Below are 55218 nucleotides of genomic sequence, written 5' to 3'. Positions count from 1 at the left end.
TGCGCTAGACGAGCGACGTCCCTACCACCACTTCTCCGGCTGGAACGTGCCTGCGGCCTGCTCGATGACGGCAGCGGTCTGGAACAGGGTTTCCTCATCGAACGGCCGGCCGATCAGCTGCAGGCCGAGCGGCAGGCCCTTGGCGTCGAGCCCGGCGGGCACAGCGATGCCCGGCAGGCCCGCCATGTTCACAGTGACGGTGAAGATGTCGTTCAGGTACATCTTGACCGGATCGGCAGCCATGTCCTCGTCGGCGATGCCGAAGGCGGCGGACGGCGTTGCCGGGGTCAGGATGACATCGACGCCGGCGGCGAAGACAGTCTCGAAATCCCGCTTGATCAGATTGCGCACCTTCTGCGCCTGCAGATAGTAGGCGTCGTAATAGCCGGCCGACAGCACATAGGTGCCGATCATGATGCGGCGCTTGACCTCGCGGCCGAAACCCGCGGCGCGGGTCTTCTCATACATGTCGACGATATCCTTGCCCGGCACGCGCAAGCCGTAGCGGACGCCATCATAGCGGGCGAGGTTGGACGAAGCCTCGGCCGGCGCCACGATGTAATAGGCGGGCAGCGCGTATTTCGTATGCGGCAGGGAAATGTCGACGATCTCGGCGCCGGCGTCCTTCAGCCAGGCAATGCCCTTCTGCCACAGCGCTTCGATCTCTTCGGGCATGCCGTCGACGCGGTATTCCCTGGGAATGCCGACCTTCATGCCCTTGATCGGCTTGCCGATCACCGCCTCATAATCCGGCACCGGCCGGTCGACCGACGTCGTGTCCTTCGGATCGACAGAGGCCATCGATTTCAACAGGATCGCGGCATCGCGTACGTCGCGCGCGATCGGGCCGGCCTGGTCGAGCGACGAGGCGAACGCGACGATACCCCAGCGTGAGCAGCGGCCATAGGTCGGCTTGATGCCGACCGTCCCGGTGAAGGCGGCCGGCTGGCGGATCGAGCCGCCAGTGTCCGTCGCGGTCGCGCCGGCGCACAGGAAGGCGGAGACTGCCGTGGCCGACCCGCCAGAAGAGCCACCCGGCACCAACTGCGCATTGTCCAGGCTGCGCACGGTCCTCGTGCCGCCGGCCGAAACGAAGCCGCCGTCGCCCTGATGCGTCGTGGGCATCACCGCAGTATCGAGGCGCGAGCGCCGCCACGGATTGATGACCGGGCCATAGTAGGACGTCTCGTTGGACGAGCCCATGGCGAACTCGTCCATGTTGAGTTTGCCGAGCATAACGGCGCCGTCGGCCCACAGATTTGACGTAACGGTCGATTCGTAGCGCGGCTTGAACCCGTCGAGCACATGGCTGCAAGCCTGCGTGTGGACGCCTTCGGTGCCGAACAGGTCCTTGATCCCCAACGGAATGCCTTCCAGCGCACCGCCCTCGCCCTTGACCAGCCTGGCGTCGGACGCCTTGGCCATGTCGCGCGCCTTGTCGCCGGTCACGGCGACATAGGCATTGAGCGCCGGATTGGCGCGCTCGATAGCGCCGAGATAGGCCTCGGTGATCTCGGTCGCGGTGATTTCCTTGTCGCGCAGCTTGGCGCGGGCCTGTGAAATCGTCAGCTGGGTCAGGTCGCTCATCAAAGGCTCTTTTCGTAAAACACCGACCACTCAGAATCGGGATAATCCAGCACCGGGCCGCAGCGCGAAAACCCGGCGCGTTCGTAGACTGTCCACGCCGCGGGATGACGATCGCCCGTCTCCAGCACCAGGCGCTTCAGCCCCTCGTTGCGCGCCAGCGATCCGACCCGCTCAACGATTTTCGCGCCGATCTTCTGCCCGCGATGCGACGGCCTGATATACATGCGCTTGACCTCGCCAATGGCGCCGTCATGACGCTTCAGCGCGCCGCAGCCAATGGCCAGGCCATTATCGCGGGCGATGAAAACCGTCGTGTCCTCACCGGCCATCTGCTCGACCGTCAAATGGTAGCAATGCTCCGGCGGCGTCAGTTCGAGCAAGGTCTCGTTGAGTTCCGTGACCAGCCTGCGCACGTCGTCCTGGAGCGGCTTCTCAATGGCGATCTCGATTGCCATCGGCCGACTTACTCCACGACCTTCGGCACGAGGAAGAAATTCTCTTCGGTCGCCGGCGCGTTAGCGACGATGTCGGCGGCCTTGCCGCCGTCGGTGACGACATCGCTGCGCTTCTTCATGTCCATCGGCGTTACCGAGGTCATTGGTTCGACACCGGAAACATCGACCTCGTTCAGCTGCTCGACGAAGCCCAGAATGGCGTTCAGCTCCCCGGTCATCCGTTCGGCATCTTCTTCGCTCACCGCGATGCGGGCGAGATGCGCGACGCGCTTCACTGTCTGAAGATCTACGGACATGTTTTTGCCTCGGGGAAAACCAGTTCGGGCTATAGCGGCGCCGCGCGCGCTGCGCAACATGCATCGTGCGAGAGACCAGGCTGTGCCGGCGGCCCGCTCGTGGGCCCTCAGAATACGTCTATGGCAGAGCAACGCCTTCGCACAGATAGTAGCTGCCGCTGTTGCCGCTTGCTTCGCTTTCGTCGTCGACGGGCCGAACCGACACGAGATCGATCTGCTTGGCGTTCATTTGCGTCACGGAGAGAACGTCGGGAAAGACATAACCCGGTTCCTGGCAGATGGCCGTCACCGCCCAGCTCGGCGAAGCCGTGGCCTTGCTGATCTGCAGAAACTCGCAATTGTATTCGACGCTCTGCAGGCCGTGCGCCGAAAGCACGATGTTGCCTGCGTCGATCAGCGTTTGCAGCGTGTCCTTTTTGGCCTGTTTGCAAAGCTCCTCGGATTGCAGGTAGACGCCCTCGATGAAATCATCCGCGGCGAGCGCGGGCGACGCCGCGACCAACATCGATACACAAAGAGATTTCCTCAAAGCCATGGTCTTATTCCGCTTTCGCCACGCCTAGATCGTAATCGTCTCACCGATATCAGGCAATGCCACCGTCACGCCGGACCCTTCCATGCCGGCCTCGAACTTGTCGGCGGTCGGATCGATCATCGGAAACGTGCCGAAGTGACAGGGAACCACGGTATCGAATTTGAAGAAGCGCCGGCAGGCAAGTGCAGCCACCGCGCCGCCCATGGTGAAACGGTCGCCGATCGGCACGATGCCGATCTTCGGTTCATGCAACTCGTTGATCAGCGCCATGTCGGAGAAGATGTCGGTGTCGCCCATGTGATAGAGCGTCTTGTCTTCCGGGAAATGCAGGACGAGGCCGCCCGGATTGCCGAGATAGGTGTTCTGGCCGCCCTCGCCGGGGAACGAGGATGAGTGCAGCGCCTGGACAAAAGTGGTGGTGAAGCTGCCGCAATCGACGGTGCCGCCGATGTTGCCCGGGTTGATCTTCTTGTCGCTGACACCCTTGCCGACCAGATACATGCAGATCTCGAAATTGGCGACCAATTGGGCGCCGCTTTTGCCGAGCACTTCCACGGCGCCGCTGATGTGGTCGCTATGGCCATGCGTCAGCAGCACATGCGTGATCCCCTCGGCCGGTCCCTCCCAGCCGCCCGTCCAGGACGGATTGCCGATCAGATAGGGATCGATGAGGATCTTGGCATCAGCGGTCTCGATGCGAAAGGCCGAGTGGCCGTACCAGGTCAGTTTCATGAATGCATTCCTCGATTTTTATCTTGCCAAAGGATAGAACGCCGACGGCCCGGAGATCAAAGGGTTACTGTGTCCGCCACGCGTTTGACAAAACACGTGGCGGTGAAAGGCGAAGGACGGCCGGTGGGCATTATCACGATCGAGGAATTGCCGGCGCGGCTGACCGGCGGCAAGACGCTGGCGGGGCTTGACCTCGGCGACAAGACGATCGGCGTCGCGGTCTCGGACCAGAGGTTTTCCTTCGCCCATCCGCGCCCGGTCATCATGCGAAGGAAATTCTCGCTCGATGCGGCGGTGCTGCTCGCCTTGCTGCGGAAGGAGAATGCCGGCGCGGTGGTGATCGGGCTGCCGATCAACATGGACGGTTCGGAAGGGCCGCGTGCGCAGAAATCGCGCGCCTTCGTCCGCAACATGGCCCAGATGAGCGACCTGCCCTTCGTGCTCTGGGATGAAAGACTATCGACGGTCGCGGCCGAAAGGACGCTGATCGAGATGGATTTCTCGCGCCGCAAGCGCGCCGGCAAGATCGATTCGGCGGCAGCCGCGTTTATTCTGCAGGGAGTTTTGGACCGGCTTCAGTCGCTCCACGCATCCGCTCGAACGGAACCGGACCCGCCCAGCGCTGTCTGACCCAGCCGGCGATTTCGCGGCGACGGCGGAAGGCCCAAAGCGCCATCAGCAGCAACCCGTCGAAGACGCACGTCTTCGCCACCATGCCGGGAATGATCGCCGGATCGATGCCGAGCATCTGGCCATAGAGCTGGAAGAAGAAGTCGTGCATCTGTCGGCTGAGCATCGTGTAGCCGAAATTGATGTCATTGGCCGACAGATAGAACCAGCCCCAGAAAATCGCCATCGGCGCCGCCCAAAATCCGAAGATGTAGCGCATCAGCGGCCTCCCCTGGGATTGGAGCCGGTCTTGGAGACCGTTCGGCCTGATATGAGTGAAAGCAGCGAATTGTGGGCCGCGGCTTTTGCCATGCCATGCGCGACGGCATGGATCTCGCTTTCGCCGGAAGCCGCTGCCGCAACCACGGACCGCCGCTCGGCAAGCATGGCGACATAGGACGCCAGAAGTGCCGCCAGTTGCACGGCGACAGCCATGAAGAGCCCGTTGATGCCTTGCGCGGCGCCACCGACGACGATCAGCGACAACACGCCGGACGCGCATATGAAGGCGATGCGGGCGACGCTGTCGGCGCCCGCGCTGGTCGCGTCGTTGACCAGGGCTTCGACAAAGGCCCAGAAAAACAGAACCGCGACGACAAGCAATGCGGTGGCGAGCGGCGCCACGACGACGAAATTGTCGAGGTCGACGAAGCGGGTACCCTCGATTGTAGTGCCCAGCACGCCGAGCGCCGCCGCCACACCCCGGTTTCCGTCGATGCAGATTAGCGCAAGCAGGGCGAAAACAATCGCCCAGTGCAAGGCCAGAAAAGAGGTCAGTACCTGTCGCATCGGTGTTCCTGCTTCGCAAAGCAAGAGACGGCCAATCTGAACCATTCCCTGCTTGCACTAGGACAGTGGGCCTTGCCGTCCGCCATCGCAACGGAAACCATTTGTTAAGGTTAACGACGATTAGCCATACGCGTGAGGATGCCCGCCAACACGTCAAAACTGTGGATGGCGCCGGTTTTTGCGATGCTCGTGCTCAGTTCACCGGCGGATAGAGCGTGTCGATGATCATGCGTGCATCGTGGCGCGAATCGATCATGCCATAGGTGTTGCGCCATTGGCCGGCCAAACGCGTCTCGACGAAAGCGTCGGCGATCCGCCCTGCCCCCAGACGGCGCAATTCCGCCGCCGCAGCCGACAGTGCCAGCTGCTCGGTCAGCAGCCGGGCAGAACCTTCGTCGGTTGAAGCAACCTGCATCGCCGCCTTCAGCACGCCGATCGTGCCGCGTCCGCCGGCGCCGAGATCACGGTCGATGCCGGCCAGCACATCCTCGAACAGGCCGGGCGCACGGCCGAGCACGCGCAGCACATCAAGCGCCATGACATTGCCCGAGCCTTCCCAGATCGCATTGACCGGGGCCTCGCGATAGTAGCGGGCGAGTGGCGCCTCCTCGACATAGCCATTGCCGCCGAGGCACTCCATAGCCTCATAGAGCAAAGGCGGCGCGATCTTGCAGACCCAGTATTTGACGACCGGCGTCATGGCCCGAGCAAACGCCGCCTCGCCGCGATCGCCGGCCGCCTCGTCGAAGGAGCGCGCCAACCGGAACGACAGCGCGGTGGCGGCGGCGACATCGAGCGCCATGTCGGCCAGAACGCGCTGCATCAACGGCTGCTCGATCAGGGTCGAACCGAACACCTGGCGATGGCGGGCGTGGTGAACGGCCTCGGCCAGGCCCGCGCGCATGATCGCCGACGATGCGATGGCACAATCGAGCCGGGTCAGGGTGACCATGTCCATGATCGTCTTCACACCGGCACCGGCTTCGCCGACCATCTCGCCGATGGCATTGACAAATTCGACTTCGGAGGAGGCGTTCGAACGATTGCCGAGCTTGTCCTTCAGCCGCTGAAAGCGGAAGCCGTTGCCCGAGCCGTCACCGAGAACGCGCGGCACGAGGAAGCACGATAGTCCCTCAGGCGCCTGCGCCAGCACCAGGAAGGCATCCGACATCGGCGCCGACATGAACCATTTGTGCCCGTTCAGACGATAAAAACCGCTGCCGGCGCGTTCCGCCCTCGTCACATTGGCGCGCACATCGGTGCCGCCCTGTTTCTCGGTCATGCCCATGCCGAGCGTCAGCCCGGTCTTCTCGACCGGCGGCTTTTGGCTCTGGTCGTATTTGCGCGTCGTCACGCGCGGCGCCCATTCGCGAAACAGTTTCGGGCTGGCCATCAAGGCCGCCAGCGAAGCGTTGGTCATGGTGATGGGGCACAGATGCCCGGTCTCGAGCTCAGCCGTCAGATAAAACCGGGCGGCGCGGACCTGATGGCGGCGGCCGATCTCGGTGTCGCCGTTTTCCCACACCGAGGAATGCAGCCCGTTGGCCACAGAGCGGCGCATCAAGGCATGATAGGCGGGATGGAACTCGACCACGTCGATGCGCCGTCCCTGGCGATCATGCGTCTTGAGCTTCGGCGTCTCGACATTGGCGAGGCGCGCCAATTCCTGCGCCTCCTGCGTCAGCACAAAGCGGCCGAGACCGTCGAGATCCTTGCGCACCGGATCGGAAAAACGCTCCGCGAGCTGGATCAGCAACGGATCGCCCCGCCAGGCGTTGCCGCCCGTCAGCGGCGGCGGCTGGTTCGTCACGTCGTCGGTCACGCCCAATCCTTCTATCGTCAGAAAGCCACGAATCCGAGGCTGTCGGCTAGATATAGCCAAGCCATGCAGCGCGCGCGATGAAAATACCGGCCGATACAATCGGCTATCTACACGAAAAAATTGAGGAGAACGGCTGCAATGCAAAGCTGGCGCTTGCAGCCGCAATATCTCCACCCTATAGCAGCGCCTTGAGATGACCGACGCTTCGTCCCCCTATCCTCATCGCCATCTTCTGGGCATCCGCGACCTTTCCCCCGCCGATATCGAGCTGTTGCTCGACAGGGCGGACCGGGCGGTCGCGATCTCGCGGCAGTCCGAGAAGAAAACCTCGACGCTGCGCGGCCGCACCCAGATCAACCTCTTCTATGAAGCCTCGACGCGCACACAGTCGTCGTTCGAGCTTGCCGGAAAGCGGCTCGGCGCCGATGTCATGAACATGTCGGTGGCAAGCTCTTCGGTGAAGAAGGGCGAAACGCTCATCGACACGGCGATGACGCTGAACGCCATGCGGCCCGACATCCTGATCATCCGCCACCAATCGGCCGGTGCTGCCGCCCTTCTGGCGCAGAAGGTCGGCTGCTCCGTCGTCAACGCCGGCGACGGCGCGCATGAACACCCGACACAGGCGCTGCTCGATGCGCTGACCATTCGTCGCGCCAAGGGTCCGCTGTCGAAGCTCATCGTGGCAATCTGCGGCGACATCCTGCATTCGCGCGTGGCGCGTTCCAACATCATGCTGCTCAACGCGCTCGGCGCGCAGGTGCGCGTCGTCGCACCGTCGACGCTGCTGCCCACCGGCATCGAGAAGATGGGCGTCATCGTCACCCGCTCGATGGCCGAGGGCCTCAAGGACGCCGATGTGGTGATGATGCTGCGCCTGCAGCGCGAGCGCATGGAGGGCGCCTTCGTGCCTTCGGTCCGCGAATATTTCCGCTATTTCGGCCTCGATGCCGAGAAACTGAAGGCCGCCAAGGATGACGCGCTGGTGATGCATCCCGGGCCGATGAACCGCGGCGTCGAGATCGCCTCGGAAATCGCCGACGGTCCGCAAAGCGTCATCCAGGAACAAGTTGAAATGGGCGTCGCCGTGCGCATGGCGGTGATGGAAGCGCTTCTTGACCCGCGCCGTAATCAAGAGGGCCGCGGCGCATGAGCATAACGGTCTTTGAGCGCGCCCGCGTTGTCGACCCCTCGCGCGGCATCGATGAAGTCGGCGCCGTCTTCGTCGATGGCCGCAAGATCGTAGCCGCCGGCAAAGCAGCGCTGAACCAGGGCGCGCCCGAGGGCGCCACCGTTATCGACTGCGCCGGCAAGGCGATCATTCCAGGCCTGATCGACGGCCGTGTCTTCATCGGCGAACCGGGCGGCGAGCATCGCGAGACCATTGCGTCGGCAAGTGTCGCGGCGGCGGCCGGCGGCGTCACATCCATCGTCATGATGCCCGATACCGATCCGGTGATCGACAATGTGGCGCTGGTCGAATTCGTGCTGCGCACCGCCAAGGACACGGCCATCGTCAACGTCTTTCCGGCTGCGGCGATCACCAAGGGCCTCGACGGGCGCGAAATGACCGAGTTCGGCCTGCTGCGCGAAGCCGGCGCCGTCGCCTTCACCGATGGCCGTCACACCATATCGAGCGCGCTGGTGATGCGCCGCGCGCTGACCTATGCGCGCGACTTCGGCGCCACCATCGTGCATGAGACGCAGGATGCGGACCTCGGTTCATCCGGCGTGATGAATGAAGGCCTCTACGCCAGTTGGCTCGGCCTCTCCGGCGTTCCGCGCGAAGCCGAATCCATCCCGCTGGAGCGCGATCTGGCCTTGGCCCGGCTGACGCGTGGTTCGTACCATGCAGCAAAGATCTCGACGGCGATGGCGGCAAACGCCATAACGCGTGCGAAAGCCGACGGCGCGACGGTGACGTCAGGCGTGGCGATCCACAATCTGTCGCTGAATGAAAACGATGTCGGCGAATACCGCACCTTCTTCCGCCTGACGCCACCTTTGCGCGCCGAGGAAGACCGGTTGGCGATGATCGAGGCGGTCAGGGACGGCACGATCGACATCATCGTCTCCTCGCATGATCCGCAGGATGTCGACACCAAGCGCCTGCCCTTCGCCGATGCGGCGGCCGGCGCCATAGGGTTGGAGACGCTTCTGGGCGCCGCACTGCGGCTCTACCACAATGGCGATGTGCCGTTGCTGCGGCTGATAGAAACCCTGTCCACCGCTCCCGCAAAACTGTTCGGCCTGCCCGGCGGCACGCTGAAGCCGGGCGCTGTCGCCGATCTTGCGCTTGTCGACCTCGACGGACCCTGGATCGTCAGCGAAAGCGGCATTCGTTCGCGGTCGAAAAACACCTGTTTCGAAGGCGCGCGACTGCAAGGCAAGGTCTTGCAAACGCTGATTGCGGGCCGCACAGTGTTTTCCGCCTGAACCGGCCACGGCGCACCGCGCCTGATCCGGCCGAACTGGGGAAATGCGGGGGAAACAATGATTTACAGCCTCATCCCAGCGCTCGTGTTCGGCTATTTGCTTGGCTCGATTCCGTTCGGGCTCCTGCTCACTCGCGCCGCTGGCCTTGGCGATGTGCGCAAGATCGGCTCCGGCAATATCGGCGCCACCAACGTTCTGCGCACCGGCAACAAGGGCCTTGCCGCCGCGACGCTGCTACTCGACGCGCTGAAGGGCACGGCCGCCGTGCTGATAGCAGGCCATTTCGCGCCTGACCTGGCGATCTGGGCCGGTCTCGGCGCCTTTCTCGGTCATCTCTTCCCGGTCTGGCTCGGTTTCAAGGGCGGCAAGGGCGTCGCCACCTATCTCGGTGTGCTGATCGGCCTTGCCTGGCAGGTGGCGCTGATCTTCGCCGTCGCCTGGCTGGTGATGGCATTCCTCTTCCGGTATTCCTCGCTTGCGGCGCTGACAGCGGCGGTCATCGTGCCGATCGCCCTCTATGTGCTGAGCACACCACAGAATGCGGCCTTGTTCGTGGTGATGAGCATCATCGTTTTCATCAAGCACCGGGAAAACATTTCGCGCCTGCTTACCGGCACCGAGGGCAAGATCGGAGCCAAGGGGTGAGCGAGCCTGCCGCCGTGGTGAGTGGGCCGGCCGCCGGGCCGCGGCTCAGCGACCGGCAGCGGCTGAGCTGGCTGCGGCTGATCCGCACCCAGAATGTCGGCCCCGCATCCTTTCGCGACCTCATCAACCGTTTCGGTTCGGCCGAGGTGGCGCTGGAGATATTGCCGGAACTGATGATTTCGGGCGGCGCCATCCGGATCGCTCGCATCCCTTCCGTTGCCGAAGCCGAGGCGGAACTGGAACTAGCCGGAAAGGCCGGCGCCCGCTTTGTCGGGATCGGTGAGACAGACTACCCACCCCTGTTGCGCAACATGGACCATCCGCCGCCCCTGCTGGCGGTAAAGGGCAACGCAGCTGTTTTCCGGCTGCCGGGTGTCGCCATCGTCGGGGCACGCAACGCGTCGCTGGCCGGCATCAAGATGGCACGCATGCTGGCAGCCGACCTCGGCCGCGACGGCTACGCAATCGTCTCCGGCCTGGCGCGCGGCATCGACACCGCGGCGCATCAGGGCAGTCTTGCGACCGGCACGATCGGCGTCCTGGCTGGCGGTCTCGACCTGCCTTACCCGCCTGAAAATGCCGGCCTGTGCGAGGAAATCGCCGAGCGTGGCGCCATCATTTCGGAGATGCCGTTCGGCTGGCAGCCGCGCGCCCAGGATTTTCCGCGCCGCAACCGCCTTGTTGCGGGTGCGGTCCTTGGGCTGGTGGTGGTCGAGGCAGCGCAACGCTCCGGCTCCCTGATCAGCGCCAGGCTTGCCGGCGAAATGGGCCGGCTGGTCTTTGCCGTGCCGGGCTCACCGCTCGATCCACGCGCCGCCGGTACCAACGGCCTGCTCAAGGATGGTGCCACCCTGGTCACCGAGGCATCGGATATTTCCAGGGCGATCGCCCCGCTGACCGGCATGCGGGCGCCCGACGTGCCGCCGTTCGAAGAGCCGCCCGACTTCTCGGCCACGCCACCGCCCGGCGAAAGCGACCGCGCCCGCGTCATCGAGGCGCTCGGCCCGACGCCAGTGGCGGTCGACGAGATCATCCGCCACACCGGCCTGCAGCCGGCCCAGGTCTTCATGGTGCTGCTGGAACTCGACCTCGCCGGCCGGCTCGAACGCCACGCCGGCGCCAATGTTTCGCTGGTGTTCGGGGAGCCTTCGGTCTGACGCTGTTCGCATTTTCGCGCCGCCGAACTCCTTCGAGAAGCTCGGCGAGGATGGCCTTTTCAGCCGGCTTTCCGCTTTGCCGCGCCTGTGCTCATCTGTTCGACGCCAAGACCGGCCGGCGGATTGTAGGGCAAAGGTCTGATATCCCGAGGCAAAGGTCTCAAGCAAAAGTTGGCTCTTGCCACTCGCGTCCGTTGGCACCAATCTCGCTCAGCCGCTCATCGGTGGATGTCGGCATGACAGGATCTTGCCATGACACGCGATCAGATGCTCGCCCACCTTCGATCCGCCGACGCGGTCGCGCGCGAGGCGGCGGCGCATGGGCATCATCCGTTTGGTTGCGTGCTGGTCGGGCCGGACGATCGGGTGCTGATGCGGCAAGGCAATCTCGACACGGTGCGCCACGCCGAGACGGAGCTCGCCCGGCGCGCCGCGGCAGCCTACGAGCCGGAGTTCTTATGGCAATGCACGCTGGTCTCAACCGGTGAGCCCTGCGCGATGTGCACCGGAACGCTCTACTGGGCGAATATCGGCCGGCTGGTCTACGGCTTCGAGGAGACCGAGCTGCTGGCGCTCACCGGGGATCACGCAGAGAATCCGACGATGAGCCTCTCTTCGCGCACCGTCCTCGACTCCGGCCAGAAAAAGATCGAGGTCTTTGGCCCCTTCCCCGAAATCGCCGACGAGATGCTCGCATCGCACCGCGCTTTCTGGAAGCGTTGACGGCTTCCCCACCGGTTGTGGTGTGCCCTTCCCGAGAGATGGGTGACAGTTTATCGCGTGGATTTGGTGAGCGCGATGGGATTCGAACCCATGACCTACTGATTAAAAGTCAGTTGCTCTACCGGCTGAGCTACGCGCTCCCGCGGGCGAAAGGCGGCCCTCGAAATTGCGCGGAACATAGGGAGAGTGCCTCGACCGGTCAACCGGAAAAAGAGGGCTCGCAAACACGGGCGGCTTCGCCCTGTCGCGACACTTGCCAGCCGCGCCATCGGTGGGAGAACAGCCAAGGGAACACTGGCATTTCTGCCCGACAGCGGCATCCAGTCTGGGGAACAATTGTATGCGCCGCTCGTTTTCCCGGCACAGGGACGTCCGCCAAACTATCGAGGAGAAGACCAATGAACAGAATCACAACGAGCCTGCTGGCGGCCACTCTCTCCGTCACATTCGTTGCGGCGGAGGCGGTGTCCGTTAATGCCCAACCGAACTATGTGCCGCAATCCCAGGTCGCGGTGCCGGATGTGCAGACAGTCCAGTACCGGGAGTGGCGTAAGGACCGCCACAATCGCAATTTTTCGCGTGACCGCAGTTTTTCGCGTGACCGCAATTTTTCCCGCAATCGCGGCGCATATTGGAACGGCCATCGCGGCTATCGCGAATATCGCCCCGGCTACCGTCGTCACGGCGATTATTGGTTCCCGCTTGCCGCCTTCGCTACTGGCGCGCTGATTACCGGCGCAATCATCAACAACGAAAACAACCGCGTCTACGGAGGCAACGCCCACGTCCAATGGTGCTACGACCGCTATCGCAGCTACCGTGCTTCGGACAACACGTTCCAGCCGAATTACGGCCCTCGCAAGGAGTGCCGTTCGCCTTACTGATCAAGGCGCGTTTAAGTAGCTGATATGCGTTAGTGGAGCTCGCGCCGGCAACGGCGCGGGCTTTTGATCCTTTGGCCGGAAGACGAACAGTTGCCGTCAGCTTGCCCAGTTGATGCTCTTGAGCATCAGATAAAAGCCACCGCCGTCCTCTCTGCTGGGACAACGATAGATACCCAACCCATTGCAGATACGGGCCATCACCGCACTGAGTTCCCAACCAACCACTTCCAGCGCACTGTCCGCATCCGTCGCATAGGCTTGGGCCAGTTCGTCGATGCCATTCTGCTCTCCGAAGGATCGGACTAGCTTTGCATCGCTGAGGAGCTCGCTGGGCAGGCTGGAATTTGCCCAAGCCCACAGCCAGTTTCCGGCCTCCGTGCTCGTTGAGCCGACAATCTGGATTTCGGTGACGACCTTGGCGACCCCGTCTTGCGAGAACAGAAGCGTTCCGGCCGTCAGGTCATAGTCATAGCGCAACCAGCTACCGAGGTGGAGATCTTTTTTCAAGCGTGCATTCTTGGCCTTCAGCTGTTCGATAGCCTCGTCGCGCCAAGCAGGATACCAGTCTGGCTGCATTCCTCGCGCCCCATCACCCGCCACTGATGGCTGTTTATGACACGCTGAGCGTCCTGCGCACAGCATCGCGCCAACCAGCGAGCTTGGCTGCGCGCACGGAGCCATCCATGTCCGGCTTGAAGCGCCGTTCGAGTGCCCAACTCTTCGCAAACTTCTTGGCATCCGGCCACACACCTGCCTTCGAGCCAGCCAGCCAGGCGGCACCGAGCGCCGTCGTCTCCAGAATGGTCGGGCGGTCGACCGGTGCATCGAGGATGTCGGCCAGACGCTGCATCGTCCAGTCCGACGCCACCATGCCCCCGTCGACCCGCAGCACGGTCTTGGCAGAAGCACCCTTCCAGTCCTTGCGCATGGCGTCGAGCAGGTCGCGTGTCTGGTAGGCGACGGATTCGAGCGCGGCGCGGGCAAACTCCGCCGGACCGGAATTGCGCGTCAGCCCGAAAATGGCACCGCGTGCCTCCGCGTCCCAATGCGGTGCACCGAGCCCGACAAAGGCCGGCACCAGGTAGACGTTTTGGGTCGGATCGGCTTCATCAGCCAGTTTGCCGCTCTGCTCGGCCTTGCCGATCACCTTGATGCCATCGCGCAACCATTGGACCGCTGCACCGGCAATGAAGATCGAGCCTTCCAGTGCATAGGTCGTCTTGCCGTTCAGCCTGTAGGCAATGGTGGTCAAGAGCCGGTTCTTCGAGCGCACCAGATCGCTGCCGGTGTTGAGCAGCGCAAAACAGCCAGTGCCGTAGGTCGATTTCATCATGCCCGGCTCAAAGCAGGCCTGGCCGATGGTCGCCGCATGCTGGTCGCCAGCGACACCGAGGATTTTAATCTCGGCACCAAAGAGATTTTTCTCCGTGATTCCATAATCATCGGCGCAGTCCTTCACCTCGGGAAGCATTTTTGCCGGGATGTTGAGGATCGACAGCAGCTCGTCGTCCCAGGCATTCTCAGCGATGTTGTAGACCAGCGTGCGCGAGGCGTTGGTGGCGTCTGTGGCGTGAACCTTGCCGCCGGTCAGCCGCCAGATCAGGAAACTGTCGATGGTGCCGGCGAGCAGTTCGCCTTTCTCGGCGCGTTTTCTGGCGCCCTTCACCTTGTCCAGCATCCAGGCGATCTTGGTGCCGGAAAAATAGGGATCGAGCAGCAGCCCGGTTTTCTTAGTGAATGTCTTCTCCAACCCTTGCTTCTTGAGTTTCTGGCACAGCGGCGCGGTGCGCCGGTCCTGCCAGACAATGGCATTGTGGATCGGCTTGCCGGTCGCTCTGTCCCAGATGACCACGGTTTCGCGCTGATTGGTGATGCCGATCGCGGCCACGTCGGAAGCATTCCGGCCGGCCTTCTTCAGCGCCGCCTTCACGGTCGACACCACACTCGCCCAGATATCCTCGGGATCGTGCTCGACCCAGCCGGAAGCCGGATAGTGCTGGGCGAATTCCTTTTGCCCGCTGCCGGCGACCTTCATCTCGCCGTCGAACAGTATCGCCCGGGTCGAAGTCGTGCCCTGGTCGATGGCAAGGATATATCCGGTCATTATGCCTCCCCGCTTTGTCTTTTACACAAACAGGGGAGACGGCAAGATGCCGCCTCCCCCAATGTCACACGGGCGCAGACGCCCGCTTAGAACAGTCTTACTTTTGCCAGCTCTTCACCAGCTCGTCGTAATTGATGGTGACCGGCTTTTCCTTCTCGTTCTCGATCTTCAACTGAGGAGCGAGATTGCCCTTCTTGACCGCGTCGGCGTTCCAGTAGGCGAGGTCATGCTCTTCGGCCATCTTCGGGCCGATATCGCCCTGGATGCCGGCCTTTTCCAGGCGTTCCATGACCTTTTCCTGCTCGGAGCAAAGCGAGTCCATCGCCTCCTGCGCCGTCTTGGCACCCGACGACGCATCGCCGATCGCCTGCCACCAGAGCTGTGCCAGCTTCGGATAGTCCGGAACGTTCGTTCCGGTCGGCGACCACTGAACACGGGCCGGCGAGCGGTAGAACTCGATCAGGCCGCCGAGCTTCGGAGCGCGTTCCGTGAAGCTCTTGTCCTGGATCGTCGACTCGCGGATCAGCGTCAGGCCGACATGGCTCTTCTTCACGTCGACCGTCTTCGATACGACGAACTGCGCATAGAGCCAGGCGGCCTTGGCGCGATCGTCAGGCGTGGACTTGAGAAGCGTCCATGAACCCACGTCCTGGTAGCCGAGCTTCATGCCGTCCTTCCAGTAGACGCCATGCGGCGAGGGAGCAAAGCGCCATTTCGGGGTGCCGTCCGCGTTCACGACCGGCAGCCCTTCCTTGACGAAGGAGGCGGTGAAGGCGGTGTAGGTGAACATCTGCTGCGCGACCGTGCCCTGCGACGGGACGGGGCCGGATTCGCCGAACGTCATGCCTTGGGCTTCCGGCGGCGCATAGGCCTTCAGCCAATCCAGGTACTTCTGGATCGAATATACGGAAGCCGGGCCGTTGGTGTCGCCGCCGCGCGCGACGCACGAGCCGACAGGCTGCGACTTCTCGTTGACCTTGATGCCCCATTCGTCGACCGGAAGACCGTTCGGCAGGCCCTTGTCGCCATTGCCGGCCATGGACAGCCAGGCATCGGTGAACCGCCAGCCGAGCGAGGGGTCCTTCTTGCCGTAGTCCATGTGGCCATAGACCTTCTTGCCGTCGATTTCGCGGCCGGTGAAGAACTCGGCGATGTCCTCATAGGCCGACCAGTTGACCGGAACGCCGAGGTCGTAGCCGTACTTGGCCTTGAAATCGGCCTTGTTCTTCTCGTCGTTGAACCAGTCGTAGCGGAACCAGTAGAGGTTCGCGAACTGCTGGTCCGGCAGCTGGTAGAGGTCGCCGTCCGGAGCGGTCGTGAACTTGGTGCCGATGAAGTCGGCGAGGTCGAGGTTGGGATTGGTGACATCCTTGCCCTCATTCGCCATCCACTTGGTCAGGCTGCGCGCCTGCTGGTACCGCCAGTGGGTGCCGATCAGGTCGGAGTCGTTGACGTAGGCGTCGTAAATGTTTTCGCCCGACTGCATCTGCGTCTGCAGCTTCTCGACGACATCGCCTTCGCCGATCAGGTCGTGAGTGATCTTGATGCCGGTGATCGCGGTGAAGGCGGGCGCCAAGACCTTGGACTCATAGCTATGCGTATCGATGGTCTCGGAGACCACCTTGATGTCCATCCCGGCGAAAGGCTTCGCGGCATCGATGAACCATTGCATCTCGGCTTCCTGGGCGCCGCGATCGAGCGTCGACAAGTCCTTGATTTCGTTATCGAGGAAAGTCTTGGCTTCGTCCATTCCGGCATAGGCCTGGCCTGCTCCCCAGAGCAGGACAAGCGCAGTCGTTGATGTTAAAAATTGCCTTCGCATTTCGTTTCCTCCACTTTTCAAGTTTCAAGTGCGATCTGGAGCGGCCGTCGGCACGCGGTCGCTCCAACAGTTTCCCCCTCTATACGTAGCGGAACACGCCGACGGCGTAGACTACGGAGAGAGCGAGAGCCCACCACAGGTTGGGTCCGACAAGACCCAGCCAAGCGAGATGGATAAAGGCGCTGCCGAGCAGCGAAACAAAGAGGCGGTCGCCGCGCGTCGTCTCGAAGCGCAGGAGGCCGACCCGGAGATTGCCGCCAGGCGAGGCGTATTCCCAGACCGCCATGCCACAGAGCAGTACCAGGATCGTGATGAAAAAGATCGCCGTTGGCAGCGTCCATGCCATCCAGGTGAGGTTCATGGTCATACCCTCCCCAGGGCAAAGCCCTTGGCGATGTAGTTGCGGACGAACCAGATCACGAGCGCGCCTGGAAGGATGGTGAGCACGCCGGCGGCGGCCAGCACGCCCCAGTCGAGCCCGGAGGCCGAGACCGTACGCGTCATGATCGCCGCGATCGGTTTGGCGGCCGTCGTGGTCAAGGTCCGCGCGATCAGCAGTTCGACCCATGAGAACATGAAGCAGAAGAAGCAGGCCACGCCGACGCCGCTTGCGATCAGCGGCATGAAGATTTTCAGGAAGAAGCGCGGGAAGGAATAGCCATCGATATAGGCGGTCTCGTCGATCTCCTTCGGCACGCCGGACATGAAACCCTCGAGGATCCAGACCGCCAGCGGCACGTTGAACAGGCAGTGCGCCAGCGCCACCGCGATATGCGTGTCGATCAGCCCGAACGCCGAATAGAGCTGGAAGAACGGCAGCGCGAACACTGCCGGCGGGGCCATGCGGTTGGTCAGCAGCCAGAAGAAGAGGTGCTTGTCGCCGAGGAACCGGTAGCGCGAGAAAGCGTAGGCCGCCGGCAGCGCCACCGAAACCGAGATCACCATGTTCATGACGACATAGATGATCGAATTGATGTAGCCCTTGTACCAGGACGGGTCGGTGAAGATCACGATGTAGTTGGCCAGGGTCGGGCTCTTCGGCCACAGCGAAAACGCGCCCAGAATCTCCTGATTGGTCTTGAAGCTCATATTGACCAGCCAGTAGATCGGCAGCATCAGAAAGATGATGTAGATCGTCGGCACCAACCACCAGAACCGGGATTCTTCGCCGCGTCGGCGCATCAGCCGCGCAAGCTGGTCCTGCGACAATGTGCTGGCGAGCCCGTCCGAAACCGCCGTCTCACGCACTCGGTCCTGCCTCGTCGTTCCTTCGTTGGCGCCGCTCATCTCAGCGCTCCGCATCGACATTGGTCATGACGGTGTAGAACACCCAAGACAGCAAAAGGATGATCAGGAAGTAGATGATCGACATGGCGGCCGCCGGCCCGAGATCGAACTGGCCGATCGCAATCTTGACCAGGTCTATCGACAGGAACGTCGTCGAATTGCCAGGGCCTCCGCCCGTGACCACGAACGGCTCGGTGTAGATCATGAACGAGTCCATGAAGCGCAGCAGCACTGCAATCAGAAGCACGCGGTTCATCTTCGGCAGCTGGATGTAGCGGAACACTGCCCAGCGTGAGGCGCCGTCGATCTTGGCCGCCTGGTAGAAAGCATCGGGGATCGAGACCAGTCCGGCGTAGCAGAGCAGAACGACGAGGCTTGTCCAGTGCCATACGTCCATCAGGATGACCGTCACCCAGGCATCAGTCGGATCGTTGACGTAGTTGTAGTCGAAGCCGAGCGCCGACAGCGTGTAGCCGAGCAGGCCAATGTCGATGCGGCCGAATACCTGCCAAATCGTGCCGACGACGTTCCACGGGATCAGCAGCGGCAGAGCCATCAGCACCAGGCAGACCGGCACGCCCCAGCCTTTCTTTGGCATGTTGAGAGCGATGAAGATGCCGAGCGGAATCTCGATGGCGAGGATGGTTGCGGAAAAGATCAGGTTGCGGACCATCGACAGCCAGAAGCGTTCCGACTCCAGAATTTCGGTGTACCAGTCCGAGCCGTTCCAGAAGAAGACGTTGTTTCCGAACGTGTCCTGCACCGAATAGTTGACCACCGTCATCAGCGGGATCACCGCCGAGAACGCCACCAGCAGGAGGACCGGCAGCACCATGAACCAGGCCTTGTTGTTCCAGGTCTTCTCCATCTAGGCCTCCATCTCGACACGCCAGGAATCGGCATAGATGTTGATGCCGGCCGGGTCGAACCGCACCTTCGGATCGGCGGGCAGGGTCTCGTCCTCACCGATCACGGCAGAAATATCGCGGCCTTCGAGCTTGGCGCGCACCACCTTGTGGCGGCCGAGATCCTCGACCTTGCTGACCTGCACGGCCATGCCTTCGCGGCCGAGCCGGACATATTCGGGACGGATGCCGAGCTCGACGGCGCCGCTGCCTGCCTTTGGCGCGCCCGGCAGTTCGATGCGCTGCGAGCCGAGTGTCGCCGTCTTGCCGTCGATTGCCACCGGCATGACGTTCATGCCCGGCGAGCCGATAAAATAACCGACAAAGGTATGGCGTGGCCGTTCGAACAATTCGGCCGGTGTGCCGATCTGCACGATGCCGCCATCATACATGACCACGACCTGCTCGGCGAAGGTCAGCGCCTCGGTCTGGTCGTGGGTCACATAGACCATGGTGTAGCCAAAGCGGCGGTGCAACTGCTTCAGCTGCGAGCGCAGCACCCACTTCATGTGCGGATCGATGACGGTCAGCGGCTCGTCGAACAGGATGGCGTTGACGTCGGAGCGCACCAGCCCGCGGCCGAGCGAGATCTTCTGCTTCTGGTCGGCGGTCAGGCCCCTCGCCTTCTTCTTCGCCCAGGACGCCAGATCGATCATCTCCAACGTCTCGCGAACCTTGCGGTCGACATCGGCTTCCGGCACGCCGCGGTTGCGCAGCGGGAAGGCCAGATTATCGTAGACGGTCATGGTGTCGTAAATGACCGGGAACTGGAACACCTGCGCGATGTTGCGCTCCTGCGTCGATAAATTGGTCACGTCCTTGCCGTTGAACAGCAACTGGCCGTGCGAGGGGTGCAACAATCCCGAAATGATGTTGAGCAGCGTGGTCTTGCCGCAACCGGAGGGCCCGAGCAGCGCATAGGCGCCGCCGTCCTCGAAGACATGATGCACTTCCCGCAGCGCGAAATCGGCATCCTTCTGCGGGTTCGGCAGGTAGGAATGTCGGACATGGTTGACGTCGATGCGTGCCATCTCTTTGCCCTCAAGCCGCCAGCTTCGACGCAGTCACGGCGCTGCCGTGCTCGTCGAAAACCATGATGTGGCGCGGATCGATGAACACCTCGACCACCTCGTCTGGCTCGAAATGCCTGATACCATGGGTCAGCATGACCCAGCGCGCATCGGCGAAATCGAGATGGATGAAGCTCTCCGATCCGGTGATCTCGGTGATCGTCACCTTGGCACGCACCGGCACCGCCGCCGCATTGGGCCGCTCGAGCGACAAGTGGTGCGGCTGAAAACCGATCGTATAGATGGCGTCGGCAATGCCGGAGAGTTCGGCCGGCACCGGTAGGTTCACGCCGCCCTCGAGCAGGAAATCCCGACCCTTCTTGGCGAGCACGATGGTGTTAAGCGGCGGATCGGAAAACGTCCTGGCTGTCACCAGATCTACCGGCTTGCGGAACACCTCGATGGTCGGTCCGAACTGGGTGATCTTGCCTTGCGAAAGCGTCGCCGTGTTGCCGCCAAGCAGCAGGGCCTCGTGCGGCTCGGTGGTGGCGTAGACGAAGATGGTGCCGGCGGCGGCGAATATCCTGGGCAATTCGGCGCGCAGTTCCTCGCGCAATTTGTAGTCGAGATTGGCGAGCGGTTCATCGAGCAGGACCAGGCTGGCGTTCTTGACGATGGCGCGCGCCAGTGCGGTGCGCTGCTGCTGGCCGCCGGACAGGCTGAGCGGCGTGCGGTCGAGATAGGGTGTCAGCTTGAGAAGTGCGGCGGCTTCACGTACCTGGCTGTCGATCCTGGCCTGCTCGATGCCAGCTACCCGCAGCGGCGAAGCGATGTTCTCATAGACGGTCATCGCCGGATAGTTGATGAACTGCTGGTAGACCATGGCGATCTTGCGCTTCTGCACCGGCACGCCGGTGACATTCTGACCGTCGAACCAGATCGAACCGGAGGTTGGCACATCGAGGCCGGCCATCAGCCGCATCAAGCTGGTCTTGCCCGAAAGCGTCGGTCCGAGCAGGACGTTGAGCGAGCCGTGCTGGAGCGTCAGCGACACGTCGCTTATATGCTCGACCGCACCGACCGTCTTGGTGACGTTTCTCAGTTCCAGCATGACGCCTCCTCCCAGGCCTTCCGCATCAGCTCAAACCCCTCTTCATTCGGCAGCCGCGACATGGCGCCGGCTTATGCCGCGCATGAATTCATCGAGCGCCGCCACCTGCTCGCGGCTGAGATGCAGACCGCGCTTGGTCCGGCGCCACAATACATCTTCTGATGTCACGGCCCATTCGTTTTGAACGAGATAGCGCACCTCGGCCTCATAGAGATCGGCGCCGAAGTTGCGGCCGAGATCGACGTTCGATTTGGCCAGCCCCAACAGCATCCTCGCGCGGGTTCCATAGAGCCGGGTCAACCGGCGAGCCAGGCGCGCGTCGAGGAATGGATAAGCGGTTTTCAATTTCGTCACTTCGGCATCGAAACCGGTGGCCGGGAAATCGCCGCCCGGCAGTGGCGCGTTTGCCGTCCACGGCTTGCCGCGCTTGCCGAGAAAACCCTCGATCTTTTCCAGCATCGATTCCGACAGCCGGCGATAGGTGGTGATCTTGCCGCCGAAGGCGTTGACGATCGGGGCGGCGCCCTCGCCGCCATCGGCCTTGAGCACATAGTCGCGCGTCGCTTCCTGCGCCTTGGAGGCGCCGTCATCATAGAGCGGACGGACGGCCGAATAGGTCCAAACGATGTCCGAGCGCTTGACGGGTTGGGCGAAATATTCGCTTGCCGCGGCGCAGAGATAATCGATCTCGGTGTCGCTGATCTTCACGTCATGCGGATCGCCGGGATAATCCTGGTCGGTGGTGCCGATCAGGGTGAACTCTTCCTCATAGGGAATGGCGAAGATGATGCGGCCATCCTTGTTCTGGAAGAAATACGCGCGTGGATCGTCGAACTTCCTGGCGATGACAATGTGGCTGCCCTGCACGAGACGAACATTGTGCACATCGTTGAGCCCGACGACGCCGGACAGCACATGATCGACCCAGGGGCCGGCGGCATTGACCAGCAGTCGCGCCTTGATCTCCTCGGTCTCGCCGGTCTGCAGATCCTCGATCTGGATTGCCCACAGGCCGTTTTCGCGGCGCGCGCCGGTCACTTTCGTGCGGGTGCGAACCGTGGCGCCGCGGTCGGCGGCATCACGTGCGTTCAGCGCCACCAGCCGCGCGTCATTGACCCAGCCATCAGAATATTCGAAGGCCTTCTTGAACAGCGGCTTCAAAGGCTTACCGGCCGGATCCCTGGCCATGTCCAGCGTCCGGGTCGCGGGCAGCAATTTGCGCCCGCCAATGTGGTCGTAGAGGAAGAGACCGAGCCTGATCAGCCAGGCCGGGCGCAGGCCCTTGGCATAGGGCAGCACGAAGCGCATTGGCCAGATGATGTGCGGCGCGTTCTTCCACAAAACCTCGCGCTCCATCAGCGCCTCGCGCACCAGGCGGAATTCGTAGAATTCGAGGTAGCGCAGGCCGCCATGGATCAATTTGGTCGAACCCGAGGAGGTTCCGCTGGCGAGGTCGTTCATCTCGGCGAGAAACACGGAAAAGCCACGACCGACGGCATCACGGGCAATGCCGCAGCCATTGATGCCGCCACCTATGACGAAAATGTCACGGATTGGAGATGCGTCCACAATTCCTCCAACGATTTCGCATTGCACCATTTTTGGGCTTTTACGAAACCGTGTCGGAATTATTTCGAAATGATAACGAATGTCAAACGAAATATCACGAGCGCGTGATATCGGGTGAAAACCGCCTAGGCGAGCGACGTCTCGATCAGCTGAACCTCGGCCTCCTGGCAGATCTTGCGCACCGACGGGATGTCGCAACGATCGGTAATGAAGGTGTTGACCTGCGACAGATGGCCGATGCGCACCGGTGCGGTTCGCTCGAATTTGGTCTGGTCGGAAACCAGGATGACATGCCTTGCATTGGCGATGATCGCCTGCGCCACCTTGACCTCGCGAAAATCGAAATCGAGCAAGGCGCCGTCATGGTCGATGGCGGATGCACCGATCACCGCGTAGTCGACCTTGAACTGCCTGATGAAGTCGACCGCCGCCTCGCCGACCACACCGCCATCGGAACCGCGCACAACCCCGCCGGCGATCACCACCTCGATCGAGGGATATATACGCATCCTATTGGCAACATTGATGTTATTGGTGATGACCATGAGACCGTTGTGATCGAGCAACGCCTTGCTGACCGACTCTGTCGTGGTGCCGATGTTGATGAACAGCGAGGCATTGTCGGGAATCAACCTGGCGGCCGCACGGCCGATCGCCTCCTTTTCGTCGGCGGCGATCTTGCGTCTCGCCTCATACTCCATGTTCTCGATGCCGGAGGGATACAGCGCGCCGCCATGGATGCGCGAGAGCAGCCGCTGGTCGCACAAATCGTTGAGATCCTTGCGTATGGTCTGCGGCGTCACATTGAAGTGGGTGGCCAGATCATCTACCAGCACGCGGCCATGATCCTTGGCCATCTGGATAATCTCGGCATGGCGTGGCGACAGATACATGGGGCAACCTCCCGTTTTCGTTTTTCTTGTCTATAGTCGAAAACGAAATCGATGGAAAGGCATAAGCTGGCTAACGAAATCAGCGATCCAGGCCACGTGCTACTTCAGTAATGACGACAAAAGCCGCATCGACATCGGCGGCGGTCGCCTCGAACTGTCCGACCTGGAACCGGATTGCCATCCTGTCGTCGACCCTCGTCTGCGTCAGGTAAATACGGCCATCGTCATTGATCGCATTGACCAGGCGCAGATTGTGCTCGTCCGCATCGGTTGCGGTCTTGTGTCGGAACGAGAACAACGACAGCATCGGTTCGCTGACGATTTCGAAATCCGGCTCCCTTGCCAGCCGCGCCGCCAACCCTTCGCTCCACCCGACATGATTGCGGATCATCGTGCGCAGATTTTCCAGGCCATGGGCGCGCAGCAGGAACCACAATTTCAGCGCGCGGAAGCGCCGGCCAAGCGGCACCGACCATTCGGAATAGTTGATGATGCCGTCATGACCGTGCGTCTTCAGATAATCCGGCTTGATGGCCAGCGTCCTGACATGGCTCTCGGGATCGCGCAGGAACTGGATCGAGCAGTCGAACTGCGCGCCCAGCCATTTGTGCGGATTGAAGACGATCGAATCGGCGCCTTCGACGCCTGTCCAGAAATGCCGATACTCCGGACAGATCATCGCCGACCCCGCCCATGCGGCATCGACGTGGAGATAGAGCCCATGCCGCCGCGCCACCTCTGCCACCGCGGCGATGTCGTCGGTGCCGCCGGTGCTGGTGCCACCGAGGCAAGCGATGATGCCGGCCGGCAGCATGCCCGCTTCCCGGTCGGCGATGATTGCCGCCTCGAGCGCTGCGGTGTCCATGGCGCGAAAGCGGCCGCCGACCGGAATGCGCACGAGATTGTCCTCGCCGATGCCTGACACCCAGATCGCCCGGTCGATCGATGTGTGCACCTGATCGGAGGAATAGATGCGCAGCCGCGCCTGCCCTGCCAGGCCTTGTTTGTTGCCTTGCCACTCGAGTGCCCGCTCGCGCATGGTCAGCACCGCGGCCAGTGTCGCCGACGAGGCTGAATCCTGGATCACCCCGGAAAACCCTTCGGGCAGGCCGAGCGCCTGGCGCATCCAGTCGACGGTGCGCGTTTCGAGTTCGGTCGCCGCCGGCGACGTTTGCCAGAGCATGCATTGCGCGGCCATCGCCGAAACCAGATATTCCGCCACCACCGAGACCGGCGCCGCATTGGCCGGGAAATAGGCGAAGAAACGCGGATGCTGCCAATGCGTCATTCCCGGCAGGATCTTCTCTTCGAAGTCGGCGAAGATCCGGTCCATCGGTTCGGCGTCTTCGGGCGGCGAAACCTCAATGCTTCCAGAAATGGCGCCGGGTTCTACCAGTGGCCGCACGGGGCGGTCGCGCAGATTGTTGCGATAGTCAGCGCCCCAGTCGGCGGCGCGCCGCGACCATTGCCGGAAATCATCGCTGTTCATCCTGTCCTCCCGACATGATCGACCGCCACCATCCATCGCGGCTGGCCTCCTTATTAATTAACGCGTGAAATATATGCAACCAGCAACGGATGCCGCACGCCTCAGCCGGGGAAATCCGGCAGGCTGGCAAAGGCCGTCTTCAGCGCATTCGACCAGCCGTCGGAGATCGTGCGGTAGTACTGGTCATCCTGGCCGATCCGCTTCTTCAATCCGACCTTGAAGGCGTCCTTCTCCAGGAAGAGCAGGTCGAGCGGCAAGCCGACGGACAGGTTCGACTTCAACGTCGAATCGAACGACACCAAAAGCAGCTTCACCGTCTCGGCCAGGCTCATCGTCCTTTCGTAGGCGCGGATGATGATCGGCTTGCCGTATTTGGTCTCGCCGATCTGGAAAAACGGCGTGTCATCGGTCGATTCGATGAAATTGCCTTCGGGATAGATCATGAACAGGCGCGGCTCGCTGCCCTTGATCTGACCGCCGAGGATGAAGGACGCATTGAAATAGGAATCCGCCTTTTCGCCAGCGGGTGACGAATTGGCGATGACCTCCTTGACCGTGTCGCCAACAATGCGGACCGTTTGGTACATCGACGGCGTTTCGAGCACCGTAGAATGCCTTTCGGAGATCGCCTTGGTGCGCTCGTCGAGCAGGCTGACCACGGCCTGCGTCGTCGCCAGATTGCCCGCCGACATCAAAACGATGACACGCTCGCCCGGCTCTTCCCAGACATGCATCTTGCGAAAGGTGGAGATGGAATCCATGCCTGCATTGGTGCGCGTGTCCGACATGAACACGAGCCCGCGGTCGATCTTCAGGCCAACGCAATAGGTCATGGAATCTCTTCTAGAGCAATTCCAGGAAAAGTGTGAAGCGGTTTTCCGTGCGGAATTGCGTTAAAACAAGGGGATAGAGCGGTTCGGCGTTCCTTGAAACGATGAATCGCTCGGCAGCAATCGTGCGGAGGATTACTGCTCCACCGTGACGGTGACCGCAAGCCGTTCTTCCGCCTGTCCCAGCCGAATTCCCGACACCGGCGTGGCGTCGCGGTAATCGCGGCCCGTTGCCACCTTTACATAACGCTCGTCGGGTGAAATGCCATTGGCGGCATCAAAGGCAACCCAGCCGAGACCCGAGACATGCGCTTCGGCCCAGGCATGGCTGGCCGCCTGCTCGACCGTGGCATCCAGCATCAGATAGCCGCTGACATAGCGAGCTGGAAAGCCCATGGCGCGGGCGGCGGCGGCAAAGATATGGGTATGATCCTGGCAGACCCCGGTCTTGAGCGCCAAGGCTTCCTCCGCCGGCGTCGTCGCGTTGGTGGTGCCGGGCGTGTAGGCGACGCGTTCGCCGATGATGGCCATCAGCCGGTGCAGCCTTTCAATGTCGCTGCCCTTGCCGACCGACGCGGCGAGATCGCGAACACCGCTGCCGATCGTCGTCAATGGTGTCTCATGGCTGTACAGCCAGAGCGGCGTAAAGCCCTGGTGTGGTCCCGAGACACCCGCGGTGTCGCGCGTCACCACTTCGCCTGATGCTTCCACAGTGATGAAGTCGCGCTCGCCCTCGACGCTCAACAGCCTTGTGTCGTTGCCGAAATGGTCGACGAAGCGGACCTCTTCGCGCGCGCCTTCGATCGCCAGAGCCCAGGACAGAATGGTCTGCGTCGATCCGCTGACCGGAAGCAGCCGCAGCCGCTGCAACAGATAGTGCACCGGCGTATCGTAACGGTACTCGGTCCGGTGGGTGATCTTCAGCCGCATGCTTCTATTCCGTTTGTGAGCACGATCTCCGGACAAACGGTTTCCATTTGTCTGAGAAAACCGGCTCCACCTTTCGGTACCATGCTCAATTGAACCGATAATCTTGTGCGATCTCTTCGCCCAGCTTGGTGTTGTCGCGAATGAAATTGGCCAGGAACTCATGCAGGCCGGCGTCGAATATGCCCTTGATCGACCCGGCTCTCAGCATTGTCTGCGTCTTCTCGGCCGTTGCGTGGCAGGCATGGCGCTCGCCGTAATCGTCACCGAGGAATTTCAGATGCTCCGACAGGAAGCGATAGCAGAACATCAGCGAGCGCGGCATCCGGACATTGAGGATCAGATAATCGGCAATGTTGGTCGGCTTGTAATCGGCGTCGTAGACCCAGCGATAGGAGCGATGCGCCGAGACCGAACGCAGGATCGATTCCCACTGATAATTGTCGAGCGTCGAGCCGACCCAGGAGATCGACGGCAGCAGCACATAATATTTCACGTCGAGGATGCGCGCCGTGTTGTCCGCGCGCTCGACATAAGTGCCGAGCTGCGAGAAGTCGAAGATCTCGTTGCGCAGCATGGTGCCGTAGAATGAGCCGCGGATCAGCGCCGTCTCGCGCTTGATGGCGTCGAGCACGCTGGGTAGGTCGCGCTCGTCGATCGGCCTGGCCAGCATCCGCTTCAGCGACATCCAGGCTTCGTTGATGCTTTCCCAGGTTTCGCGCGTCAGCGCGGTACGCACCATGCGGGCATTGTTGCGGGCCGTCTCGATCGACGCCATCGTGCTCGACGGGTTCGACGTGTCGCGCAACAGGAAGTCGGCGACATTGGCGGCGGTATAGTCAGAATATTTCTGGCTGAAGGTGACGTCGGAACCGGCGCTGAGCAGCACCGAACTCCACTCTTCCGAGGCGCTCTGCGTGCGGGTCAGCGCCATGCGCAGGCCGGCATCGACCAAGCGCGCCATGTTTTCCGCCCGCTCGATATAGCGGTTCATCCAATAGAGCCCGTTGGCGGTGCGGCCTAAAAGCATTGAATTGGCCCCTCGGGCTAGTGAGTAGGGAATAGGCAGTAGGGAATAGTAAGAGTTTGAATCTCAATGGAATATGGCATTTCCTGTCCTCTGCTTCCACTACTGCCTGCTGCCTACTGCCTAATTCCTTACTCACTCACTTCAATCATCCAGCACCCACGTATCCTTCGTCCCGCCGCCCTGCGAGGAATTGACCACCAGCGAGCCTTCCTTCAGCGCGACGCGGGTCAGCCCGCCGGGCACGATCTGGATGCGGTCGGAGACCAGCACATAAGGCCTGAGATCGACATGGCGCGGCGCCAACCCCTTTTCCGTCAGGATCGGGCATGTCGACAGCGCGAGCGTCGGCTGGGCGATGTAATTCGAAGGTTTTGCCTGGAGTTTCTTGGCAAACGTCTCGCATTCCTTCTTGGTTGCTGCCGGCCCAACCAGCATGCCGTAGCCGCCGGAACCGTGCACTTCCTTGATCACCAGTTCGTCGATGTGTTCGAGCACGTATTTCAGGCTGTCCGGCTCCGAGCAGCGCCAGGTTGGGATGTTGCCCAGGATCGCCTTGCGGCCGGTGTAGAATTCGATGATCTCGGGCATGTAGGAATAGATCGCCTTGTCGTCGGCAATGCCGGTGCCCGGCGCGTTGGCGATGGTGATGTTGCCGGCCCGATAGACATCCATGATGCCGGGTATGCCAAGTGCGGAGTCCGGCCGGAAGGTCAGCGGGTCGAGGAAGGAATCATCGACGCGGCGGTAAAGCACATCGATCTGCTTGTAGCCTTCGGTCGTGCGCATCGCGACATGCCCGTCGACGACCCGCAGATCCTGGCCTTCGACCAGTTGCACGCCCATCTGGTCGGCGAGGAAGGCGTGTTCGAAATAGGCGGAGTTGAAACTGCCGGGCGTCAGCACCGCAATGGTCGGCGGACCCTTTGTGCTTTGCGGCCGCACCGCCGCCAGCGACTGGCGCAGAAGCTGAGGGTAGTTTTCCACCGGCCGCACCTTGATCTTCTGGAACAGCTCGGGGAACAGCTGCATCATCGTCTCGCGGTTCTCCAGCATATAGGAGACGCCCGACGGTGTGCGCGCATTGTCCTCCAGCACGTAGAATTCGTCCTCCGAGATGCGGACGATGTCGACGCCGATGATATGGGTGTAGACGCCGGCCGGCGGCCTGACCCCGATCATCTCCGGCAGGAAGGCCTCGTTCCTGGCGATCAATTCCCTGGGGACGCGCCCTGCGCGCAGGATTTCCTGGCGATGATAGATGTCGTCGAGGAAGGCGTTCAGCGCCTGCACGCGCTGCTCTATGCCCTGCGTGAGGCGCCGCCATTCATTGCCTGAAATGATGCGGGGAACGATGTCGAACGGGATCAGCCGCTCGGAGGCTTCCTGCTCGCCATAAACGGCGAAGGTGATACCGGTCTTGCGGAAGACGCGTTCGGCGTCCTGCATCTTCTCGGTCAACCTGGCTGGGTCCTGCTCCTTCAGCCAGCGATCATAAGCCGAATACGGTCTTCTCAATCCGGAGACTTCCGGAAGCATTTCATCGAACGCTGCCAATCGCATACTCCCCTGTGACGCCATTTCACTGGCGTCGCCGGAGAAAATCAAGCGCAATCGGTGATTTGGGAGATACGGGCGATCAGTATGTTGCGCCTGCCTAAAATTGAGGCAGGTGAAATATGACCTTGGTCAGCCTTTGCCTCGTGCCCGGGCAAATGCGTTTGCCAGCTAGAAAGCGCGGAACGTGACGACGGTGAACGTGTCCTTGATGCCGGGGAGAATCTGCACCTTTTCGTTGACGAAATGGCCGACGTCTTCCTCGTCGTCGACGTAGAATTTGGCGAGCAGATCGTAATTGCCGGCGGTGGAGTAGATTTCCGAGGCGATCTCGGCATCGGCAAGCGCGCTGGCAACCTCATAGGATTTGCCGAGCTCGCATTTGATCTGCACGAAAAACGCCTTCATGGCTTCGTCCCGCTAAACGTCCAAGTCCAGCGGCCCTTCTGGCAGACTGGAGGCGGGCTTTCAAGCGCTGGAATCCGTACTCAGCCGGCCCAGGCCTGGGCTGCAACCTCCCGCAGCCCCTACACCAGCATGCAATCTGCCGCCGATCGCCAGCGATTATTCGCAATCGCTGAAACCGCGATGCGCTGCCAAGCGTATGTTATGATGCGTCTTCGGACAGCACCATTTTTGAGGGAAGATATTTCGCGGGATAACGGAGACAGGCCATGCGCCACGCCTTTTTCGCAATCGCAGTCGTTCCATTCCTCTTTGTATCGTCGGCATTGGCCGGCGATGCCGAGATCAAGGCGGGCCAGTCCGTCATCGACAGTCAGCTAGAGGCCCTCATTGCCGATGACGGCGCCACTGCCTACAGCTTCGCCGCCCCGAATGTGAAGCGGATCTTCCCGACCGTCGACGCCTTCATGAACATGGTGACCAACGGCTATCCGCCGGTGCGCAAGCCGCGGACCTATTCCTTCGGCAAGGTCGAGGAGACGGCTCCGGGTTCGATCGTCCAGCAGGTGCTGATCGTCGGCCCCAACGGCAAGGACTACGAGGCTGTCTACACGTTGCAGCAACAGCCCGACGGCACGTTCCAGATCACCGGTTGCAGCCTGCGCGCCTCGAATTCGCTCAGCACTTGAGGCCTCACAGCAACGGGATATCGCCCCTTGCCCAGCCCTCGGTGATTTCCGCGCCGCGCGCCTCGAAGGCGCCGGCCTCGATCGCAGCGCGGATATCCTGCATCAGCTTTTGATAGTAGGAAAGGTTGTTCCAGGTCAAAAGCATGGCGCCAAGTGCCTCCTGTGAGCGCACCAGATGATGCAGATAGGCGCGTGAGTAGTCCCGGGCGGCAGGGCAGTCGCTTTCCTCGTCGAGCGGCCGCGGATCGTCGGCATGGCGGGCGTTGCGCAGATTGACCTTGCCGCGCCTTGTATAGGCAAGGCCGTGGCGGCCGGCCCGCGTCGGCATTACGCAGTCGAACATGTCGATGCCGCGCGCCACCGATTTCAGGATATCATCAGGCGTGCCGACGCCCATCAGATAGCGCGGCTTGTCCGCTGGCAATTCCGGACAGGTGATGTCGAGCATTTCGAGCATCACCGCTTGCGGCTCGCCGACGGCCAGGCCGCCAACCGCGTAGCCCTTCAGCTCCATCGCGCTCAGCGCCTGCGCCGAACGCACCCTGAGCGCTGCGTTGTCGCCGCCTTGCACGATGCCGAACATCGCCTTGCCCGGCTGATCGCCGAACGCCGTCTTGCAGCGCTCGGCCCAACGCAGCGACAGCTCCATGGCGCGCTCGATCTCCTTCATCTCGGCCGGCAGCGCCGTGCATTCGTCGAGCTGCATCTGGATGTCGGAATCAAGCAGTCCCTGGATCTCGATCGACCGCTCCGGCGACATCTCGTAGGCAGCGCCATCGATATGCGAACGGAAGGTGACGCCCTTTTCGGTCAGCTTTCTCAGCTTCGACAGCGACATCACCTGGAAACCACCGCTGTCGGTCAGAATCGGATGCGGCCAGCGGGCGAACTCGTGCAGGCCACCGAGCCGCGCGACGCGCTCGGCGCCGGGCCGCAGCATCAGATGATAGGTGTTGCCCAGGATGATGTCGGCGCCGACACCGCGCACCTGGTCCATATACATCGCCTTGACGGTGCCGCCGGTGCCGACCGGCATGAAGGCCGGCGTGCGGATTTCGCCGCGCGGCATGTCGATCACGCCGCGTCGCGCCTTGCCGTCGGTTGCCAGAACCTTGAAGCTGAACGGCTTAGCCATTGAATTCCTTGTCGTGGACCGGGGCGTCCGGCGCCTGATTGTCAAGCGACTGGCGGTAGTGGATGCCGCGCATGGTGGAATCGCGGTGCTGGCGAATGCCCGCGCGCAGTTTTTTCACTTCCGCGACCAGCGCATCACGGTCAAAGGCTTGCAGATCATCGTCCATCGCTCGTCTCCGCTCGGAAAAGCAGGCTTGCGTCGCCATAGGAATAGAATCTGTAGCGGCTCTCGATGGCATGCGCATAGGCCGCGCGCATCGTGCCGAGGCCGCTGAAGGCCGAGACCAGCATGAACAGCGTCGAGCGCGGCAGATGGAAATTGGTCATCAGCACGTCGGCGGTGCGAAAACGGTAGCCGGGCGTGATGAAGATATCGGTCGGACCGGACCACGCAGCCAGAGTACCGTCCTCACGCGCCGCACTCTCCAGCAGACGCAGCGAGGTCGTGCCGACAGCGACGATGCGCCCGCCCCTTGCTCTTGCGGCATTCAGGGCGTCCGCAGTGGCTTCGCTGACCGAACCGGTCTCGGCATGCATCTTGTGGTCGGCGGTATCGTCCGCCTTCACCGGCAGGAACGTGCCTGCGCCGACATGCAAGGTGACGAAGCGGCGTTCGATGCCCTTGCTGTCAAGCGCTGCAAAAAGCTCCGGCGTGAAATGCAGGCCCGCTGTCGGAGCCGCAACGGCGCCTTCCTCGCTTGCATAGATGGTCTGGTAGTCGGCCCGGTCGCGTTCGTCGTCGTCGCGTTTCGAGGCGATGTAGGGCGGCAGCGGAATGTGGCCGACCGCGTGCAGCGCCTCGTCGAGGAACGGCCCCGACAGATCGAAGCCAAGCAGCGCTTCGCCGCCCTCGCCTTTCTCGATCACCGTGGCGTCGAGCTGACCGAGGAAACAGGAATTGCCGTCATGGCCGAAATGGATACGGTCGCCGGCTGCGATGCGCTTGCCCGGCCGCATGAAGGCCAGCCAGCGGTCCGGCGCCATGCGCATATGCAGCGTGGCTTCGACCTGCGCCGTCGCCTCACCCCGCCGCCGGATGCCTTTGAGCTGCGCTGGAATGACCTTGGTGTCGTTGAACACCAGCACGTCGCCGGCCCTGAGCAACGATGGCAGGTTGCCAACCGTCCGGTCGTCGAGCGCCTCGCCCGGCTTGACCACCAGCATCTTGGCGCTGTCGCGCGGCTCCGCCGGGCGAAGCGCGATGCGCTCCTCCGGCAAATCGAAGTCAAAGAGATCGACGCGCATCAGTAGAGCCGGACGAGCAGCGCTCCGACCAGCAGCAGCACCGCGCCGGCGATGCGACCGAGCGAGATTTCACGCACCGCGACGCCGAGGAAGCCGATGCGGTCGATGAGCATGCCGGCCAGCAACTGGCCGGCGACCAGAAACGCCATCAGCGCGGCCGCACCGATGCGTGGCGTGAGAATCGTCGACAGCGTGACATAGAAACCGCCCAGCATGCCGCCGGCCACGAACAGCCAGGGCGCCGGCGCCTTCCAGTCGAGCGAGATGCCCTGCAGCTTCACCACCGTGACGGAAATAATGCCGAGCACGATCGCGCCCGACAGGAACGAAAACGCAGCCGCCGCGACCGGGAGGCCCAGGCCGCGCGCCAGTTGCGAATTGATCGGCGCCTGAATGGCAATGAAGGCGCCGGACAGGATGCCGAGAAGCGACCAGACGACGCCCATCATTGTCGTTTGCCCTTACTTGACGTCGGCCGCGACCTTCAGCGAGACGATCTTGTCGGGATCCTGCACCGGCTCGCCGCGCTTGATCTTGTCGACATTGTCCATGCCTTCGATGACCTGGCCCCAGACCGTGTACTGACGATTGAGGAAGGCGGCATCGTCGAAGCAGATGAAGAACTGCGAATTGGCCGAGTTCGGGTTCTGCGAACGGGCCATCGAGCAGGTGCCGCGAGCATGGTTGGCGTTGGAGAATTCAGCCTTCAAATCCGGCTTTTCAGAGCCGCCCATGCCCGCGCGGGACGGCGCGAAGGAAGGCTTGCTGGAATTGCCGAACTTGACGTCGCCGGTCTGCGCCATGAAACCCTCGATAACGCGGTGGAAGACCACGCCGTCATAGGCGCCTTCCCTGGCCAGTTCCTTGATGCGGGCGACATGGCCCGGCGCCAGGTCGGGGAAAAGTTCGATGACCACATTGCCCTTGGTCGTTTCCATGATGAGCGCGTTCTCGCGGTCCTTGATTTCGGCCATGTCAGATATCCTTTTTCAGAAAAACAGAGTTATTCGACAATTTACTTGTCGGCGGCGATGCGCACCTTGATCATCCGGTCGGGATCGGTGACCGTGCCGTTGTCCGCCTGGTCGCCCTTCTTGATGTGATCCACCAGTTCCATGCCGCTGACGACATTGCCGACGATCGTGTACTGGCCATCGAGGGGCGGTGCCGGAGCGAACATGATGAAGAACTGCGAATTGGCCGAATTGGGGTCCTGCGAGCGGGCCATGCCGACCACGCCGCGCTTATAATGTTCGGTCTGTGAGAATTCGGCGGGCAGGTCGGGCAGGTCGGAACCGCCGGTGCCAACGGCCTCGGCGCTGAAACCCTTTTTCATATTGCCGAACTTGACGTCGCCGGTCTGCGCCATGAAGCCGTCGATGACGCGGTGGAAGGCGACGTTGTCATAGGCGCCTTGGCGCACCAGCTTCTTGATCTGCTCGACATGCTTTGGCGCCAGATCGGGCCTCAGCGCAATGGTGACGTCGCCGTCCTTCAGCGTGATGATCATTGTGTTTTCCGGGTCGGCGGCGAAAGCCGAGACCGACGCAGCCACAAGACCGGCGAGCACGACAAGGAACGAGGCTAGCTTTTTCAGCTGCATGGTTTTCTCCGAAAACTTACTTCTTGAACTTGGCTGTGAGCGCGCCGGCAACCGCCGCCGGCACGAAGGGGCGAATGTCGCCGCCCATCGAGGCAATCTGGCGGACAAGTGTGGCGGTAATGGTGCGTACCGAAGGACTGGCGGGCAGAAAAACCGTCTGCAGTTCAGGCGCCATGGTCTCGTTCATGCCGGCCATCTGCATCTCATAGTCGAGGTCGGTGCCGTCGCGCAGGCCGCGGATCATGATCGAGGCGCCGTGCTTCCTGGCGGCGTCGATGACCAGCCCGTCGAAGGCGACGACCTTGATGCGGGCACCATCGCTGCCGAATTCCGTCTTCGTCGCCGTCTCGATCAGCTTCACCCGCTCCTCGAAGGAAAACAGCGGCTGCTTGCCCGGATGGATGCCGATCGCCGCATAAACGATATCGGCCACGGCCAGCGAGGCCTTCAGCACATCGAGATGGCCGTTGGTCAGCGGGTCGAAGGAGCCGGCATAGAGGGCGATGCGTTCAGTCATGGCTGGTGCTTCTAATGCATGATCCCAAAAAGTGGAAACCGGTTTTTGCGGACAAACGGTTTTTCGTTTGTCCTAGAGATCATGCTCAAATGAAAGCTAGAGCCTGTTCCATCTTCCGTCCATCAAGATGGAACAGGCTCTAGCGAGCCTCTCTCGCAAAGGCAAATCCGATCGGCGCGCCGGCCATGAACCTTTTCCGGCACATGAACGACAGATGAACACGCTGATCACAAAGCCTTCACGCAGCGTTCACTAGGTTGCACCTTAATAAGATGAAACCAAAATCCCATCTATCCGTTGTTAGGCGCAGGAGAACACGCACATGCTGATCTACATGCTCGCCACCGCAATGACCGTCGCCATGCTGATCGCCACCGTCTTTGGGCTGCATCAGGAGGCACAACGCATCCGCGTCAAGGCAAACACCAAGCGCTTCGAAGGCTTCGGCCCGCGCAAGCCATATCGCCACTACTGATAAAGCCTGAACTTGCTGCCGCGCCGGCCAACTGGCCGGCGTTGCTATGTCAAAAACCTGGGTTCCGGACTTAGTCCGCACCGTCCGGACCGGCGTCAGGCGCCGCAGCGGCATCGGCGCCGCCCTCGACGGTCTCTTCGCTTTCTTCGTCCGCTTGCGGTTCCGAGATCCGCTCGACCGAAACCACCTTTTCGCCTTCAGCCGTGTTGAAGATGGTAACGCCCTTGGTGGCGCGGCTGGCGAAACGAATGCCGTTGACCGGCACCCGGATGACGGTGCCGCCGTCCGACACCAGCATGATCTGGTCGTCATTGCCGACCGGGAACGTCGCCACCAGCCTGCCGATCTCGGCTGCCTTCGACACGTCGGTGGCGCGGATGCCTTTGCCGCCGCGTCCGGTCAGCCGGAAATCATAGGACGACGAACGCTTGCCGTAGCCGAATTCGGTCACCGTCAGCACGTACTGTTCGTGCGCCTTGAGCTCTTCGTATCGGCTGTCGGAAAGCTCCGTCTCCTCCCCGATCTCCTCATTGGTCAGCGCGATCTCTTCCTCTTCGCCGGCCGTTTCCGTGGCCAGACGCCGCTCCGCCGCCGCGCGCTTCAGGTAAGCGGCGCGTTCCGCCGGCGAAGCATCGACATGCTCTATCACCGACATCGAGATGATGCGGTCGGTCTCGGCCATGGTTATGCCACGCACGCCGACCGAATTGCGGCTCTGGAAGACGCGCACGTCGCCGACGGAGAAGCGTATGCACTGGCCGGAACTGGCGGTCAGCAGCACGTCGTCCTTGTCGGTGCAGGTCTCGACGCCGAGGATCTCGTCGCCTTCTTCCTCCAGCTTCATGGCGATCTTGCCGTTGCGGTTGACCTGGACGAAGTCGGATAGATCGTTGCGGCGCACGGTGCCACGCGTGGTGGCGAACATCACGTAGAGCTCGCCCCAGCTGGCCTCGTCCTCCGGCAGCGGCATGATGGTGGTGATGCGCTCGCCCTGCTCCAGCGGCAGCATGTTGATCAGCGCCTTGCCGCGTGACTGCGGATTGCCGATCGGCAGCCGCCAGACCTTTTCCTTGTAGACGATGCCGCGCGAGGAGAAGAACAGCACCGGCGTATGGGTGTTGGCCACGAACAGCCGAGTGACGAAATCCTCTTCCTTGGTCGACATGCCCGAGCGGCCCTTACCGCCGCGGCGCTGCGCCCGGTAGAGCGACAGCGGCACGCGCTTGATGTAGCCGGAATGGCTCACCGTCACGACCATGTCCTCACGCTGGATCAGGTCCTCGTCTTCCATGTCCGAACCGCCCTCGGAGAGTTCGGTGCGGCGCGGCGTGCCGAACTCGTCACGCACGGCGGCAAGCTCGTCCTTGACGATCTGCTGGACACGCGCGCGGGACGACAAAATGTCCAGATAATCGATGATTTCGGCGCCGATCGTGTTCAACTCGTCGGCGATCTCGTCGCGGCCGAGCGCGGTCAGGCGCTGCAGGCGCAGTTCGAGGATGGCGCGCGCCTGTTCCTCTGACAGATTGTAGGTGCCGTCTTCATTGATCCGATGACGCGGGTCATCGATCAGGAGGATCAAAGATTCCACGTCGCCAGAGGGCCAGCGCCGCTCCATCAACTGCTCACGCGCCGTCTGCGGATCCGGAGCGGTGCGGATCAGCTTGATGATCTCGTCGATATTGGCGACGGCGATGGCGAGACCGACCAGCACATGGGCGCGGTCGCGCGCCTTGCGCAGCAGGAATTTCGTCCGCCTTGTGATCACCTCCTCGCGGAAGGCGACGAACGCCTTCAGCATATCGGTCAGGTTCATCACTTCCGGTTTGCCGCCATTCAGTGCCACCATATTGGCGCCGAAAGAGGTCTGCAGCGGCGTGAAGCGATAGAGCTGGTTGAGGATGACGTCGGCAACGGCGTCGCGCTTCAACTCGATGACGACGCGGTAGCCCTGGCGGTCGCTCTCGTCGCGAATATCGGAAATGCCCTCGATGCGCTTGTCGCGCACCAGTTCAGCCATCTTCTCGATCATCGACGACTTGTTCACCTGGTAGGGAACTTCGGTGATGATGATCGACTCGCGGTCATTGCCGCGCTGTTCGATGTTGACCTTGCCGCGCATGACGATGGAGCCACGGCCGGTCGAATAGGCGTTGTAGATGCCCGAACGGCCAAGCACGATGCCGCCGGTCGGGAAATCCGGTCCCGGAATGATCTCCATCAACGCCGGCAGGTCGATCGCCGGATTGTCGATGAGGGCGATGGCGCCGTTGCAGATTTCGCTGAGATTGTGCGGCGGGATGTTGGTCGCCATGCCGACGGCGATGCCGCCCGAGCCGTTGACCAGAAGGTTGGGAAACCGTGCCGGCAGAACCTTCGGTTCGCTGCCCGACGCGTCATAAGTGTCCTGGAAATCGACGGTATCCTTGTCGATATCCTCCAGGAGCTCGTGCGCGACCTTGGTCAGGCGCGCTTCCGTGTAGCGCATCGCCGCAGGCGGATCGCCGTCGATCGAGCCGAAATTGCCCTGCCCGTCGATCAACGGAACGCGCAGCGACCAGTCCTGTGCCATGCGCACCAAGGCATCATAGATGGAGGCGTCGCCATGCGGATGGTATTTACCCATCACGTCGGCGACAGGACGCGCCGACTTCACATATTTGCGGTTCCAGTGGTAACCGCTCTCATGGGCGGCGAAGAGAATGCGGCGATGCACCGGCTTGAGGCCGTCGCGCACGTCCGGCAGCGCACGGCTGACGATGACGCTCATGGCGTAATCGAGATAGGAGCGCTGCATCTCCTCGACGATGGATATCGGCTCGATGCCGGTGGGGCCGCCGTCGGCGCCGCGCGGTGTCTTCTGGTCGGTCAAATCGGATCACAATCTAATCAGGAATCACTTGGTGCTTATATAGGAAGCAAGGCTGAAACTCCAACATTCCCAGCACTTTTCCAGTGTCATTTTTGGTGGTAATTTCAAATGGATACCACTGATTGCGACGATATGGCCAAGGCGGTTTCGCCGCCATCGACGCAAAAGCCTGTAATGGACGTTTTCCCCGAGCAAAAGCCACGAGCGCGATGGATTGGACCCTGTGGCTGCCCTTGCGAGCACCTGAGCCGATTCACGAGACGCGAAGGCCCATAGCGCCACGGCGGGCGCGATACTTACCGGGCGTTTCGCCCATGACACGACGAAACCGGCGGTTGAAGGTCGACAGGTCGTTGAAGCCGGCCCCGAAGGCGATCGCCGAGACCGCATCATCCGACATCTGCAGCCGCACCGCTGCCCTGTGCAGCCGCGTCTTGAGCAAGAACTGATAGGGCGTCATGCCCGCGACCTGCCGGAAGATGCGCAGGAAATGGTAAGGACTGGTCGCAGTCTCATCCGCAAGCGCTGAAAGCGAGACCGGCCCGTCGGCATCCAACTCTATCCGCCGCACCGCTTCGGCCACCCGTTTCTGATCGCGGCGGCTCGGCGCGCGCCTGACATGCGTGGCTCCGGTGGCAATCGTCGCGGCGGCACCGGCCATGCGCAGGGAAAGTTCCTCGAAGGCATCCATGTCAGCAGTCTCGCGCGCGGCTTCCGCCTCGGCCAGCAGTGGCGCCAGCACCGGCAAAGGCGGCAGGCGCGGCGTGGCGAAGGCCAGCTTCCTGGCGCCCGGCACGCCGGCCACGACCCGCTCCATGTAAGACGGTCCGAAATGAAACGACAGGCAACGGTCGCCGCCGCCATGCTCATGCCCGCATTCGTAGCATGTGCCGGGATTGCCGAGCAGGAGCGCGCCGGGCGCCAGCATCGCCGTGCCTTGTTGCGCACGGTAGCGGAACGTGCCGCTGGTGACGGCAGCCACGCAGAAATCCTGATGTGCTTCCTCGAACGGCCGGTCGCCGGCACCGGCCGTGCAGATGACATCCGTCACGTGCCAGCCAGGTCCGGAGGCGAGAATATGTGTGGTCGCTGTCATGGCCGAAATATAGCAATTTTTCCCAAGCCCAGAACCCCTTCACCGCCTACCCTTCCCGGTCTCCTGACAAGAAGAGAGCTGAACCATGTTTGACCAATCCTCCTTTGCCGAAGCCTTGCACAGCCCCGGACCTATCGACGGACTCGCCGAAAAGCTGAACCTTTACGGGCGCTTCGCCGGCGCCTGGGCGTTCGACGCCTCGCGCCATCTCGAGGACGGCACGGTGCTGACCGGGCGTGGCGAGGTGCATTTCGGCTGGGCGCTCGAAGGCCGGGCGATCCAGGACGTCTGGATCCTGCCCGCGCGCGACGCCGGCCCTTCGCCTTCGCTCGGCGCCTGGACGTTCTACGGCACGACGTTGCGCGTCTACGACCCCGGCGCGGATGCCTGGCACATCTTCTGGAGCGATCCGCGCAACCAGTATTACAGCCGCCAGCTCGGTCGCGCCGAGGGCGACACGATCATGCAAGTGGGCGCCGACGGCACCGGCAGTTCAGTACGCTGGAGCTTTTCACGCATCACCGAAAACTCCTTCCGATGGCTGGGCGAACGCTCGCAAGACAATGGCGCGACATGGCGGCTGGAAGTCGAGTTCCTGGCGCGCCGAGAGGTTTGATCGCCGAGGAATGCAGCAGCAGCCCAGAATAAAAGCGTCGCGATCCTTTGCGCCGGCATCAACCACTTTCCCGCTGACAGTTCCCACCGACCGGGCTTTGCTCTACCAATATTCTGTCCGGGCACGGCCCGGCGGGAGGGTCAGAGATGCCGAGTTTCGACAGCCTGTTCAACGCCTTCGTCACCATTCTCGTGACCATCGATCCGCCTGGCCTGGCGCCGCTGTTCCTGGCCGTAACGCGCGGCATGAACCGCGAGGAGCGCCAGCAGGTTTCCGTCCGTGCCTCGATCATCGGCTTCCTGGTGATGGCGTTGTTTGCAGTTGCCGGCGCATCGATCCTGTCGGTGTTCGGCATAACGTTGCCGGCCTTCCGCGTCGCCGGCGGTTTCCTGCTGTTCTTCATCGCCTTCGAGATGGTGTTCGAGCGCCGGCAGGACCGTAAGGAGAAGATCGGCGACGTCGCCATCACCAAGGACATGATCCACAACATCGCCGCCTTCCCGCTGGCGATCCCGCTGATCGCCGGCCCCGGCGCGATTTCGGCGACGGTGCTGCTTTCCGGTTCATTTCAGGGATTTGCCGCGCAGGCAGCCCTGGTCGGCATCATCTTCGTCTGCCTCGCCATCACCTATCTGGTGTTCGTGCTGTCGGAACGCATCGACCGCATCCTCGGCCAGACTGGTCGTTCGATCCTGACCCGGCTGCTTGGCGTCATCCTGGCGGCACTGGCCGTGCAATTCGTGGCCGACGGCATCAAGGCGCTGATGGCGGGGTAACGCGACGAGCTGCCGCCGAAGCCGGCCCTATTTCACCGTCGTGTCGATCACTTCGAAATCGTGGGTAATCGTCGCGGTCTTGGCCAGCATCGCAGACGCCGAGCAATATTTTTCGATCGAAAGGTCGATCGCGCGTTTCACCTTGTCGCTGGAGAGTGCCCTGCCCTTGACGACGAAATGCATATGGATGCGTGTAAAAACCCTGGGCTCGGTTTCGGCCCGGTCGGAGTCGAGTTCGACGACGCAGTCCTCGACCGCCTCGCGGCCTTTTTCGAGGATATGCACGACATCATAGGCCGAACAGCCACCGGTGCCGATCAGCACCAGCTCCATCGGGCTTGGACCCGGCGTCTTGCCTTCCGATCCGTGCGCTGTTCCGAGCACGACCTTGTGACCGCTGCCGGATTCCCCGACGAAGGTGCGCTCCTCGACCCACTTTACGCGTGCTTTCACCGAACTCGTCCTTTCACCGTATTTCCTTGATCGGCCCGGTCAGCCTCAATCACGATGCAAAACCCCGAAAGTCCATGAATGACTCTCGGGGCACTGTGTCTGACATAACTGTTGCGATCAGAACGGGATTTCGTCATCCAATTCGCGCGACGAACCGCCACCGCCGCCGCTCTTGGCACCGCCGCCGCCGCGATTGAAGCCTTCGCTCGGGCTGGACTGACCGAAATCGGAACCACGGCTGCTGCCGCCACCGGTATAGCCGCCGACCTGACCGCCCTCGCCCTGTCCGCGTGCGTCGAGCATCTGCAGCTCACCGCGGAATTTCTGCAGCACGACTTCCGTCGTGTACTTGTCGGCACCGGTCTGGTCCTGCCATTTGCGCGTCTGCAACTGGCCCTCGACATAGACCTTCATGCCCTTCTTCAGATACTGCTCCGCCACCTTGGCGATGCCCTCATTGAAGATGACGACGTTGTGCCACTCGGTTTTTTCCTTGCGTTCGCCGGAATTCTTGTCGCGCCAGCTTTCCGATGTGGCGATGCGGATGTTGACGACCGGTTCACCCGAATTCAGGCGACGGATTTCGGGATCCGCGCCGAGATTGCCGACCAGAATGACCTTGTTGACGCTACCCGCCATGATATTTCTCCGCGCTCATCCGAAACAAATTTTTGTCGCAGCACCTTACAGGCTGCAGGCGATCGCCGCTTGCCATGGCTGCCTTTACCCACAAGGTTTTTGTTCCCTTTTCGTTCTTATCCGCATCGCTGCTTATTGTCAAGGAATGGCAGCAATGCCGAAGCCGCTCATATGGGTTTGAAAAGACCGCTTGCCAAATCAATAAGTATTCACTTATGCTTTTGGCATGATCGAAGCAGAGATTTTCCGGGCACTGGCCGACCCGACGCGCCGCGCCGTCTTTGAGCGGCTGGCCGCCGGCGAGATGAGCGTGTCGGAATTGCGCACCGGGATGACGGTGTCGCAGCCCGCGGTGTCGCAGCATCTGGCGGTGCTGCGTGGGGCCGGGCTGGTGGTCGAGCGGCGAGCCGGCCGCAACGCCTATTACCGCGCCGATCCGCAGGGGCTCGCCCCCTTGCTCTCCTGGATCGAACGCTACCGGACCTTCTGGCCGGAGCGCATCGAAAGGCTGAAGGCGGTTTTGAAGGACATGGATCAATGAAGAAGGCGGGATCAACGACCAACGCGGGCCAAAGCGACGCCGCGGATGCGCTCGAGTTCGAGTACGAGCTTGCCGAGCCGCCGGAAAAGGTCTGGCGGGCCCTGACCGTACCGGAATTGCTCGCCGCCTGGATGATGCCGAACGACATCAGACCCGAGATGGGCAACCGTTTTGCCCTCGCCGGACCGGATGCGCCGATCGATTGCGAAATCCTCGACGCCGAGCCCGAACGCCTGTTGCGCTATTCCTGGCGGGAGCGCTCGCAGCCAGGCGATGGCGCGCGGCAGGATCCGCTTGACAGTACCGTCACTTTTACGCTTGCGCGCACCGTTTCCGGCGGCACGCATCTGCGCATCGTCCATGACGGCTTTGCCCGCAAGGCCATGCCTGCCGTCGCCATGGCAGGCGCCGGCTGCCGGCTTTCGCTCGATGCAAACAGGTCACCTAAGCCAATCGCCGCAAACACGCCTCGCCTCCTGCTGCGCGCGGCCTGAAAACAAACAGACGGAGAGAGACAATGAGCGGTGTTGCCAATCTGGTTCCGATGGTGATCGAGCAATCGAGCCGCGGCGAACGCGCCTTCGACATCTTTTCACGACTGCTGCGCGAGCGCATCGTCTTCATCAACGGTGAGATCAACGACGACATCTCGGCGTTGGTCTGCGCGCAGCTTCTGTCGCTGGAATCGGACAATCCCGACAAGGAGATCTCGCTCTACATCAACTCGCCGGGCGGCGTGGTCACCAGCGGCTTCGCCATCTACGACACAATGCAATACATCAGCTGCCCGGTGTCGACCGTATGCATGGGGTTTGCCGCATCGATGGGCTCGTTCCTGCTGATGGCAGGCGCACCGGGGCGCCGGATCTCGCTGCCGAACGCCACCATCCTGCTGCATCAGCCGCTGGGCGGGTTCCAGGGCCAGGCCTCCGACATCCAGCGCCATGCCGAGCGCATCGGCCGGACGAAACGGCACATGGCCGAACTCTACGCGCAGCATTGCGGCCGCAGCTATGAAGAGGTCGAGCGCACGCTGGACCGCGACCACTTCATGACCGCCCGCGAGGCCCAGGCATGGGGCATCGTCGACCATGTTTTCGACACGCGAAAAAAGGCGGCGTGAGCCAGGGCCGGATCGGAGTCCGTCCGGCTGTCGAAGATTTGACGATGCCGGTCTGGTTCCATCGGCGGCGCGCCACTATAGTCTTGGGATGACCGACACTCATCAGTCCAGATCATTGCACCGCGTCATCGCCGTTGTAGCGCTCGCCATTGCGGGCCTCATCAGCGGCGCGGCACTTGCCGAAGACAGTTCGCCGTCAACGCAAAAAGGCGCCCTGCCCGGCGTAACCGGTGACTACCGCATCGCCAAGCCGGCTCCGGAGCCCGACGACGCGTTTCCCGGCAACGGCAACGGCCAGTTCAAGATCGGCGATACGGATGTCAGGATTTCCGGCAGCATCACCGTCGATGTCGGCGCCGGCTCGATCGGGCCGCCGCGCCACTGACAGTCTGTCGGCGCGTGCTGCGTTGCGCCTGTCGCCAACAGACAATCCGCACATGAAAACGGCCCCGCCGTGCTTTGCGCAAACGGACGGGGCCTTTTTGGATCTCAAATCCAATCTCTACCGGGAGTGTACTGCCGGCATTTGATTTCGGATGCAACGCGGCGTTCAACCGACGATCCGACTAACAGTCTCTGATTTTTACGGGGATATGGCAGGTCACGGTTTGTCGGGTGGCGAAAACGCTAAACCCTGGCACTTATGCCTGCCGCCGCTCCAGTAACAACTGGAACCCTATGGGACGATCCGGTGGCGTCATAGCTCCGCTCCTTTGTCCATTGCGACGTTGTCGTCACGAAGCACAAATCGCAAATGCCTGCGGCGTCTCGCAGGCCGCCTTTGGGCGGCGAGGCCATCGAAAGACGGCCGTCTTCGTTGACTGCTGGAGACTGCTCCCGTCAGCTGGTGGCGTCAACCATCAATAGCCGGTTACCGAAAAATGTGATCGCCGGAAGGTTACGTGCAGGTCAGCTTTTGCACAGCTTTGTCAGGAGCGTGTTCGGCCTTTGTTCTTTCCGCTTGCCCGTTCACGCGAAAGACGGTTAAACGCTTTGGTCGGGAATTGTGGCGTCTCTCGACGTGGCGGCAAAACTACCTACATAGGGGATGGCCGGGAAAACCCGCCATTCCAGGAAATTCCAGATTCTGAGGCGGCGACCGGCTATGGCCGACCATAAATATCTTTCCATTCGCGGGGCGCGCGAACACAATCTGAAGAATGTCGATCTCGACTTGCCGCGTGACAGCCTGATTGTCATGACCGGCCTGTCGGGGTCCGGCAAGTCATCGCTTGCCTTCGACACGATCTATGCCGAAGGCCAGCGCCGCTACGTCGAAAGCCTGTCGGCCTACGCGCGGCAATTCCTTGAGATGATGCAGAAGCCTGACGTCGACCAGATCGACGGCCTGTCGCCCGCCATCTCCATCGAGCAGAAGACCACCTCGAAGAACCCGCGTTCGACCGTCGGCACCGTCACCGAGATCTACGACTATATGCGGCTGCTTTTTGCGCGCGTCGGCATCCCCTATTCGCCGGCCACCGGCCTGCCGATCGAGAGCCAGACGGTTTCGCAGATGGTCGACCGCGTGCTGGCGGTCGAGGAAGGCACGCGGCTGTTCATCCTGGCGCCGATGGTGCGCGGCCGCAAAGGCGAATACCGCAAGGAATTGCTGGAGTTGCAAAAAAAGGGCTTTCAGCGCGTCAAGGTCGATGGCGTCTTCTACGAAATCGCCGACGTGCCGGCGCTGGACAAGAAGTACAAGCATGACCTCGACGTCGTCGTCGACCGCATCGTCGTGCGCGGCGATCTGGCGACGCGGCTTGCCGATTCCATCGAGACCGCCCTGAAGCTGGCCGATGGGCTGGCGGTCGCCGAATTCGCCGACAAGCCGCTCGATGCCAGCCAGACCGGCGAGGATTCGGTCAACAAGTCGAAGAACGAGACGCATGAGCGCATCCTGTTCTCGGAAAAGTTCGCTTGCCCGGTCTCCGGCTTCACCATTCCGGAAATCGAACCGCGGCTGTTCTCGTTCAACAACCCGTTCGGCGCCTGCCCGACCTGCGACGGTCTCGGCAGCCAGCGCGCCATCGACGGCAATCTGATCGTGCCGGACGAGAACATCTCGCTGCGCGACGGCGCCGTCAGCCCGTGGGCGAAGTCGACCTCGCCCTATTACGCGCAGACGCTGGAAGCGCTGGGCAAGGCTTATGGCTTCAAGCTTGGCGACAAGTTCAAGGATTTGTCCGAAGAGGCCAAGGAAGCCATCCTGCACGGCACGGGCGAGCGCGAAATCACCTTCCAGTATGATGACGGCCTGCGCTCCTACAAGACCACCAAGACCTTTGAAGGCGTCATTCCCAATCTCGAGCGGCGCTGGAAAGAGACCGAATCCGCCTGGATGCGCGAAGAAATCGAGCGCTTCATGTCGGCGACGCCCTGCCCGGTCTGCAAGGGCTATCGGCTGAAGCCCGAGTCGCTGGCGGTGAAAATCGCCGGCAAGCACATCGGCGAAGTCACCGAGCTTTCCATCCGCAAGGCCGACCAGTGGTTCACCGACCTGCCAGCGTCGCTCAACGACAAGCAGAACGAGATCGCGGTGCGGGTCTTGAAGGAGATCCGCGAGCGGCTGCGCTTCCTCAACGATGTCGGGCTCGACTATCTGACGCTGTCGCGCAATTCCGGCACGCTGTCGGGCGGCGAGAGCCAGCGCATCCGGCTGGCGTCGCAGATCGGCTCGGGTCTTACCGGTGTGCTCTATGTGCTGGACGAGCCATCGATCGGCCTGCACCAGCGCGACAATGCCCGTCTGCTCGATACGCTGAAGCATCTGCGCGACATCGGCAACACGGTGATCGTCGTCGAGCATGACGAGGATGCCATCCTGCATGCCGACTATGTCGTCGACATGGGCCCGGCCGCCGGAATCCATGGTGGCGAGATCATCGCCCAGGGCACGCCGCAGCAGGTCATGGCCAATCCCAATTCGATCACCGGCAAATACCTGTCCGGTGCGCTCGAAGTGGCGACGCCTGGTGTCAGGCGCGAGGCGAAGAAGAACCGGCGCCTGAAAATCGTCGGCGCGCGCGGCAACAATTTGAAGAACGTCACCGCAGAAATCCCGCTCGGCACCTTCACCGCCGTGACCGGCGTGTCGGGCGGCGGCAAGTCGACCTTCCTCATCGAGACGCTGTTCAAGGCCGCGTCGCGCCGCATCATGGGCTCGCGCGAACATCCGGCCGAACACGACCGCATCGAGGGTCTCGAATTCCTCGACAAGGTCATCGACATCGACCAGTCGCCGATCGGCAGGACACCGCGTTCGAACCCCGCCACCTATACCGGCGCCTTCACGCCGATCCGCGACTGGTTCGCTGGGCTGCCCGAAGCCAAGGCGCGCGGCTACCAGCCGGGACGCTTCTCCTTCAACGTGAAGGGCGGCCGCTGCGAGGCCTGCCAGGGCGACGGCGTCATCAAGATCGAGATGCACTTTTTGCCCGACGTCTACGTCACCTGCGACGTCTGTCACGGCAAGCGCTACAACAGAGAGACCCTCGACGTCGTGTTCAAGGGCAAGTCGATCGCCGACGTGCTCGACATGACGGTCGAGGAAGGCGTCGACTTCTTCGCCGCCGTGCCCGGCGTGCGCGACAAGCTCGAAACGCTGAAGCAGGTCGGCCTCGGCTACATCCACATCGGCCAGCAGGCGACGACGCTGTCCGGCGGCGAGGCGCAGCGCATCAAGCTCGCCAAGGAACTGTCGCGCAAGGCAACTGGCAAGACGCTCTATATCCTCGACGAGCCGACCACCGGGCTGCATTTCCACGACGTCGCCAAGCTGTTGGAAGTGCTGCATGAACTGGTCGACCAGGGCAACACGGTGGTGGTCATCGAGCACAATCTCGAAGTGATCAAGACCGCCGACTGGGTGCTCGACCTCGGCCCCGAAGGCGGCGACGGCGGCGGCGAACTGGTTGCCTCCGGCACGCCGGAAGCAATCGTGCGCGAGAAGCGCAGCTACACCGGCCAGTTCCTCAAGGAGCTTCTGGAGCGGCGCCCCGGAGGCAAGCGCGAAGCGGCGGAGTGATCGGACCGGTTGGCGCCTGGAGAGCTTTTGAATGAAAATCAGAAGAGCGCTTGCCGGTGATCTCCAAACTGTCGTCTCGCTGACGGAAGCGGCCTATGCGCCTTACACTGCACTGTTAGGCGCACCGCCGATCCCAGTCACCGAAGACTATACGCCGCGCATCGCGCGCGGCGAGGTGTGGGTGTTGGAAAGCGGCAGCGAAATTGCCGGAGTACTCACACTGGAACGGCACGACGATCACGCGATGATCTTCTCCGTCGCGGTCTCTCCTGACTTTCAGGGCAAAGGCTTCGGTATTGCGTTGCTCAAACACGCGGACGAACAGACGCGGCTGTGGCGCTTGCCCGAGGTGCGGCTTTACACCAACGCCAGGATGGAGCGGAACATCGCGCTCTATCTGGCCTACGGTTTCCACGAAACGGGTCGCCGGCCCAATCCCTACCGGCCGGGATGGGTGCTCGTCGACATGGCAAAAGTCGTCGATGAGACCACCGCGGCCTGATTTTTTCAGCACTGGGAGGATGACAATGAGCACATCGGGAACAATCCGCGCCGGCATGGGCGGCTGGACCTTCGAGCCCTGGGATACGTCCTTCTATCCCGACAAGCTTCCCAAGGCCAAGCAGCTGAACTACGCCACTCGCCAGGTGCCGAGCATCGAGGTCAACGGCACTTACTATTCCAGCTTCAAGGAGCCGACCTTCGTTAAATGGGCCAACGAGGCGCCGGACGGTTTCGTGTACTCGCTAAAGGGCAACCGCTTCGTCACCAACCGGCGCGTGCTCGGCGAGGCCGGCGAATCGATGATGCGCTTCCTCGGCTCGGGTGTTGCCGCGCTCGGTGAAAAGCTCGGGCCGATCCTGTGGCAGTTCGCGCCGACCAAGAAATTCGATCCGGACGATTTCGAAGCCTTTTTGAAACTGCTGCCGGAAAAGCAGGACGGCGTTGGGCTGCGCCATGCGCTCGAAGTCCGCAACGACAGTTTTGTCGTGCCGGAATTCGCAGCACTTGCCCGAAAATACAAGGCCGCGATCGTTTACGCCGACCATGCCAAATATCCCGACATCGCCGATGTCACCGGTGATTTCGTCTACGCCCGGCTGCAGACCGGCAGCGATGACAATCCCGACTGCTACACGCCGAAAGGCCTCGATGAATGGGCCGCGCGGGTAAAGATTTGGGCGCAAGGCAAGCAGCCGGCCGACCTGCGGCGCGCCGACCCCGCCACCGATGCGCCGGTCAAGCCGCGCGACGTGTTCGTCTACTTCATCACCGAGGGCAAGGTGCGCGCGCCGTTCGGCGCCATGGCACTGATGAAGCGAGTGGACCAGGGTCAGCCGGTGCCCTGACGCAGCGGAATCATGGCATCTTCGCTACCGTCGTAACCTTATCGATACCTCCTTGCTGCATGAATCCAGCCGAACCAGTCGCAGATTTGGGCCGCCGCGGGCAAGGACGAGGGGCATGTCGCTCGACTACACTTCACTTCTGCTGGCTGTCGGTTTTTCCGCTGCCTGCCTGAGCCTGACATTGTTTGGCATGTGGCTGACCGCTCGCTCGGAGAAATTCCTGCTGACATGGGCGATCAGTCTGGTGTTCGTGGTCGGCGATATTTTTGTCTATGACGCCTATATCGATATGCCCGGGCGCCTGCTCGGCATCGCCACGCTGGCTTTCCTCCTGCTCGGTTTCTCGACAATGCTGGGCGCGGCCTACCAGTTCAGAACCGGCGGCTCGCCAGTGCCGCGAACGGTGCTTGGCAGCGCCATTTCGCTGGCCGTGACGTTGCCTCCGATGGCTCTAGGCTATGACGGGCTGGGCTTCATGTTCGAAAATGCCTTCGCCGCCTTGCTTCTGTTCGCAACGGCGGTCGAATACTGGAAAGGCCGCGACGAAGCCCCTGCCCTGACGATCGGTATCACCGCGCTCTATTCCGCCACGGCCGCATCCTTCGCTCTCTGCGCCATGGTTCTAGCCTTGGATGGAAAGCTGGACCTTGGACATGCGCCAAGCAACTGGGCCGAGGAACTGAGCCTCATCATCGTCATCGCCAGCATGACCGGGATCGGGGCGCTTTCCCTGGCCCTGAACCAGGGACGTCTGGCCCGGCATCACCGCCACAATGCCCTGACCGACCCGCTGACCGGCCTGCTCAACCGCCGCGCCCTGTTCGACCTGCACGGCGATGCGCCGGTCGGCGCCTTCACGGCGGTGGTCGTCTTCGATCTCGACAACTTCAAGGCCGTCAACGACGAATTCGGCCACGCCGCCGGCGATGAGGTGCTGAAGGTGTTCGCACGGGAACTCGCCGGCAATCTCCGCCCGGGCGACGTCGCCGCGCGCATGGGCGGCGAGGAATTCGCGCTGGTGCTGAAGCGGACCTTGCCCGAAACGGTGGAGGCCACCGCCGAGGCCATACGGACAGCTTTTGCCGCGCACCGCATCGAAACCGAGACAGGCTCGCTGATATGCACGGTCAGTGCCGGATTTGCTTTCGGCACCAAGGAAGGTCTCGGCTTCGACAAGGTGCTCAATACCGCCGACAAGGCGCTCTACGACGCCAAGCGCGGTGGCCGCAACCGCGTCACCGCCTCTCCGTTCAGGCGCGCAGGCTGATCGCGCATCTGTGGCAGCCACGATCACGATGAGCTGTGCGACTTCCAGAGCATTTCACCGTTTCAAGGAAACGGCGAGCTGCTCTAACCCGTTGTCTGATGCAATTATCCAGGGAAAGCGCTTCGCACTTTTCCCAGAATTGCTCTACGCCGCCATCACGATTTCATTGAATGCATCCAGGTCGACATAGAAGACCTTGGTGATCTCCTCGATCAGGTCGTCATGGCCGTAGCCTTGGGACTTCAAGATGTTGATGGCAGTGATGATATCGACGCGCTCGGTAAGCCGCCGCTTCTGGTAGTCCTCGACGTAACGTTCCATGGCTGTCCCTTAGCCTGTGTGCCCAAACGCGTTGAACGACAAAGATCGCAGGAGAGAAGCTAGGAAGCCTTGCTTGCGTGAGACTTGCCGGTGATAGCCGCGGCCTCGATCTGCGATAAACCAGACTGGTACGGAAGCGGCCGACTCACAAAAGCCTAGGAAAAGACTAGCACGCAGTTGCCGATGCACCAGAGACGCTGATGCAGGGCCGGAGAAATATTGGATTTGGCAAGGACTTCGGATCGTCAACTGAAGTGCGGCGGCGATTCTACACCGTCAGGAACTTCCGGACATCGGCACGGTCCAGATCTTCCGCCGGACCGGTATGGACGATCACGCCCCGGTCCATGATGTTGACCTCGTCGGCGAGTTCGCGGCAGAAATCGAGATATTGTTCGACCAAAAGCACGGCGATGCCGGCTTGGTCGCGCAGGTAGCGGATGGCGCGGCCGATGTCCTTGATGATCGACGGCTGGATGCCTTCGGTCGGCTCGTCGAGCACCAGCAGCTTCGGCCGCATCACCAATGCCCTCCCGATGGCGAGCTGCTGCTGCTGGCCCCCGGAAAGATCGCCACCGCGACGGCCGAGCATCTGCTTCAGCACCGGGAACAATTCGAAGACATGTGCAGGAATGTTGCGGTCGGCCCGTTTCAGCGGCGCGAAGCCTGATTCCAGGTTCTCCCGCACGGTGAGCAGCGGAAAGACCTCCCTGCCCTGCGGTACGAATGCGATGCCCGACCGGGCGCGGTCATACGCCGCGCTCCGGTCGAGCGCCTTCCCCTCGAAGGCAACGCTTCCGCTCGTCAGCCGGTGATGGCCGACGATCGATCTCATCAAACTGGTCTTGCCGACGCCATTGCGGCCGAGCACGCAGGTGATCTTGCCGGCGCCCGCCTTCAGCGACACGCCGCGCAGCGCCTGGGCGGCGCCGTAGTGCAGCGTGGCATTGGAAACTTCGAGCATGTCAGCGCCTTTTCCAGAACCGCAGAAACGACAAATCGAAGTGATGGAACTGCACCCGCCAAACCATGCTCATCTCCCCAGATAGACTTCGACGACACGCTCGTCGGCCGACACAAAATCGAGTGTGCCCTCACTCAGCACCGAGCCCTCATGCAGGCAGGTGACCTTGACGCCGAGCTCGCGCACGAAATGCATGTCGTGCTCGACGACGATGACCGAATGGTCGCGGGCAATATCCTTGAGCAGCCGCGCGGTTTCCTCGGTCTCGGCATCGGTCATGCCGGCGACCGGTTCGTCGACCAGAAGCAGTTTCGGGTCCTGCGCCAAGAGCATGCCGATCTCGAGCCACTGCTTTTGCCCATGGCTCAGATTGGCCGCCAGTTCGTCACGCTTGTCGCCAAGCCGGATGATGCCGAGGATGTCATCGATCTGCCGCGTCTCGGCGGCCGAGCGGCGATGGAACAGCGCCGGGAAGATCGAGCGCGGCCCCTTCAGCGCCAGCATCAGGTTTTCCTCGATCGTGTGGCTTTCGAACACGGTCGGCTTCTGAAACTTGCGGCCGATGCCCATCATGGCGATCTCGGCCTCATCATGCTTGGTCAGATCGACCTGGCCGTCGAAGAACACGTCGCCTTCGTCGGGCCGCGTCTTGCCGGTGACGATGTCCATCATCGTCGTCTTGCCGGCGCCGTTGGGGCCGATGATGGCGCGCATCTCACCCTTGTCGAGCACCAGCGACAGATTGTTGATGGCGCGAAAGCCGTCGAAGGAGACCGAAACTCCGTCGAGATAAAGGATCGTGTTCGACTTTGACATGGTCGCTCACTCCGCCGGCTGCGGTTCGGGGTTGCTGGCGGACCAGTCGCCGGGCTTTCTCGCCTCGCTGCGAACGATTTTGGCCGGCGGCGGGACGTCGGCATCGGTGCCGGCTTCCTCGGCAATCGAAGCTGCCCGCAACGCCCTGGCGTTGCCGCGCCAGCTGTCCCACATGCCGATGATGCCCTTGGGCAGCAAGAGCGTGACGGCGACGAACAGCCCACCCAAGGCAAACAGCCAGAATTCCGGCAGCACGCCGGTGAACCAGGATTTGCCGGCATTGACCAGCAACGCACCGATGATCGGTCCGACAATGGTGCCGCGCCCGCCGACGGCGGCCCACACAACGACCTCGATCGAATTGGCCGGCTCGAATTCACCCGGATTGATGATGCCGACCTGCGGCACGTAGAGCGCGCCGGCTATGCCGGCCATGACGGCCGAGACGGTGAAGGCGAACAGTTTTACGTTCTCCGCCCGCCAGCCGAGGAAGCGCGTGCGGCTCTCGGCATCGCGCACAGCCATCAAGAGCTTGCCGTATTTGGAGCCGACGATCGCCCAGGTGACGAAGACGGCTAGCGCGAGCATCACGGCGCTGGCGGCAAACAGCGCCGAGCGCGTCGCGTCGGCCTGCACGTTGAAGCCCAGAATATCTTTGAAATCGGTCAGGCCGTTGTTGCCGCCGAACCCCATGTCGTTGCGAAAAAAGGCAAGCAGCAGCGCGTACGTCATCGCCTGGGTGATGATCGAGAGATAAACGCCGGTGACGCGGCTGCGGAAGGCGAACCAGCCAAAGACGAAAGCGAGCAGGCCGGGCACCGCGAGCACCATGAGGCCGGCGAACCAGAAATGGTCGAAACCGTACCAGAACCAGGGCAATTCCTTGTAGTTCAGGAACACCATGAAGTCGGGCAAGATGGGATTGCCGTAGACGCCGCGTGAGCCGATCTGGCGCATCAGATACATGCCCATCGCATAGCCGCCGAGCGCGAAGAAGGCGCCGTGGCCAAGCGAAAGGATGCCGCAATAGCCCCAGACAAGATCGAGCGCCAAGGCGAGCAGTGCATAACAGAGATATTTGCCGGTCAGCGCGACAATGTAGGATGGGATGTAGAAGGCGCTGGCAGGAGACACCGCAAGGTTGAGCAGCGGCACGATGACGGCCACCGCCAGCAGGATGAAGATCGTGATGGCGATGCGGCGGTCCGCGCCGGCGGCAAAGAAGCGTCCCGTGATCATGCTTCCACCGCCCTGCCCTTGAGCGCGAACAGGCCGCGCGGGCGCTTCTGTATGAACAGGATGATCAGCACCAGCACGACGATCTTGCCGAGCACCGCGCCCGCATAGGGCTCGAGGAACTTGTTGACGATGCCAAGCGAGAAGGCGCCGACCAGCGTGCCCCACAGATTGCCGACGCCGCCGAAGACGACGACCATGAAGCTGTCGATGATGTAGCCGCGACCGAGATTGGGCGAGACATTGTCGATCTGGCTGAGCGCGACACCGGCAATGCCTGCAATGCCGGAGCCGAGCGCGAAAGTCAGCGCGTCTACCCATGGCGTCCTGATGCCCATCGAGGCGGCCATGCGCCGGTTGGCGGTGACGGCGCGCATCTGAAGGCCCCAGGGCGTGCGCTTCATCACGTAGAGCAGGATGCCGAAGACAGCGAGCGCGAAAACCAGGATCCACAGCCGGTTCCAGGTGATCGCCAACTGTCCGACATTGAACGAGCCCGACATCCACGAGGGGTTGCCCACCTCCTGGTTGGTCGGCCCGAAGATCGAACGCACGGCCTGTTGCAGGATCAGCGAGACGCCCCAAGTCGCAAGCAGTGTTTCCAGCGGCCGCCCGTAGAGAAAGCGGATGACGCCGCGCTCGATGATCAGGCCGACCAGAGCCGAGACGAGGAAAGCCAGCGGCAGCGCAATAACCAGCGACCAGTCGAACAGGCCGGGAAAGGAGGTGCGGATCACCTGCTGGACGACGAAGGTCGTGTAGGCGCCGAGCATGACCATCTCGCCGTGCGCCATGTTGATAACGCCCATGACGCCGAAGGTGATGGCAAGGCCGATCGCCGCCAGCAGCAGCACCGAGCCCAGCGAAATGCCGTACCAGATGTTCTGGCCGGCATCCCAGAAGGCCAGCGTCGAATTGATGTTGGCGATTGCGGTCGTCGCCGCTTGCTTGACCGCGTCGGTGGATTTCGCCTCGACCGAGGTGAGCAGGGAAACCGCATCGCGGTCGCCACGCGCGCCGATCAGGGCAATTGCAGCGAGCTTGTCGGCTTCAGGCCGGTCGGAGACCAGAACGGAGGCGGCACGAGCCTGTTCGAGCAGCGCCTTGACGCTGGCCACGGTCTCACTGGCGATTGCCGTGTCGAGCGGTCCGATGTTTGCGGCGTCGGGCGTCTTGAACATGGTGTCGGCGGCGGCGATGCGCACGGCCGGATCCTTGGCGCCAAGCGTCAGCGTGCCCAACGCATCGCGGATGACGCGACGCAGCGTGTTGTTGACCTTGATCTTGGTGATGTCGTCCTTGGCCGCCTCGCCCGATGCCTCGCCGCTCAACGGGTCGGAAAGCTGGACGCTTTCGCCCGCTTCCTTGCCGACAAACACCAGGGAATCGGCCTTGCGGACATAGAGGTTGCCGTCGGCCAGTGCCGCAAGCGGCCGCTCCACCGCCGGATCGCCGGCAGCAGCCAGTTCGTGGACGACGGCTCCGATCTCGGAAAAGCCCTTGGCCGCGGCGAATTTGGCGATGATGCCGCGCAGATCGGCTTCGCCGGCGCCGGAGGACGACAGTGTCGCCAGCAGGAACAACAGCATCAAACCAATCGTACGAAACAGGTTCATCGGTCTCTGGTAACCCTTGAAGGTTGAAGTGGGCGTGGGGGGGGGGGGGGGGGGGCGGGGCCGCGGCGCGGGGGGGGGGGGGGGGGGGGGGGGGGGGGGGGTGGGGGGCGGGGGGAGGGGGCGGGGCCCGGGGGGTGGGGGGTGGGGGGGGGGGGGGGGGGGGGGGGTTAAATTAGG

59 protein-coding genes and 1 tRNA gene are annotated in these 55218 nt (G+C 62.2%); 19 read left to right on the top strand and 41 right to left on the bottom strand.

Features of this window, described 5'->3' with window-relative positions; all coding sequences use genetic code 11:
- Positions 1-21: 21 nt before the first annotated feature.
- The 5 genes from NKH06_RS27615 to NKH06_RS27595 all read right to left on the bottom strand — a co-directional run bounded on the left by NKH06_RS27615 (position 22) and on the right by NKH06_RS27595 (position 3605).
- Complete coding sequence (locus NKH06_RS27615) at positions 22-1587, bottom strand: amidase (RefSeq protein ID WP_023812956.1); 1566 nt, start codon at positions 1585-1587, stop codon at positions 22-24.
- Positions 1587-2042 carry a GNAT family N-acetyltransferase gene (locus tag NKH06_RS27610; RefSeq protein ID WP_352612921.1) on the bottom strand — a complete coding sequence of 152 codons (456 nt, stop codon included), beginning with the start codon at positions 2040-2042 and terminating at the stop codon, positions 1587-1589. The genes NKH06_RS27615 and NKH06_RS27610 overlap by 1 nt, the downstream gene beginning before the upstream one ends.
- 8 nt (positions 2043-2050) lie before the next feature.
- The gene (gatC, locus tag NKH06_RS27605; RefSeq protein WP_023812958.1) at positions 2051-2338 is read right to left on the bottom strand and encodes an Asp-tRNA(Asn)/Glu-tRNA(Gln) amidotransferase subunit GatC; all 288 of its coding nucleotides are present in this window, start codon (positions 2336-2338) and stop codon (positions 2051-2053) included.
- A 118-nt stretch (positions 2339-2456) separates the two neighbouring features.
- Positions 2457-2873 carry a hypothetical protein gene (locus NKH06_RS27600; RefSeq protein WP_352553071.1) on the bottom strand — a complete coding sequence of 139 codons (417 nt, stop codon included), beginning with the start codon at positions 2871-2873 and terminating at the stop codon, positions 2457-2459.
- A gap of 24 nt (positions 2874-2897) precedes the next feature.
- Positions 2898-3605 carry a metal-dependent hydrolase gene (locus NKH06_RS27595; RefSeq protein ID WP_352553069.1) on the bottom strand — a complete coding sequence of 236 codons (708 nt, stop codon included), beginning with the start codon at positions 3603-3605 and terminating at the stop codon, positions 2898-2900.
- 123 nt (positions 3606-3728) lie between these two features.
- Here NKH06_RS27595 and ruvX point away from each other — a divergent pair, with 123 nt between their 5' ends.
- The gene (ruvX, locus tag NKH06_RS27590) at positions 3729-4235 is read left to right on the top strand and encodes a Holliday junction resolvase RuvX (protein WP_023812961.1); all 507 of its coding nucleotides are present in this window, start codon (positions 3729-3731) and stop codon (positions 4233-4235) included.
- On the opposite strand, the gene NKH06_RS27585 is transcribed toward ruvX, so the two are convergent.
- From NKH06_RS27585 to NKH06_RS27575, 3 genes are all read right to left on the bottom strand, one after another.
- The gene (locus NKH06_RS27585; RefSeq protein ID WP_023812962.1) at positions 4153-4494 is read right to left on the bottom strand and encodes a DUF6105 family protein; all 342 of its coding nucleotides are present in this window, start codon (positions 4492-4494) and stop codon (positions 4153-4155) included. The genes ruvX and NKH06_RS27585 overlap by 83 nt on opposite strands.
- Positions 4494-5063 carry a hypothetical protein gene (locus tag NKH06_RS27580; protein WP_023812963.1) on the bottom strand — a complete coding sequence of 190 codons (570 nt, stop codon included), beginning with the start codon at positions 5061-5063 and terminating at the stop codon, positions 4494-4496. The genes NKH06_RS27585 and NKH06_RS27580 overlap by 1 nt, the downstream gene beginning before the upstream one ends.
- A gap of 193 nt (positions 5064-5256) precedes the next feature.
- Positions 5257-6885, bottom strand: a complete 1629-nt coding sequence (locus NKH06_RS27575) for a DNA alkylation response protein (RefSeq protein WP_352774234.1) — start codon at positions 6883-6885, stop codon at positions 5257-5259.
- A 193-nt stretch (positions 6886-7078) separates the two neighbouring features.
- Between NKH06_RS27575 and NKH06_RS27570 the strand changes: the two genes are divergently transcribed.
- From NKH06_RS27570 to NKH06_RS27550, 5 genes are all read left to right on the top strand, one after another.
- Positions 7079-8038 carry an aspartate carbamoyltransferase catalytic subunit gene (locus NKH06_RS27570; RefSeq protein WP_013531794.1) on the top strand — a complete coding sequence of 320 codons (960 nt, stop codon included), beginning with the start codon at positions 7079-7081 and terminating at the stop codon, positions 8036-8038.
- Complete coding sequence (locus NKH06_RS27565; RefSeq protein ID WP_352774232.1) at positions 8035-9321, top strand: dihydroorotase; 1287 nt, start codon at positions 8035-8037, stop codon at positions 9319-9321. The genes NKH06_RS27570 and NKH06_RS27565 overlap by 4 nt, the downstream gene beginning before the upstream one ends.
- A 57-nt stretch (positions 9322-9378) precedes the next feature.
- On the top strand, positions 9379-9966 hold the full coding sequence (gene plsY / locus NKH06_RS27560) for a glycerol-3-phosphate 1-O-acyltransferase PlsY (protein WP_023812966.1): 588 nt from the start codon (positions 9379-9381) through the stop codon (positions 9964-9966).
- Positions 9967-9983: 17 nt separating this feature from the next.
- Positions 9984-11123, top strand: a complete 1140-nt coding sequence (dprA, locus tag NKH06_RS27555; protein WP_352774298.1) for a DNA-processing protein DprA — start codon at positions 9984-9986, stop codon at positions 11121-11123.
- A 252-nt stretch (positions 11124-11375) separates the two neighbouring features.
- Complete coding sequence (locus NKH06_RS27550; protein ID WP_352894698.1) at positions 11376-11846, top strand: nucleoside deaminase; 471 nt, start codon at positions 11376-11378, stop codon at positions 11844-11846.
- Positions 11847-11910: 64 nt separating this feature from the next.
- On the opposite strand, the gene NKH06_RS27545 is transcribed toward NKH06_RS27550, so the two are convergent.
- A tRNA-Lys gene (locus NKH06_RS27545) sits at positions 11911-11986 on the bottom strand.
- A gap of 258 nt (positions 11987-12244) precedes the next feature.
- Between NKH06_RS27545 and NKH06_RS27540 the strand changes: the two genes are divergently transcribed.
- Positions 12245-12730 (top strand): BA14K family protein, encoded by a 486-nt coding sequence (locus NKH06_RS27540; RefSeq protein WP_023812969.1) that lies wholly within the window; start codon positions 12245-12247, stop codon positions 12728-12730.
- 96 nt (positions 12731-12826) lie between these two features.
- Here the strand turns inward: NKH06_RS27540 and NKH06_RS27535 are convergent, their stop codons facing one another.
- From NKH06_RS27535 to NKH06_RS27460, 16 genes are all read right to left on the bottom strand, one after another.
- Positions 12827-13306, bottom strand: a complete 480-nt coding sequence (locus tag NKH06_RS27535; protein WP_352442608.1) for a DUF6882 domain-containing protein — start codon at positions 13304-13306, stop codon at positions 12827-12829.
- A 34-nt stretch (positions 13307-13340) separates the two neighbouring features.
- Positions 13341-14834 carry a glycerol kinase GlpK gene (gene glpK, locus NKH06_RS27530; RefSeq protein ID WP_352442607.1) on the bottom strand — a complete coding sequence of 498 codons (1494 nt, stop codon included), beginning with the start codon at positions 14832-14834 and terminating at the stop codon, positions 13341-13343.
- Positions 14835-14931: 97 nt separating this feature from the next.
- Entirely contained in the window at positions 14932-16656 is a 1725-nt protein-coding gene (locus NKH06_RS27525) for an ABC transporter substrate-binding protein (protein ID WP_352442606.1), read from the bottom strand.
- A 79-nt stretch (positions 16657-16735) separates the two neighbouring features.
- On the bottom strand, positions 16736-17017 hold the full coding sequence (locus NKH06_RS27520) for a DUF2160 domain-containing protein (protein ID WP_352442605.1): 282 nt from the start codon (positions 17015-17017) through the stop codon (positions 16736-16738).
- Between the two features lie 2 nt (positions 17018-17019).
- The gene (locus tag NKH06_RS27515; protein WP_027036701.1) at positions 17020-17943 is read right to left on the bottom strand and encodes a carbohydrate ABC transporter permease; all 924 of its coding nucleotides are present in this window, start codon (positions 17941-17943) and stop codon (positions 17020-17022) included.
- 1 nt (position 17944) lies between these two features.
- Entirely contained in the window at positions 17945-18811 is an 867-nt protein-coding gene (locus NKH06_RS27510; RefSeq protein WP_023812975.1) for a carbohydrate ABC transporter permease, read from the bottom strand.
- Positions 18812-19879, bottom strand: a complete 1068-nt coding sequence (locus NKH06_RS27505; RefSeq protein WP_023812976.1) for an ABC transporter ATP-binding protein — start codon at positions 19877-19879, stop codon at positions 18812-18814. It abuts the gene before it with no gap.
- 10 nt (positions 19880-19889) lie between these two features.
- Entirely contained in the window at positions 19890-20969 is a 1080-nt protein-coding gene (locus NKH06_RS27500; RefSeq protein WP_352442604.1) for an ABC transporter ATP-binding protein, read from the bottom strand.
- Positions 20970-21011: 42 nt separating this feature from the next.
- Positions 21012-22538 carry a glycerol-3-phosphate dehydrogenase gene (glpD, locus tag NKH06_RS27495; RefSeq protein WP_352442603.1) on the bottom strand — a complete coding sequence of 509 codons (1527 nt, stop codon included), beginning with the start codon at positions 22536-22538 and terminating at the stop codon, positions 21012-21014.
- 125 nt (positions 22539-22663) lie between these two features.
- Positions 22664-23431 (bottom strand): DeoR/GlpR family DNA-binding transcription regulator, encoded by a 768-nt coding sequence (locus tag NKH06_RS27490; RefSeq protein WP_127258922.1) that lies wholly within the window; start codon positions 23429-23431, stop codon positions 22664-22666.
- 79 nt (positions 23432-23510) lie between these two features.
- Positions 23511-24920, bottom strand: a complete 1410-nt coding sequence (locus tag NKH06_RS27485) for a pyridoxal phosphate-dependent decarboxylase family protein (RefSeq protein ID WP_352894696.1) — start codon at positions 24918-24920, stop codon at positions 23511-23513.
- Between the two features lie 101 nt (positions 24921-25021).
- Positions 25022-25753: a proteasome-type protease gene (locus NKH06_RS27480; RefSeq protein WP_023812981.1), complete on the bottom strand. Its 732-nt coding sequence runs from the start codon at positions 25751-25753 to the stop codon at positions 25022-25024.
- A 132-nt stretch (positions 25754-25885) separates the two neighbouring features.
- Positions 25886-26680 carry a transglutaminase family protein gene (locus NKH06_RS27475; protein WP_352442601.1) on the bottom strand — a complete coding sequence of 265 codons (795 nt, stop codon included), beginning with the start codon at positions 26678-26680 and terminating at the stop codon, positions 25886-25888.
- 85 nt (positions 26681-26765) lie between these two features.
- The gene (locus NKH06_RS27470; protein WP_023812983.1) at positions 26766-27707 is read right to left on the bottom strand and encodes an alpha-E domain-containing protein; all 942 of its coding nucleotides are present in this window, start codon (positions 27705-27707) and stop codon (positions 26766-26768) included.
- A 141-nt stretch (positions 27708-27848) separates the two neighbouring features.
- On the bottom strand, positions 27849-29261 hold the full coding sequence (locus NKH06_RS27465; RefSeq protein WP_352442600.1) for a circularly permuted type 2 ATP-grasp protein: 1413 nt from the start codon (positions 29259-29261) through the stop codon (positions 27849-27851).
- 171 nt (positions 29262-29432) lie between these two features.
- Positions 29433-29669: an Lrp/AsnC family transcriptional regulator gene (locus NKH06_RS27460; protein WP_010909609.1), complete on the bottom strand. Its 237-nt coding sequence runs from the start codon at positions 29667-29669 to the stop codon at positions 29433-29435.
- A gap of 266 nt (positions 29670-29935) precedes the next feature.
- Here NKH06_RS27460 and NKH06_RS27455 point away from each other — a divergent pair, with 266 nt between their 5' ends.
- A complete protein-coding gene (locus NKH06_RS27455) occupies positions 29936-30355 on the top strand; it encodes a DUF4864 domain-containing protein (RefSeq protein WP_023812986.1) in 420 nt (139 codons plus the stop codon).
- Between the two features lie 4 nt (positions 30356-30359).
- Here the strand turns inward: NKH06_RS27455 and tgt are convergent, their stop codons facing one another.
- From tgt to coaD, 7 genes are all read right to left on the bottom strand, one after another.
- Positions 30360-31490 carry a tRNA guanosine(34) transglycosylase Tgt gene (gene tgt / locus NKH06_RS27450; protein WP_023812987.1) on the bottom strand — a complete coding sequence of 377 codons (1131 nt, stop codon included), beginning with the start codon at positions 31488-31490 and terminating at the stop codon, positions 30360-30362.
- A complete protein-coding gene (locus NKH06_RS27445) occupies positions 31483-31656 on the bottom strand; it encodes a hypothetical protein (protein ID WP_023812988.1) in 174 nt (57 codons plus the stop codon). Before NKH06_RS27445 ends, tgt begins: the two co-directional genes overlap by 8 nt.
- Positions 31646-32734 (bottom strand): tRNA preQ1(34) S-adenosylmethionine ribosyltransferase-isomerase QueA, encoded by a 1089-nt coding sequence (gene queA, locus NKH06_RS27440; RefSeq protein ID WP_352442599.1) that lies wholly within the window; start codon positions 32732-32734, stop codon positions 31646-31648. The genes NKH06_RS27445 and queA overlap by 11 nt, the downstream gene beginning before the upstream one ends.
- Positions 32734-33183 (bottom strand): DMT family transporter, encoded by a 450-nt coding sequence (locus NKH06_RS27435; RefSeq protein WP_352442598.1) that lies wholly within the window; start codon positions 33181-33183, stop codon positions 32734-32736. The genes queA and NKH06_RS27435 overlap by 1 nt, the downstream gene beginning before the upstream one ends.
- 12 nt (positions 33184-33195) lie before the next feature.
- A complete protein-coding gene (locus NKH06_RS27430; RefSeq protein WP_352442597.1) occupies positions 33196-33708 on the bottom strand; it encodes a peptidylprolyl isomerase in 513 nt (170 codons plus the stop codon).
- A 41-nt stretch (positions 33709-33749) separates the two neighbouring features.
- On the bottom strand, positions 33750-34244 hold the full coding sequence (locus NKH06_RS27425) for a peptidylprolyl isomerase (protein ID WP_245273275.1): 495 nt from the start codon (positions 34242-34244) through the stop codon (positions 33750-33752).
- A gap of 109 nt (positions 34245-34353) precedes the next feature.
- Positions 34354-34854, bottom strand: a complete 501-nt coding sequence (gene coaD, locus NKH06_RS27420) for a pantetheine-phosphate adenylyltransferase (RefSeq protein WP_023812993.1) — start codon at positions 34852-34854, stop codon at positions 34354-34356.
- 322 nt (positions 34855-35176) lie between these two features.
- Between coaD and NKH06_RS27415 the strand changes: the two genes are divergently transcribed.
- A complete protein-coding gene (locus tag NKH06_RS27415) occupies positions 35177-35329 on the top strand; it encodes a hypothetical protein (protein ID WP_081714296.1) in 153 nt (50 codons plus the stop codon).
- 70 nt (positions 35330-35399) lie between these two features.
- Here NKH06_RS27415 and gyrA read toward each other — a convergent pair whose 3' ends face one another.
- Positions 35400-38201, bottom strand: coding sequence for a DNA gyrase subunit A (gene gyrA / locus NKH06_RS27410; RefSeq protein ID WP_352442596.1), 2802 nt, complete (start codon positions 38199-38201; stop codon positions 35400-35402).
- Between the two features lie 253 nt (positions 38202-38454).
- Positions 38455-39297 (bottom strand): helix-turn-helix transcriptional regulator, encoded by an 843-nt coding sequence (locus NKH06_RS27405; protein ID WP_023812996.1) that lies wholly within the window; start codon positions 39295-39297, stop codon positions 38455-38457.
- Between the two features lie 85 nt (positions 39298-39382).
- On the opposite strand from NKH06_RS27405, the gene NKH06_RS27400 reads away from it, so the two are divergent.
- Positions 39383-39913: a hypothetical protein gene (locus NKH06_RS27400; protein WP_352442595.1), complete on the top strand. Its 531-nt coding sequence runs from the start codon at positions 39383-39385 to the stop codon at positions 39911-39913.
- Between the two features lie 146 nt (positions 39914-40059).
- Positions 40060-40689, top strand: a complete 630-nt coding sequence (locus tag NKH06_RS27395; protein ID WP_023670949.1) for a MarC family protein — start codon at positions 40060-40062, stop codon at positions 40687-40689.
- 27 nt (positions 40690-40716) lie between these two features.
- Here the strand turns inward: NKH06_RS27395 and NKH06_RS27390 are convergent, their stop codons facing one another.
- On the bottom strand, positions 40717-41142 hold the full coding sequence (locus tag NKH06_RS27390; protein ID WP_023812998.1) for an OsmC family protein: 426 nt from the start codon (positions 41140-41142) through the stop codon (positions 40717-40719).
- Between the two features lie 117 nt (positions 41143-41259).
- Positions 41260-41781, bottom strand: a complete 522-nt coding sequence (locus NKH06_RS27385; protein ID WP_127270744.1) for a single-stranded DNA-binding protein — start codon at positions 41779-41781, stop codon at positions 41260-41262.
- Positions 41782-42007: 226 nt separating this feature from the next.
- Here NKH06_RS27385 and NKH06_RS27380 point away from each other — a divergent pair, with 226 nt between their 5' ends.
- The 8 genes from NKH06_RS27380 (at position 42008) to NKH06_RS27345 (ending at position 50088) form a co-directional block, all read left to right on the top strand.
- Entirely contained in the window at positions 42008-42322 is a 315-nt protein-coding gene (locus NKH06_RS27380; protein ID WP_013531836.1) for an ArsR/SmtB family transcription factor, read from the top strand.
- Positions 42319-42816, top strand: coding sequence for an SRPBCC family protein (locus NKH06_RS27375; protein ID WP_352442594.1), 498 nt, complete (start codon positions 42319-42321; stop codon positions 42814-42816). The genes NKH06_RS27380 and NKH06_RS27375 overlap by 4 nt, the downstream gene beginning before the upstream one ends.
- A 23-nt stretch (positions 42817-42839) precedes the next feature.
- Positions 42840-43445, top strand: a complete 606-nt coding sequence (locus NKH06_RS27370; RefSeq protein WP_128303589.1) for an ATP-dependent Clp protease proteolytic subunit — start codon at positions 42840-42842, stop codon at positions 43443-43445.
- An 88-nt stretch (positions 43446-43533) separates the two neighbouring features.
- On the top strand, positions 43534-43830 hold the full coding sequence (locus NKH06_RS27365) for a hypothetical protein (RefSeq protein WP_128303588.1): 297 nt from the start codon (positions 43534-43536) through the stop codon (positions 43828-43830).
- Between the two features lie 720 nt (positions 43831-44550).
- Positions 44551-47472 (top strand): excinuclease ABC subunit UvrA, encoded by a 2922-nt coding sequence (gene uvrA, locus NKH06_RS27360; protein ID WP_023813002.1) that lies wholly within the window; start codon positions 44551-44553, stop codon positions 47470-47472.
- Positions 47473-47503: 31 nt separating this feature from the next.
- The gene (locus tag NKH06_RS27355) at positions 47504-47974 is read left to right on the top strand and encodes a GNAT family N-acetyltransferase (protein ID WP_023813003.1); all 471 of its coding nucleotides are present in this window, start codon (positions 47504-47506) and stop codon (positions 47972-47974) included.
- A 25-nt stretch (positions 47975-47999) separates the two neighbouring features.
- Positions 48000-48821: a DUF72 domain-containing protein gene (locus NKH06_RS27350; RefSeq protein ID WP_023813004.1), complete on the top strand. Its 822-nt coding sequence runs from the start codon at positions 48000-48002 to the stop codon at positions 48819-48821.
- Positions 48822-48936: 115 nt separating this feature from the next.
- Complete coding sequence (locus NKH06_RS27345) at positions 48937-50088, top strand: GGDEF domain-containing protein (protein WP_352442593.1); 1152 nt, start codon at positions 48937-48939, stop codon at positions 50086-50088.
- A gap of 144 nt (positions 50089-50232) precedes the next feature.
- On the opposite strand, the gene NKH06_RS27340 is transcribed toward NKH06_RS27345, so the two are convergent.
- From NKH06_RS27340 to urtB, 5 genes are all read right to left on the bottom strand, one after another.
- Positions 50233-50409: a hypothetical protein gene (locus NKH06_RS27340; RefSeq protein WP_023759335.1), complete on the bottom strand. Its 177-nt coding sequence runs from the start codon at positions 50407-50409 to the stop codon at positions 50233-50235.
- 268 nt (positions 50410-50677) lie between these two features.
- Positions 50678-51373, bottom strand: a complete 696-nt coding sequence (gene urtE / locus NKH06_RS27335) for an urea ABC transporter ATP-binding subunit UrtE (RefSeq protein WP_023813006.1) — start codon at positions 51371-51373, stop codon at positions 50678-50680.
- Positions 51374-51442: 69 nt separating this feature from the next.
- Positions 51443-52189, bottom strand: coding sequence for an urea ABC transporter ATP-binding protein UrtD (urtD, locus tag NKH06_RS27330; RefSeq protein ID WP_023813007.1), 747 nt, complete (start codon positions 52187-52189; stop codon positions 51443-51445).
- A gap of 6 nt (positions 52190-52195) precedes the next feature.
- Positions 52196-53428: an urea ABC transporter permease subunit UrtC gene (gene urtC / locus NKH06_RS27325; RefSeq protein ID WP_023813008.1), complete on the bottom strand. Its 1233-nt coding sequence runs from the start codon at positions 53426-53428 to the stop codon at positions 52196-52198.
- Positions 53425-55041 (bottom strand): urea ABC transporter permease subunit UrtB, encoded by a 1617-nt coding sequence (urtB, locus tag NKH06_RS27320; protein WP_352774213.1) that lies wholly within the window; start codon positions 55039-55041, stop codon positions 53425-53427. Before urtB ends, urtC begins: the two co-directional genes overlap by 4 nt.
- Positions 55042-55218: the final 177 nt, after the last annotated feature.

It is taken from the genome of Mesorhizobium sp. M1342, assembly GCF_040317955.1.
In the GTDB taxonomy this organism is placed as follows: domain Bacteria; phylum Pseudomonadota; class Alphaproteobacteria; order Rhizobiales; family Rhizobiaceae; genus Mesorhizobium.
The sequence above is the reverse complement of the archived record's forward strand: the minus strand, read 5'-3'. Positions and strand labels throughout refer to the sequence as shown.

Bases quoted from the DNA above. Each gene is read 5' to 3' on its own strand.
- NKH06_RS27520 (WP_352442605.1), bottom strand. From the start codon at position 17,017: ATGAACCTCACCTGGATGGCATGGACGCTGCCAACGGCGATCTTTTTC.
- NKH06_RS27515 (WP_027036701.1), bottom strand. From the start codon at position 17,943: ATGAGCGGCGCCAACGAAGGAACGACGAGGCAGGACCGAGTGCGTGAG.
- NKH06_RS27425 (WP_245273275.1), bottom strand. From the start codon at position 34,244: ATGATCATCACGCTGAAGGACGGCGACGTCACCATTGCGCTGAGGCCC.
- NKH06_RS27540 (WP_023812969.1), top strand. From the start codon at position 12,245: ATGAACAGAATCACAACGAGCCTGCTGGCGGCCACTCTCTCCGTCACA.
- urtC (WP_023813008.1), bottom strand. From the start codon at position 53,428: ATGATCACGGGACGCTTCTTTGCCGCCGGCGCGGACCGCCGCATCGCC.
- NKH06_RS27455 (WP_023812986.1), top strand. From the start codon at position 29,936: ATGCGCCACGCCTTTTTCGCAATCGCAGTCGTTCCATTCCTCTTTGTA.
- NKH06_RS27380 (WP_013531836.1), top strand. From the start codon at position 42,008: ATGATCGAAGCAGAGATTTTCCGGGCACTGGCCGACCCGACGCGCCGC.
- NKH06_RS27345 (WP_352442593.1), top strand. From the start codon at position 48,937: ATGTCGCTCGACTACACTTCACTTCTGCTGGCTGTCGGTTTTTCCGCT.
- NKH06_RS27525 (WP_352442606.1), bottom strand. From the start codon at position 16,656: ATGCGAAGGCAATTTTTAACATCAACGACTGCGCTTGTCCTGCTCTGG.
- NKH06_RS27460 (WP_010909609.1), bottom strand. From the start codon at position 29,669: ATGAAGGCGTTTTTCGTGCAGATCAAATGCGAGCTCGGCAAATCCTAT.
- NKH06_RS27600 (WP_352553071.1), bottom strand. From the start codon at position 2,873: ATGGCTTTGAGGAAATCTCTTTGTGTATCGATGTTGGTCGCGGCGTCG.
- NKH06_RS27475 (WP_352442601.1), bottom strand. From the start codon at position 26,680: ATGCGGCTGAAGATCACCCACCGGACCGAGTACCGTTACGATACGCCG.
- NKH06_RS27570 (WP_013531794.1), top strand. From the start codon at position 7,079: ATGACCGACGCTTCGTCCCCCTATCCTCATCGCCATCTTCTGGGCATC.
- NKH06_RS27415 (WP_081714296.1), top strand. From the start codon at position 35,177: ATGCTGATCTACATGCTCGCCACCGCAATGACCGTCGCCATGCTGATC.
- uvrA (WP_023813002.1), top strand. From the start codon at position 44,551: ATGGCCGACCATAAATATCTTTCCATTCGCGGGGCGCGCGAACACAAT.
- NKH06_RS27385 (WP_127270744.1), bottom strand. From the start codon at position 41,781: ATGGCGGGTAGCGTCAACAAGGTCATTCTGGTCGGCAATCTCGGCGCG.
- NKH06_RS27370 (WP_128303589.1), top strand. From the start codon at position 42,840: ATGAGCGGTGTTGCCAATCTGGTTCCGATGGTGATCGAGCAATCGAGC.
- NKH06_RS27435 (WP_352442598.1), bottom strand. From the start codon at position 33,183: ATGATGGGCGTCGTCTGGTCGCTTCTCGGCATCCTGTCCGGCGCCTTC.
- glpK (WP_352442607.1), bottom strand. From the start codon at position 14,834: ATGACCGGATATATCCTTGCCATCGACCAGGGCACGACTTCGACCCGG.
- NKH06_RS27610 (WP_352612921.1), bottom strand. From the start codon at position 2,042: ATGGCAATCGAGATCGCCATTGAGAAGCCGCTCCAGGACGACGTGCGC.
- NKH06_RS27355 (WP_023813003.1), top strand. From the start codon at position 47,504: ATGAAAATCAGAAGAGCGCTTGCCGGTGATCTCCAAACTGTCGTCTCG.
- NKH06_RS27565 (WP_352774232.1), top strand. From the start codon at position 8,035: ATGAGCATAACGGTCTTTGAGCGCGCCCGCGTTGTCGACCCCTCGCGC.
- NKH06_RS27375 (WP_352442594.1), top strand. From the start codon at position 42,319: ATGAAGAAGGCGGGATCAACGACCAACGCGGGCCAAAGCGACGCCGCG.
- NKH06_RS27445 (WP_023812988.1), bottom strand. From the start codon at position 31,656: ATGGACGATGATCTGCAAGCCTTTGACCGTGATGCGCTGGTCGCGGAA.
- NKH06_RS27365 (WP_128303588.1), top strand. From the start codon at position 43,534: ATGACCGACACTCATCAGTCCAGATCATTGCACCGCGTCATCGCCGTT.
- NKH06_RS27500 (WP_352442604.1), bottom strand. From the start codon at position 20,969: ATGCTGGAACTGAGAAACGTCACCAAGACGGTCGGTGCGGTCGAGCAT.
- NKH06_RS27395 (WP_023670949.1), top strand. From the start codon at position 40,060: ATGCCGAGTTTCGACAGCCTGTTCAACGCCTTCGTCACCATTCTCGTG.
- NKH06_RS27470 (WP_023812983.1), bottom strand. From the start codon at position 27,707: ATGCTTTTAGGCCGCACCGCCAACGGGCTCTATTGGATGAACCGCTAT.
- queA (WP_352442599.1), bottom strand. From the start codon at position 32,734: ATGCGCGTCGATCTCTTTGACTTCGATTTGCCGGAGGAGCGCATCGCG.
- coaD (WP_023812993.1), bottom strand. From the start codon at position 34,854: ATGACTGAACGCATCGCCCTCTATGCCGGCTCCTTCGACCCGCTGACC.
- NKH06_RS27340 (WP_023759335.1), bottom strand. From the start codon at position 50,409: ATGGAACGTTACGTCGAGGACTACCAGAAGCGGCGGCTTACCGAGCGC.
- NKH06_RS27400 (WP_352442595.1), top strand. From the start codon at position 39,383: ATGTTTGACCAATCCTCCTTTGCCGAAGCCTTGCACAGCCCCGGACCT.
- urtE (WP_023813006.1), bottom strand. From the start codon at position 51,373: ATGCTCGAAGTTTCCAATGCCACGCTGCACTACGGCGCCGCCCAGGCG.
- NKH06_RS27510 (WP_023812975.1), bottom strand. From the start codon at position 18,811: ATGGAGAAGACCTGGAACAACAAGGCCTGGTTCATGGTGCTGCCGGTC.
- NKH06_RS27485 (WP_352894696.1), bottom strand. From the start codon at position 24,920: ATGAACAGCGATGATTTCCGGCAATGGTCGCGGCGCGCCGCCGACTGG.
- urtD (WP_023813007.1), bottom strand. From the start codon at position 52,189: ATGTCAAAGTCGAACACGATCCTTTATCTCGACGGAGTTTCGGTCTCC.
- NKH06_RS27615 (WP_023812956.1), bottom strand. From the start codon at position 1,587: ATGAGCGACCTGACCCAGCTGACGATTTCACAGGCCCGCGCCAAGCTG.
- NKH06_RS27550 (WP_352894698.1), top strand. From the start codon at position 11,376: ATGACACGCGATCAGATGCTCGCCCACCTTCGATCCGCCGACGCGGTC.
- NKH06_RS27580 (WP_023812963.1), bottom strand. From the start codon at position 5,063: ATGCGACAGGTACTGACCTCTTTTCTGGCCTTGCACTGGGCGATTGTT.
- NKH06_RS27535 (WP_352442608.1), bottom strand. From the start codon at position 13,306: ATGCAGCCAGACTGGTATCCTGCTTGGCGCGACGAGGCTATCGAACAG.
- NKH06_RS27585 (WP_023812962.1), bottom strand. From the start codon at position 4,494: ATGCGCTACATCTTCGGATTTTGGGCGGCGCCGATGGCGATTTTCTGG.
- gatC (WP_023812958.1), bottom strand. From the start codon at position 2,338: ATGTCCGTAGATCTTCAGACAGTGAAGCGCGTCGCGCATCTCGCCCGC.
- NKH06_RS27430 (WP_352442597.1), bottom strand. From the start codon at position 33,708: ATGGCCGAAATCAAGGACCGCGAGAACGCGCTCATCATGGAAACGACC.
- NKH06_RS27505 (WP_023812976.1), bottom strand. From the start codon at position 19,879: ATGGCACGCATCGACGTCAACCATGTCCGACATTCCTACCTGCCGAAC.
- tgt (WP_023812987.1), bottom strand. From the start codon at position 31,490: ATGGCTAAGCCGTTCAGCTTCAAGGTTCTGGCAACCGACGGCAAGGCG.
- plsY (WP_023812966.1), top strand. From the start codon at position 9,379: ATGATTTACAGCCTCATCCCAGCGCTCGTGTTCGGCTATTTGCTTGGC.
- NKH06_RS27490 (WP_127258922.1), bottom strand. From the start codon at position 23,431: ATGTATCTGTCGCCACGCCATGCCGAGATTATCCAGATGGCCAAGGAT.
- urtB (WP_352774213.1), bottom strand. From the start codon at position 55,041: ATGAACCTGTTTCGTACGATTGGTTTGATGCTGTTGTTCCTGCTGGCG.
- NKH06_RS27595 (WP_352553069.1), bottom strand. From the start codon at position 3,605: ATGAAACTGACCTGGTACGGCCACTCGGCCTTTCGCATCGAGACCGCT.
- NKH06_RS27350 (WP_023813004.1), top strand. From the start codon at position 48,000: ATGAGCACATCGGGAACAATCCGCGCCGGCATGGGCGGCTGGACCTTC.
- NKH06_RS27480 (WP_023812981.1), bottom strand. From the start codon at position 25,753: ATGACCTATTGCGTTGGCCTGAAGATCGACCGCGGGCTCGTGTTCATG.
- NKH06_RS27405 (WP_023812996.1), bottom strand. From the start codon at position 39,297: ATGACAGCGACCACACATATTCTCGCCTCCGGACCTGGCTGGCACGTG.